The organism is Mesobacillus sp. (assembly GCF_057785455.1).
In genome coordinates, this window is sequence record NZ_JBYNSB010000001.1 from 1 (window position 1) to 57671 (window position 57671).

At 44.0% G+C, this 57671-nt stretch carries 58 protein-coding genes and 1 riboswitch (1 of these 59 running past the window's edge); of the genes, 7 read left to right on the top strand and 51 right to left on the bottom strand.

Annotated elements, in window-relative coordinates; genetic code table 11:
- Window positions 1-140: 140 nt before the first annotated feature.
- Window positions 141-578 (bottom strand): NUDIX hydrolase, encoded by a 438-nt coding sequence (locus tag AC3EBE_RS00005; RefSeq protein ID WP_488592986.1) that lies wholly within the window; start codon window positions 576-578, stop codon window positions 141-143.
- 267 nt (window positions 579-845) lie between these two features.
- On the opposite strand from AC3EBE_RS00005, the gene AC3EBE_RS00010 reads away from it, so the two are divergent.
- Together AC3EBE_RS00010 and AC3EBE_RS00015 are read left to right on the top strand one after the other, a co-directional pair.
- On the top strand, window positions 846-1175 hold the full coding sequence (locus tag AC3EBE_RS00010) for a DUF4257 domain-containing protein (RefSeq protein WP_488592987.1): 330 nt from the start codon (window positions 846-848) through the stop codon (window positions 1173-1175).
- A 363-nt stretch (window positions 1176-1538) separates the two neighbouring features.
- Window positions 1539-2051 (top strand): undecaprenyl-diphosphatase, encoded by a 513-nt coding sequence (locus AC3EBE_RS00015; RefSeq protein WP_488592988.1) that lies wholly within the window; start codon window positions 1539-1541, stop codon window positions 2049-2051.
- Here the strand turns inward: AC3EBE_RS00015 and AC3EBE_RS00020 are convergent.
- Both AC3EBE_RS00020 and AC3EBE_RS00025 read right to left on the bottom strand, forming a co-directional pair.
- The gene (locus tag AC3EBE_RS00020) at window positions 2048-2587 is read right to left on the bottom strand and encodes a GNAT family N-acetyltransferase (RefSeq protein WP_488592989.1); all 540 of its coding nucleotides are present in this window, start codon (window positions 2585-2587) and stop codon (window positions 2048-2050) included. The genes AC3EBE_RS00015 and AC3EBE_RS00020 overlap by 4 nt on opposite strands.
- 232 nt (window positions 2588-2819) lie before the next feature.
- Complete coding sequence (locus AC3EBE_RS00025) at window positions 2820-3344, bottom strand: GNAT family N-acetyltransferase (RefSeq protein ID WP_488592990.1); 525 nt, start codon at window positions 3342-3344, stop codon at window positions 2820-2822.
- A 214-nt stretch (window positions 3345-3558) separates the two neighbouring features.
- A riboswitch (cyclic di-AMP (ydaO/yuaA leader) is annotated at window positions 3559-3698 on the top strand.
- Between the two features lie 116 nt (window positions 3699-3814).
- On the opposite strand from AC3EBE_RS00025, the gene AC3EBE_RS00030 reads away from it, so the two are divergent.
- On the top strand, window positions 3815-5071 hold the full coding sequence (locus AC3EBE_RS00030; RefSeq protein ID WP_488592991.1) for a cation:dicarboxylate symporter family transporter: 1257 nt from the start codon (window positions 3815-3817) through the stop codon (window positions 5069-5071).
- A 63-nt stretch (window positions 5072-5134) separates the two neighbouring features.
- Here AC3EBE_RS00030 and AC3EBE_RS00035 read toward each other — a convergent pair whose 3' ends face one another.
- The 3 genes from AC3EBE_RS00035 to AC3EBE_RS00045 all read right to left on the bottom strand — a co-directional run bounded on the left by AC3EBE_RS00035 (window position 5135) and on the right by AC3EBE_RS00045 (window position 6352).
- Window positions 5135-5581, bottom strand: a complete 447-nt coding sequence (locus AC3EBE_RS00035; RefSeq protein ID WP_488592992.1) for a GNAT family N-acetyltransferase — start codon at window positions 5579-5581, stop codon at window positions 5135-5137.
- 325 nt (window positions 5582-5906) lie between these two features.
- Complete coding sequence (locus AC3EBE_RS00040; protein WP_488592993.1) at window positions 5907-6065, bottom strand: hypothetical protein; 159 nt, start codon at window positions 6063-6065, stop codon at window positions 5907-5909.
- Between the two features lie 101 nt (window positions 6066-6166).
- A complete protein-coding gene (locus AC3EBE_RS00045) occupies window positions 6167-6352 on the bottom strand; it encodes a hypothetical protein (protein ID WP_488592994.1) in 186 nt (61 codons plus the stop codon).
- Between the two features lie 200 nt (window positions 6353-6552).
- On the opposite strand from AC3EBE_RS00045, the gene AC3EBE_RS00050 reads away from it, so the two are divergent.
- On the top strand, window positions 6553-7392 hold the full coding sequence (locus tag AC3EBE_RS00050) for an STAS domain-containing protein (protein WP_488592995.1): 840 nt from the start codon (window positions 6553-6555) through the stop codon (window positions 7390-7392).
- Between the two features lie 101 nt (window positions 7393-7493).
- Here the strand turns inward: AC3EBE_RS00050 and AC3EBE_RS00055 are convergent, their stop codons facing one another.
- The 19 genes from AC3EBE_RS00055 to AC3EBE_RS00145 form a co-directional block, all read right to left on the bottom strand.
- Window positions 7494-10679: a DEAD/DEAH box helicase gene (locus AC3EBE_RS00055; RefSeq protein WP_488592996.1), complete on the bottom strand. Its 3186-nt coding sequence runs from the start codon at window positions 10677-10679 to the stop codon at window positions 7494-7496.
- Between the two features lie 321 nt (window positions 10680-11000).
- Window positions 11001-11324, bottom strand: coding sequence for an ArsR/SmtB family transcription factor (locus tag AC3EBE_RS00060; RefSeq protein WP_488592997.1), 324 nt, complete (start codon window positions 11322-11324; stop codon window positions 11001-11003).
- A gap of 1 nt (window position 11325) precedes the next feature.
- Window positions 11326-11739, bottom strand: coding sequence for an SRPBCC family protein (locus AC3EBE_RS00065; RefSeq protein WP_488592998.1), 414 nt, complete (start codon window positions 11737-11739; stop codon window positions 11326-11328).
- A gap of 151 nt (window positions 11740-11890) precedes the next feature.
- On the bottom strand, window positions 11891-13549 hold the full coding sequence (locus AC3EBE_RS00070; protein ID WP_488592999.1) for a ribonuclease J: 1659 nt from the start codon (window positions 13547-13549) through the stop codon (window positions 11891-11893).
- Between the two features lie 521 nt (window positions 13550-14070).
- On the bottom strand, window positions 14071-15228 hold the full coding sequence (locus AC3EBE_RS00075) for a homogentisate 1,2-dioxygenase (RefSeq protein ID WP_488593000.1): 1158 nt from the start codon (window positions 15226-15228) through the stop codon (window positions 14071-14073).
- A gap of 15 nt (window positions 15229-15243) precedes the next feature.
- Window positions 15244-16158, bottom strand: a complete 915-nt coding sequence (locus AC3EBE_RS00080) for a fumarylacetoacetate hydrolase family protein (protein ID WP_488593001.1) — start codon at window positions 16156-16158, stop codon at window positions 15244-15246.
- 8 nt (window positions 16159-16166) lie between these two features.
- Window positions 16167-16778 carry a flavin reductase family protein gene (locus AC3EBE_RS00085; protein WP_488593002.1) on the bottom strand — a complete coding sequence of 204 codons (612 nt, stop codon included), beginning with the start codon at window positions 16776-16778 and terminating at the stop codon, window positions 16167-16169.
- Between the two features lie 3 nt (window positions 16779-16781).
- Entirely contained in the window at window positions 16782-17873 is a 1092-nt protein-coding gene (hisC, locus tag AC3EBE_RS00090; protein WP_488593003.1) for a histidinol-phosphate transaminase, read from the bottom strand.
- A gap of 179 nt (window positions 17874-18052) precedes the next feature.
- Complete coding sequence (gene hppD / locus AC3EBE_RS00095; RefSeq protein ID WP_488593004.1) at window positions 18053-19207, bottom strand: 4-hydroxyphenylpyruvate dioxygenase; 1155 nt, start codon at window positions 19205-19207, stop codon at window positions 18053-18055.
- 480 nt (window positions 19208-19687) lie between these two features.
- Entirely contained in the window at window positions 19688-21121 is a 1434-nt protein-coding gene (lpdA, locus tag AC3EBE_RS00100; protein WP_488593005.1) for a dihydrolipoyl dehydrogenase, read from the bottom strand.
- Window positions 21122-22501, bottom strand: a complete 1380-nt coding sequence (locus AC3EBE_RS00105) for a dihydrolipoamide acetyltransferase family protein (RefSeq protein WP_488593006.1) — start codon at window positions 22499-22501, stop codon at window positions 21122-21124.
- Between the two features lie 11 nt (window positions 22502-22512).
- Complete coding sequence (locus AC3EBE_RS00110; RefSeq protein WP_488593007.1) at window positions 22513-23508, bottom strand: alpha-ketoacid dehydrogenase subunit beta; 996 nt, start codon at window positions 23506-23508, stop codon at window positions 22513-22515.
- Complete coding sequence (gene pdhA / locus AC3EBE_RS00115; RefSeq protein ID WP_488593008.1) at window positions 23508-24575, bottom strand: pyruvate dehydrogenase (acetyl-transferring) E1 component subunit alpha; 1068 nt, start codon at window positions 24573-24575, stop codon at window positions 23508-23510. Before pdhA ends, AC3EBE_RS00110 begins: the two co-directional genes overlap by 1 nt.
- Before the next feature lie 385 nt (window positions 24576-24960).
- Window positions 24961-26067 (bottom strand): Leu/Phe/Val dehydrogenase, encoded by a 1107-nt coding sequence (locus AC3EBE_RS00120; protein ID WP_488593009.1) that lies wholly within the window; start codon window positions 26065-26067, stop codon window positions 24961-24963.
- A gap of 61 nt (window positions 26068-26128) precedes the next feature.
- Window positions 26129-26518 (bottom strand): thioesterase family protein, encoded by a 390-nt coding sequence (locus AC3EBE_RS00125; protein ID WP_488593168.1) that lies wholly within the window; start codon window positions 26516-26518, stop codon window positions 26129-26131.
- A 226-nt stretch (window positions 26519-26744) separates the two neighbouring features.
- On the bottom strand, window positions 26745-27539 hold the full coding sequence (locus AC3EBE_RS00130) for an ABC transporter ATP-binding protein (RefSeq protein WP_488593010.1): 795 nt from the start codon (window positions 27537-27539) through the stop codon (window positions 26745-26747).
- Window positions 27514-28545 carry an ABC transporter permease gene (locus AC3EBE_RS00135; protein ID WP_488593011.1) on the bottom strand — a complete coding sequence of 344 codons (1032 nt, stop codon included), beginning with the start codon at window positions 28543-28545 and terminating at the stop codon, window positions 27514-27516. The genes AC3EBE_RS00130 and AC3EBE_RS00135 overlap by 26 nt, the downstream gene beginning before the upstream one ends.
- A gap of 18 nt (window positions 28546-28563) precedes the next feature.
- Window positions 28564-29562, bottom strand: a complete 999-nt coding sequence (locus AC3EBE_RS00140) for an ABC transporter substrate-binding protein (protein ID WP_488593012.1) — start codon at window positions 29560-29562, stop codon at window positions 28564-28566.
- Window positions 29563-30007: 445 nt separating this feature from the next.
- Entirely contained in the window at window positions 30008-30955 is a 948-nt protein-coding gene (locus tag AC3EBE_RS00145) for an NAD(P)H-dependent flavin oxidoreductase (RefSeq protein WP_488593013.1), read from the bottom strand.
- A 74-nt stretch (window positions 30956-31029) separates the two neighbouring features.
- Here AC3EBE_RS00145 and AC3EBE_RS00150 point away from each other — a divergent pair, with 74 nt between their 5' ends.
- Window positions 31030-31551, top strand: coding sequence for a gamma carbonic anhydrase family protein (locus AC3EBE_RS00150; RefSeq protein ID WP_488593014.1), 522 nt, complete (start codon window positions 31030-31032; stop codon window positions 31549-31551).
- Between the two features lie 56 nt (window positions 31552-31607).
- On the opposite strand, the gene AC3EBE_RS00155 is transcribed toward AC3EBE_RS00150, so the two are convergent.
- The 20 genes from AC3EBE_RS00155 to hflX all read right to left on the bottom strand — a co-directional run bounded on the left by AC3EBE_RS00155 (window position 31608) and on the right by hflX (window position 50681).
- Window positions 31608-31985 (bottom strand): hypothetical protein, encoded by a 378-nt coding sequence (locus AC3EBE_RS00155; RefSeq protein ID WP_488593015.1) that lies wholly within the window; start codon window positions 31983-31985, stop codon window positions 31608-31610.
- 82 nt (window positions 31986-32067) lie between these two features.
- Window positions 32068-32742, bottom strand: coding sequence for an NAD(P)H-dependent oxidoreductase (locus AC3EBE_RS00160; RefSeq protein WP_488593016.1), 675 nt, complete (start codon window positions 32740-32742; stop codon window positions 32068-32070).
- A gap of 57 nt (window positions 32743-32799) precedes the next feature.
- Window positions 32800-33834: a DmpA family aminopeptidase gene (locus tag AC3EBE_RS00165; RefSeq protein WP_488593169.1), complete on the bottom strand. Its 1035-nt coding sequence runs from the start codon at window positions 33832-33834 to the stop codon at window positions 32800-32802.
- 55 nt (window positions 33835-33889) lie between these two features.
- Entirely contained in the window at window positions 33890-34765 is an 876-nt protein-coding gene (gene paaX, locus AC3EBE_RS00170) for a phenylacetic acid degradation operon negative regulatory protein PaaX (protein ID WP_488593017.1), read from the bottom strand.
- Between the two features lie 138 nt (window positions 34766-34903).
- The gene (locus tag AC3EBE_RS00175; RefSeq protein ID WP_488593018.1) at window positions 34904-35680 is read right to left on the bottom strand and encodes an enoyl-CoA hydratase-related protein; all 777 of its coding nucleotides are present in this window, start codon (window positions 35678-35680) and stop codon (window positions 34904-34906) included.
- Complete coding sequence (locus AC3EBE_RS00180; protein WP_488593019.1) at window positions 35677-36888, bottom strand: thiolase family protein; 1212 nt, start codon at window positions 36886-36888, stop codon at window positions 35677-35679. Before AC3EBE_RS00180 ends, AC3EBE_RS00175 begins: the two co-directional genes overlap by 4 nt.
- 12 nt (window positions 36889-36900) lie before the next feature.
- Complete coding sequence (locus AC3EBE_RS00185) at window positions 36901-37770, bottom strand: 3-hydroxyacyl-CoA dehydrogenase (protein ID WP_488593020.1); 870 nt, start codon at window positions 37768-37770, stop codon at window positions 36901-36903.
- Window positions 37771-37839: 69 nt separating this feature from the next.
- On the bottom strand, window positions 37840-39357 hold the full coding sequence (locus AC3EBE_RS00190; protein WP_488593021.1) for an aldehyde dehydrogenase family protein: 1518 nt from the start codon (window positions 39355-39357) through the stop codon (window positions 37840-37842).
- Between the two features lie 28 nt (window positions 39358-39385).
- Window positions 39386-40159, bottom strand: coding sequence for an enoyl-CoA hydratase-related protein (locus AC3EBE_RS00195; RefSeq protein ID WP_488593022.1), 774 nt, complete (start codon window positions 40157-40159; stop codon window positions 39386-39388).
- A 15-nt stretch (window positions 40160-40174) separates the two neighbouring features.
- Complete coding sequence (locus tag AC3EBE_RS00200; RefSeq protein ID WP_488593023.1) at window positions 40175-40954, bottom strand: enoyl-CoA hydratase-related protein; 780 nt, start codon at window positions 40952-40954, stop codon at window positions 40175-40177.
- The gene (locus AC3EBE_RS00205; protein ID WP_041966625.1) at window positions 40947-41255 is read right to left on the bottom strand and encodes an EthD family reductase; all 309 of its coding nucleotides are present in this window, start codon (window positions 41253-41255) and stop codon (window positions 40947-40949) included. Before AC3EBE_RS00205 ends, AC3EBE_RS00200 begins: the two co-directional genes overlap by 8 nt.
- 108 nt (window positions 41256-41363) lie before the next feature.
- Window positions 41364-41846: a 1,2-phenylacetyl-CoA epoxidase subunit PaaD gene (paaD, locus tag AC3EBE_RS00210; RefSeq protein ID WP_488593024.1), complete on the bottom strand. Its 483-nt coding sequence runs from the start codon at window positions 41844-41846 to the stop codon at window positions 41364-41366.
- Between the two features lie 6 nt (window positions 41847-41852).
- The gene (gene paaC / locus AC3EBE_RS00215; protein ID WP_488593025.1) at window positions 41853-42671 is read right to left on the bottom strand and encodes a 1,2-phenylacetyl-CoA epoxidase subunit PaaC; all 819 of its coding nucleotides are present in this window, start codon (window positions 42669-42671) and stop codon (window positions 41853-41855) included.
- Window positions 42668-43015 carry a 1,2-phenylacetyl-CoA epoxidase subunit PaaB gene (gene paaB, locus AC3EBE_RS00220; RefSeq protein ID WP_335377479.1) on the bottom strand — a complete coding sequence of 116 codons (348 nt, stop codon included), beginning with the start codon at window positions 43013-43015 and terminating at the stop codon, window positions 42668-42670. Before paaB ends, paaC begins: the two co-directional genes overlap by 4 nt.
- 113 nt (window positions 43016-43128) lie before the next feature.
- On the bottom strand, window positions 43129-44082 hold the full coding sequence (paaA, locus tag AC3EBE_RS00225; protein WP_488593026.1) for a 1,2-phenylacetyl-CoA epoxidase subunit PaaA: 954 nt from the start codon (window positions 44080-44082) through the stop codon (window positions 43129-43131).
- An 18-nt stretch (window positions 44083-44100) separates the two neighbouring features.
- Entirely contained in the window at window positions 44101-45426 is a 1326-nt protein-coding gene (locus AC3EBE_RS00230; RefSeq protein ID WP_488593027.1) for a phenylacetate--CoA ligase family protein, read from the bottom strand.
- Window positions 45427-46210: 784 nt separating this feature from the next.
- On the bottom strand, window positions 46211-47548 hold the full coding sequence (gene glnA / locus AC3EBE_RS00235; RefSeq protein ID WP_488593028.1) for a type I glutamate--ammonia ligase: 1338 nt from the start codon (window positions 47546-47548) through the stop codon (window positions 46211-46213).
- Window positions 47549-47569: 21 nt separating this feature from the next.
- Entirely contained in the window at window positions 47570-47974 is a 405-nt protein-coding gene (locus tag AC3EBE_RS00240) for a MerR family transcriptional regulator (protein ID WP_488593029.1), read from the bottom strand.
- 144 nt (window positions 47975-48118) lie between these two features.
- Window positions 48119-49390: a methionine gamma-lyase family protein gene (locus tag AC3EBE_RS00245; protein ID WP_488593030.1), complete on the bottom strand. Its 1272-nt coding sequence runs from the start codon at window positions 49388-49390 to the stop codon at window positions 48119-48121.
- 31 nt (window positions 49391-49421) lie between these two features.
- Window positions 49422-50681: a GTPase HflX gene (gene hflX / locus AC3EBE_RS00250; RefSeq protein WP_488593031.1), complete on the bottom strand. Its 1260-nt coding sequence runs from the start codon at window positions 50679-50681 to the stop codon at window positions 49422-49424.
- A 184-nt stretch (window positions 50682-50865) separates the two neighbouring features.
- On the opposite strand from hflX, the gene AC3EBE_RS00255 reads away from it, so the two are divergent.
- Window positions 50866-51471 carry a trimeric intracellular cation channel family protein gene (locus AC3EBE_RS00255; protein WP_488593032.1) on the top strand — a complete coding sequence of 202 codons (606 nt, stop codon included), beginning with the start codon at window positions 50866-50868 and terminating at the stop codon, window positions 51469-51471.
- Window positions 51472-51542: 71 nt separating this feature from the next.
- On the opposite strand, the gene AC3EBE_RS00260 is transcribed toward AC3EBE_RS00255, so the two are convergent.
- From AC3EBE_RS00260 to miaA, 5 genes are all read right to left on the bottom strand, one after another.
- On the bottom strand, window positions 51543-52562 hold the full coding sequence (locus tag AC3EBE_RS00260) for an STAS domain-containing protein (RefSeq protein ID WP_488593033.1): 1020 nt from the start codon (window positions 52560-52562) through the stop codon (window positions 51543-51545).
- Between the two features lie 288 nt (window positions 52563-52850).
- Entirely contained in the window at window positions 52851-53081 is a 231-nt protein-coding gene (locus tag AC3EBE_RS00265; protein WP_488593034.1) for a glutaredoxin family protein, read from the bottom strand.
- Window positions 53082-53202: 121 nt separating this feature from the next.
- Complete coding sequence (gene spoVK, locus AC3EBE_RS00270; protein ID WP_488593035.1) at window positions 53203-54150, bottom strand: stage V sporulation protein K; 948 nt, start codon at window positions 54148-54150, stop codon at window positions 53203-53205.
- Between the two features lie 385 nt (window positions 54151-54535).
- Window positions 54536-54766: an RNA chaperone Hfq gene (hfq, locus tag AC3EBE_RS00275; RefSeq protein ID WP_214902219.1), complete on the bottom strand. Its 231-nt coding sequence runs from the start codon at window positions 54764-54766 to the stop codon at window positions 54536-54538.
- A 29-nt stretch (window positions 54767-54795) separates the two neighbouring features.
- Window positions 54796-55749 (bottom strand): tRNA (adenosine(37)-N6)-dimethylallyltransferase MiaA, encoded by a 954-nt coding sequence (gene miaA, locus AC3EBE_RS00280; RefSeq protein ID WP_488593036.1) that lies wholly within the window; start codon window positions 55747-55749, stop codon window positions 54796-54798.
- 273 nt (window positions 55750-56022) lie between these two features.
- On the opposite strand from miaA, the gene mreBH reads away from it, so the two are divergent.
- A complete protein-coding gene (mreBH, locus tag AC3EBE_RS00285) occupies window positions 56023-57030 on the top strand; it encodes a rod-share determining protein MreBH (RefSeq protein WP_488593037.1) in 1008 nt (335 codons plus the stop codon).
- Window positions 57031-57123: 93 nt separating this feature from the next.
- Here the strand turns inward: mreBH and AC3EBE_RS00290 are convergent, their stop codons facing one another.
- Window positions 57124-57671: the 3' portion of a hypothetical protein gene (locus AC3EBE_RS00290; protein WP_488593038.1), read on the bottom strand. Its footprint extends 40 nt past the window's final position; only the last 548 of its 588 coding nucleotides appear in the window; the start codon falls outside the window, past its right edge — the gene reads right to left on this strand; its stop codon occupies window positions 57124-57126.

A 57671-nucleotide genomic window follows, 5' to 3' on the forward strand; every position in this document is an offset into this window, starting at 1 on the left:
TTGAATTTTGTGTGGTAACTTTATTTTATCAGAAGGGGTCCTTATTTCTATTTAATAAATAATCAAAAGCCGGTGAAATTTTACTTGTCGTAAAATTTCACCGGCTTTTTCATCTCAGAGGTGGGTTTTGTCCCAGCCTCCTATACCAATGCAGTATTTATTCTAATTTTCTCCGCAGCTTCTATACTTTCTTTTAGCCAAATTGGTGCCTTTGGATGATTATTGACTTCATCAGCTGTCAGCCAAAATACTTTCTCCACTTCATCAGGGCTTTTCACAAATGGCTCTCCGGAATCCATCTCACAAAGAAACACTATATCAAGTACTTCTCTTCCATCATTAAGCATAAAGGTAGTATTGCGAACATATTGCATCCGATCTTTGATAACAATGCCGACTTCCTCATAGATCTCTCTTTTAAGCGTCCTTTCAAGTAAGTCACTCGAGCTGCCCTCATTTTCTGCTGTACCGCCCACAAGAGACAGTTCCCCTCCTGCATGTTCTTCTTTTGTGCTTCTTTCAATAATGAGCCATTTACCCTCTTTGTATATGGCTCCCTCCACATTTATTATGTACATTTTAGTCTCCTTAACAATTATTTCTGATTTAAGAAAAATCCCCAAACAAGTATTCGCTTTAAGTCCATTGGCCTGTAACTTTTTTGGAAAGGGCTAAAAACAATCATTTATATAAAAGTTACACATAGTTTTTACTAATTTTAATATACTGAAAATTCGTTAAATTTACACATGCTATTCCACTATTATTACTTGTATAATAGTAATACACCAAGAGTTACCTAAGGTCGGCCCCAAAATAAATTGACTTTAGGAGTGTGAAAAAGAATGATGGAAAACATTATTTTCGCAATGTTGATTGGTGGATTCGTTGGATTGACGGGCCATGTCAGAAAAAGAGGCAAGATCGTCATGCCCCGAAAAACTAAAAAATTCATCTACCTTGGATTCTTTGAAGAAATCCTGACTGGTGGTTTAGCCGCAGCCCTTCTCGTTGTATCAGCAGAGGCCGACTCTTTGCTTCGGGTATTCTTGATGTCCATAATGGCTGGCTTTGGAGGCGATGCTCTATTAAGAGGACTTGAATTATTTAGAGTAACCAATACTAATCAAGGTGCGGAGGATCTTGGGAATGAGAAAACCAATACCTCAGCTTAAGAGAAAAAGAATGCTGCAACCTTTATCAAGCAGCTTCACAAATGCTTGATTTTTTTTTGAAGAAAATTCCCCTAACATCTAAACAACTTTCTCCAATCCCTCTCTTCTGCCATAAAAAAAGCAAGTTATGTTTTAAAGTAAATCCTGCTCTCCTGTATGCATGAATAGCTGATCGCTTTTTCCTTCCACAGATAATGAAATCTCTTTAATTTCATTTAAAGATAACAAAAAGTCCAGGGTTGTTTGAATCTAACCAAGATTTTCTATCTTCATATGTCTCACTTAATAAAATCCCCCCTTTTGATACATGTTTCATTGTGCCAGTGGGAAAATAACAGGAATGAAATTAAAGGAGCTGCCTTTATGGACCTCACAGTGTTCAAGCTGATCCAACGGTTGTCTGGCCGCATCAACACCGCGGATCAGTTCATGATTTTCATTTCAAATAGAATTCGGTATGTTTACATCTTCATTATCCTGCTGTTTTTACTTAACAAACATTTAAAAAAGAGAGTTGCTATTGAGACAGGAGGTTCTGTTTTGCTCTCATTCCTCCTGCATATGCTCATTAAATTATTTTATTATAAACCTCGACCATTTAAGAAAAGGCGTGTGGGAATACTGATTCCCTCAAAGATGGATTCTTCCTTCCCAAGCAAGCATACGATTCTTGCTTTTGCAGTTTCTGTATCGATATTGATGTTCAATCGGACATTAGGGAGTCTTATGCTTGGACTGTCTGCTGTCACAGGCTTCTCAAGAGTTTGGGTCGGTCACCATTATCCTTCTGATATTATCGGAAGTGCGATATTAGGTGCATTTTCCAGTATCATAATGCGGGTTATTTCCTTTATGAAATTCAGATATGATAACTAGTTTGATGATGCATACTCCATTAACCAGCTGTCCCTATATTCACCTTCATGCCATTCGTGACTGGGCAGCAGCTTTTTTATTTTAAATCCTGCTTTTTCATAACAAGCAATCGCCCGAACATTCCAGGTTTGCGGATCGACAACTATACGGTCCGCTCCATTTTCATTCATTAAATAATCAATGGCTGACTTCATCAATAGCTGACCAATACCCTTGTTCCAATAAGCAGGCTCCCCTATAAACTGGTCAGTACCGAATATGGCTTCTTGTTTGTCTAACCCAAACGCATTCCGGTTCTCCTGTTCTAATTCATAAAATTGCAGATAGCCAATTGGAATATCTTCAAAGACAACCATACACCTTTTTTCATGTGGATCTGGGCTGAAGAAAACCTCGATAACTTTCTTTAAATCAAAAACGTTATCTCTTCCCTCATAAAATTCAAGAATTGCGGGATCGGAAAGCCATTTAACCATTAACTCGGCATCATTTGGTTCCAGTTCCCTAACTTTTAACTTCCCATTTTGAAATAACAACGATACATCCCCCTTAAATTTTTCACTTTTTCAGTTCACAGAACATTTTTAATACAGTTTAAGGTTTGGATTAGTCTTTTTTGTGTGGTGATGACAGTTTTTCACCAGTAGGGACAATTTTTTTACTAGTTGAGATGATTTTTTCACCAGTAAGAACCCTTTTTTCACCAGTAAGGACTGTTTTTTCACCAGTAAGGACTGTTTTTTTACCAGTAAGCTTCTATCTCACATCTTATAGCTCAATCCAGAACCGTTTTACAACATTGCCATCTTCCTCTGTATAACTGATATCTTCAACTCCGCCATTTTTTATAATGGTCCGCTCTGAGGCGATGTTGACCGCATCACAAACAACTAGTACCCTATCGATTCCCATTGACCTGGTTTTCTCTAAGGCTAAGGATAATATTTGTGCGGCGTAGCCTTTATGGCGTTCAGACGGTCGGATACCATACCCAATATGACCGCCTGAATTTAAAAGTTTCTCGTTGAGCGCATGTCTTATGTTAACCGCGCCAAGGATTTTGTTTTTATCATTCACAAGCCAATAAGTCGAATCAGGAACCCAGCCTTCAGGAAGATTCTCACCCTTCTCGTTTTCCAGTAAGAAATCGACCATGGCTTGAAAATCGGATGGATTCTTGCTAATAACCCAGGGAACCATGTTCTCTCCGCTTTCTTTCCATTCCTGGTAAAAATCGAGGTATTCCTTTTCTAAATCTAGAGTAGGTCTTACTAAATCTAATTGTTTTTCCATAACTCAAACTCCTCTTTCATAGTAAAACCTCCTAGTTGTCTTTAGTCCTTTTATTAAGGCATTCTCTCCAATTATGGAGGATAGCAGGTGTATGAAAACCCCTTACAATTATCCAACGATCCCTCCACCCCAGCACTTAAAAGTCCAAACAACACTTTACTCTGGTAAAGAATTAACATTTACTTTTTTATGATATTGATATAATATTATCAAATATATTTTACCGCTTAATCTTTCATAAAGAACGGGGGAACCAACTGGCGGCATCCGCCTGGGGTGAATTCATGAAGAAGGGGATTTCGTTTCCAATTCCTAACCCGGCAGCTAACCTCGTAAGCGACAAAAAGGGAACAGAGGATCAAATCTCTCTACAGACACCCGAAGTGTCTTTTTTTTGCAGAGAAAAATCTTGTTTCCCTTGCCATTTGCTATTTCAGCTTAGAGATTTTACAGAAGGTGAGGAAATTTAATTGAAAAAAATCAGTCTGGCGGGCCAAATTTTTATCGGTCTCGTCCTCGGTATTATTGTAGGCGCGGTATTCTTTGGCAATCCTGCTGTGGCCTCTTATCTGCAGCCTATAGGAGATATTTTTCTCCGATTAATTAAGATGATCGTCGTGCCAATCGTTGTTGCTAGTATTATTGTTGCCGTTGCTGGTGTCGGAGACATTAAGCAATTAGGAAAAATTGGAGGCAAAACACTTCTTTACTTCGAAATAATCACGACCATTGCGATTATCGTCGGGATCATATCAGCAAACCTATTCCAGCCAGGCGCTGGCGTAAATATGAGCGAACTTGATAAAACAGATATTGGCAGTTATGTAGATACCGCTGAAACGCAGGAAACAAAATCAATGGTTACTACATTGGTAGAAATAGTTCCTACAAATCCAATTACAGCATTCGCTGAAGGAGACATGCTGGCAATCATATTCTTTTCTCTTGTTTTTGGTCTCGGAATATCGGCCATTGGCGAAAAAGGAAAACCGGTTATTGCTTTTTTCCAGGGAACCGCAGACGCAATGTTCTATGCAACTAACCAAATCATGAAGGTTGCACCTTTTGGTGTATTTGCACTCATTGGTGTAACAGTATCTAAATTCGGTCTTGAATCACTGATCCCGCTTGGTAAACTTGTCCTTACAGTATATGGAACGATGGCATTCTTCGTCATTGTTGTATTGGGATCAGTAGCCAAACTGGCCGGCTATAATATTTTCAAATTGATTGTGACTTTAAAGGATGAATTAATCCTTGCATTTTCAACAGCAAGTTCTGAAACCGTTCTGCCAAGAATCATGGATAAAATGGAGAAAGAAGGTGCGCCGAAGCACATCACTTCTTTCGTCATCCCCACAGGCTACTCCTTTAACCTGGATGGTTCTACACTTTACCAGGCATTAGCAGCGATCTTCATCGCACAAATGTACGGAATTGATATGAGCATCTCAGAACAAATATCCTTAATGCTTGTCTTAATGGTAACCTCTAAAGGCATTGCCGGGGTACCAGGAGTATCCTTTGTCGTTCTATTGGCGACTCTCGGTACGGCTGGATTGCCGGTAGAAGGCTTAGCATTTATCGCTGGCATTGACAGGATTCTAGACATGGGAAGAACTGCAGTCAATGTCGTGGGCAATTCCCTTGCAGCGATCGTTATTGCCAAATGGGAAGGCGTCTTTAAGCCTTCAGCCAAATCCAAAGTTTTAAACAAAGCATCCTAATCGATAACGATAGCCAGCGAGAGGTCACTCTGCTGGCTATTTATTATTTTGCTAATTTGCTAACTAAGACAGTTTATATTCCGCAAGCTGCTCACCCCATGGCGCCACTACTGTTTCAACAAATCCAGCTTTCTTATATGTATATCTGGCCCCTTCATTTTCAGGATGGTACCCAATCATGATAAGTGGGATGCCTGTGTCATTCTTCTGTTTGATGTCTTCCACTATAAGATTTATAGCTGCAATCCCAATTCCTTTACCTTGAAAATCCTGGTCGACCATCAGGCGATAGATCCAGTAATTTTGGTCATCCGGATCAATTCCATACATTGCGAAACCTGCCAATGTTCCTCCGTAATAAATACCTTTAGCCACAAAGTTTTCAAGGAACTGCACTTCAGCGATGGAATGCAAGTTGGAAGCCACAAATTGCTTCTGCTCCTCTTTTACTTTTAGGCCGATTGCATCCTCCCAATTTTCTTTGGTGATTGGCATGAGTGTGATTTTCATTCTATATCCCCTCTTCCTTATTCTTGCTATATCGAACTCAAAAGTGCGATTTACTTAACTTTTCTATTAGTAACAAGTGAGGGTATTTCGTATGATTCTTGAAGACACTATCGTTCTATCATTTCCTTTATTTAGATAGACTCTATTCTAATACTGTGTCGCTATTCTAGATGTTTGTAAAAGTCTGTTGATTTTCGTTCCAGGCGCTTCGCTTTCCTCGGAGCGTGCGGTGAGCCTCCTCGTCGCTTTCGCTCCTGCGGGGTCTCACCTGTCCCGCTACTTTCATTTCCTCTATGAAAGTTCATCAAGGATTTCCGATTCACAATTACTCAAGCGAATCGCTTGTTACGCTTTTTCCTGGTTTCAAATTGATGCCAGATTCGAGATAGGCCTTCAGGCATGTCACCAGTTCTGTCCAGCCCTGAATTTGCTGTCCATATCTGAGGACTCCCTCTTCGCTGCTATCCCATCCTGTCTCATGCACCTTTACAATCGTTCTTTCAGCGTGAGGCTAGAGTGTCATTTTTACCGTTGTTTCAGCACCGCTTGGACACCAGACGAATTCCACTTTCTGTTTTTCTGTCTTTAGAACTTAGATCGGCAATTCCACCCCGACATCATCCAGCTCCAAATCACTTCCCTTCCAGCTTCAAGCCGGCTGCTGCCGCTTGAAATGAAGCAATAGCTCATATGACTATGGTCAACAATTGCTTTAAATACTGCATCACACTTGCTGGAAATAATATTTTCAATGTTCACAAATAGTATCATTTTTAATTCACACCTATTTTAGATATAATTTTCATAAACCATTCGCTATAAATAGCGTAATTCCTTCTTTGCTGCCTTAATCCATTTCCTTATACAATTTGAATTTTCCTATTTCCTTTGTTAAAGTAGCTTACAGGAAGGTTTTACCTAGGTTGATAGTGCTAATTATTTTAGATCATTAAGCTAAGGGAGTGTACATAATGGAAGCTGCCTATGTCCAGAAGGATAATGTACTTGATTTTATCAGGGCTAACAGGGATATTTTCGAACAAAAACTATTATCGGAAGCAGTGAATGTTGCATCCAAAATTAATGAAATCCTGCAACGAGGCAATATCGACCTTTTGAAGAACGCTGAAAAATTAGTCGGTTATATTGTAGAGCGGGAGGAAGAAAACCTTATTGCTTTTGCAGAAGTAGAGGGTGTCGCCTGGGCAGAGCACTCCCTGACTGTTGCATTCAAATTAGAATGGGTACAGGCAATAAGAAGGACTTTATGGCAATTCCTCAGTGAATTCGACCGGATGACAGGCAACTTCACTGATCGAAAAGAATTTTTTGATCTGGAGAAACGGATTAATGATCAGGTTGACCAGTTCTTGAACACGTTTTTCCTCAGCTATACTAATTATAAGGATGAGCTCCTTAACTCTCAGAGAAAGTTGGTTGAACATCTGTCGGTGCCAATCATCCCAATCAGTGCCTCAGTGGCAGTTTTACCATTGATTGGTATGATTGATGATTATCGGATGCAGATAATCGAGGAAAAAATACTGATGGATATAGCCCGATTAAAAGTCCAAACACTGATCATGGATTTATCAGGTATTGCTGACATGGAAATGAACGTCATTGACCATTTTCAAAAGGTCTTAAATGGTATTAACATGATGGGCTCAAAAGCAGTAATTACAGGGATGCGCCCTGAGCTTGTCAGAAAAATGATCCATACTGGCATTAATTTCATGGAGAAGGCTGATACAAGAGGAACACTACAGCAAACCTTGAAACATTATCTTGATATTGAAAATGCCAAATAAAAAAATGCCCTATTCGCCTTAGCGAAATGGGCATTTTTCATATACTTATCTTTAAATGCTTTTAATCTGCTAATTAGATAGACACAACCCTCAGTAGAGCTTCAAATCATCAAAATTTCGCGGATATCATCTTCGGTTAGTTTTGCAGAAGCCTTTTCCTCAATAATCTCTTCAATCATATGACGTTTCCTTTCCTGCAGTTCATTCATTTTTTCCTCAATTGTCCCTCTGGCAATCAGCTTGATAACCTGTACTGTATTTTGCTGTCCCATACGATGTGCACGGTCAGCAGCCTGCTCCTCCACTGCTGGATTCCACCATAAATCATAAAGTACGACAGTATCAGCTCCAGTTAAATTGAGACCTGTCCCTCCCGCCTTAAGGGAGATCAGGAAGAAGTCTCTTTCTCCTTCATTAAATCGGTTGCATGTTTCAACCCGCTCCTCAGATGGAGTTTGACCATCCAGGTAGAAATATGGAATGCCCTGATAGGCCAGCTCTTTGCCGATCATGTCGAGCATTTTCGTAAACTGGGAAAAAACAAGGACTCTTTTCCCTGAAATCCGGGCTTCTGCAATAATTTTAAGCAGCTGTTCATATTTCGCCGAGCTTCCTTCATAGCCATCTACAAACAGAGCAGGATGACAGCAGATCTGCCTTAACCTTGTCAGCCCGGAAAGGATTTTGATTCGATTTTTTCGAATTGTATCCTTGTCAAGATGCTTCAAGGTCTTATGGCGGAGCTTTGCAAGATAGGCCGCGTAAAGTTTTTTCTGCTCCGGTAAAAGCTCGGATGTGTCAATAGACTCCACTTTCTCAGGAAGTTCTTTCAAGACATCTTCTTTCATCCTTCTCAGTAAAAATGGTCGGCTTCTTCTCGCAATTGTTTTCCGTGTCAAATTGCTGTATTCTTTCAGTCCTTTGAACAGCTCAGGAAATACAACTCTAAAAATGGACCATAACTCTTCAATCGAATTCTCAACAGGGGTTCCTGTGAGTGCAAAACGATGGCCGGCCTGCAATTTCAGCACTGCTTTTGCTGTCTGGGTAACAGGATTCTTGAACGCCTGCGCTTCATCAAAAAAGATTGTGTGGAATAACTTTTTTTCATACAAATGTATGTCCCTGCGCAAAAGCATATAGGACGTAATGACAACATCTATGCCATTTAGTTCATTGAGAAGTTTTGCACGTTCTTTTTGGGTGCCATCAATGATGACTGCCTCTGTACCTGGAGTGAATTTCATAAATTCCCCCAGCCAGTTATAGGTCAATGACGAAGGACAAACAATCAGCATCGGAACCTTCTTTTTCTTTGCATCTGGAAGCATAGAAGCGATATAAGCAATACTTTGAAGCGTCTTCCCAAGCCCCATATCATCGGCAAGAATTCCGCCGAACCCATAGCTAGCGAGAGTCCTCATCCATTGATATCCATGTTTTTGATATTCCCTAAGCACCGATTCCAGATTTTTAGGCAATTCAAATTTATTGACTCCAGGGGAGCTGATCTCAGATAAAAATTCTTTAAAGGAATCTTCAAGCATAAAAATATCCTGGTCTTCTACTGAGTCAAGGACCTGCATCCCTTTAACCAGTGGCAGGTTCAAACCTTTTTCGAAATCTTCATTTTGAATAGGTCCCGCTTTCAAGAACCGCTGAATCTCCTCGAATTCCCTCGTCTCAAGTGACATCAGGGAACCATCCCTCAACCGGAAATATTTCCGTTTTTCCTCCAGCGCCTCCAAAAGCGAGCGGATCTGGCTTTCAGGAACACTGTCCATTTCAAATGTGAATTCAAGCCAGTTGGTCCGTTGTTTTTTGACCTTGACCCTGATTTGCGGCTTTGAGGGACCTTTGAATATTCGGCTCCTGACAGCAGTCGTTGCATAAACCTGAACCAGCTTCTGAAGCTTGGGCAGTGTATGATACAGAAACTCATACTCAAGTTCTTCATTATGCAGAAAATACCCGCCATCTGTTTTTGCGAATGAACTTTCCTCCATCATGTCCAGAATCAGGTCTTCCTTGTCGATATCCCTAATCAGCATCGGTCCGTATTTTGGATTTTGTGTCTCCAATGGATTGAATACAATACTATCGTATTGAAATTCAAGCCCTGCCAGCAGGCGGTTGTTCACTCTGTCGAGGTATAGCTTTGCGATCAGTGGAGTCTGCAGGAATTGTCTGGTGATATCTCCATCGATCTTCACCTCGCCAATCCTTCTCAGCCCAGGCAGCACTTTTTCGGCAAAAAATCTCATCTGTTCCTTTTTGATTCGTATTTCCTGTGAATTTGAGGCGGCAAGCATTTGTTTCAGCTCAAAAAGACGTGTGCCGTCCTCTTCATTTAATTGAACGAATTTGTTTTCTTGCAAGACCACCTGATACATATTCATGATTGTCAGCTGGTCTAGCCCTCTTATATTCAGCAAATAGTCTTTGGACTCTGTTTGCATGAAGTTGAATTTCAGCGGAAGCCCTTCGCTCGATATATCATGAATTCCCGAGGTAACCCTTCCGTTGAAATCCATATTGACACGCTGAGCCTGCTTTAGCATCGATAAAAGCTTCGGCCATGCCGAAGGCGGAATTAACAGAATACCATCGCTGCTTTCAAATCCTTGAGGAAGCAGGGATAAATCGTCCAATACCTCCATAAGCCTGAGCACCACTGCATCTGATTTTGAGTCAAAACAATGGAGCTTCGGATTGAATGTAAATAAGGCCGAAAGAGGATGGGAGATACTTTCTTTTAAATCCTTTAAGAAATTTATCATGTTTCCAACCTGAATAGGTCCTATTTTCATTGAAATTCCAAACATAAAATTATTATTCGAGATTTCAACAGAAGTTAAAGTGAATTCAGTGTCCATCACTTTCCTGGTTTCAAAATGCATCTGTTGGCCGCTGGTTCTGCGGGGCTGGTCACTGAAAATCGTCAGCAGCTCTTCGGCGATTCCATCAACAGTTTCATCTCCCTGCTGAACGGCGGGCTCCGGCTTTTTCTGCCTGTGCAGAATCGCCTGTAGAACTGCGGCTACATGCTGGCATTCATTTTTAACAGATGCAAGCTTCGGACAGCTGCACAATGTTTCGAATTGCCCGTCGCCCTTTTTAAAGACAGTGACAGTGAAATCGTCCGCTCCGGATACAATCGCTTCCGCTGAGTCGCTGCTATACTGTTCAAACTTCACTTTTCCCGCCCGGTAAAATGCATCTCCCCGTTTAAAGGAAACAGTTCCGCATAAGTCCTTGATGATCTTTTGATTTAATCGTACGTCCATGGCCTGTTTCCTCCTTGCAGAGTTTACATTAATGATAATCAATAGTTATTAGTTTAGACCTTATCTGTCATTTTGTTAAGTCTGCAAGGTAAAAAGCATGGAGTCATTCTCCATGCTTTACATTTTGATTGTATTGAGCTCTGGCAAGGGAAACTGAACCTGTCCCGCCTATTACGTTATTTTGAATGCTATTGTAAGTATCCTTCTTTGCATTTAGCGGCAAGGCAAAGTAATTATAGCAATTGTCTTTTGGGATTGTTCTAATTACCTAAAGTACCAATATTCTGCTCATATTCAGCAAGAGTCCAGCTAACGAGAGCATTATTCATCAGTTTCTACGAATTCTTTTAATCTTAGAAGCTTATTATCCCAATAGATTTCAAAGAAGCTAAGCCATTCCTGCAATTCCTGCAACGGGTCAGGCTGCAATGAGTAACGTGTTTCGCGCCCTGCCTTCCTGCTTGAAACCAAGCCGGCTTCAGACAGGATATATAAATGCTTGTTTATGGCTGTCCTTGTGATTGGGAAGCTTTCGGTTATTGTAGCGATCGGCATTTCACGTTCGGCCAGCATTTTTAGTATCTTTCTGCGTGTAGGATCCGCTATCGCCTGGAAAACATCATGTTTCGCTGCGGAAGCCGCCATATTATCCCTCGATATAGGAAGGCAATTTTTCGTTAATGATCTTATCCCAGCCGCCATCCATGATTCCTCTGATTACTGAATGCGGCTGTCCGAATTCTGTCATTTTTTCCGGATCCCAGCCAGAATGGATTAAAGTAAACTCTGTCTTTTCTTCAATTGCTTTTAATTCAAACAATAAGTGCCAGTCTTTTCCCCAGTCAAACCCTAACCGATTAGGCGGCTCGAGTTCTGTAACTTTACACGGCGAGTCACCAAATGGGCCTGCATGCAGGATGAATTCCTTACCCAGCACAGGTTCAAACGTATTTGGCATCCACCATGCCGCTATCCCTTCAGAAGTGGATACGGCCTTCCACACTTTTTCGATTGGCGCATTCAGGATGATGGTTTTGCGGATTTCAGGTAGAGTTTGCATTTTGATACCTCCATAAATTAATAACACCTTTTGGTTACACATTAAAAATATAACACCTTTTAGTGTTGTGTCAACTGCCCAAGCTCAATATTTTTTTCTTCTTATCCCAATAAACTAAAAAAACCAGGGCGGACCCTGGCTTAGATTTATTTTAAATTTCAATGATGATTGGCAAAATCATCGGCTTCCTTCTTGTCTGCTGGAAAATATGCTGGCCAACAGCTTTTTTGATTCCCTGTTTGATCACATTCCATCTGTAAATATTGTCTTCCTGCATTTCGGTCACTGTCTTTGTTACGAGTGCATTTACGTCTCTCATTAAGTCTTCGGAGTTCTTTACAAAGACGAATCCGCGTGAAATGGTGTCTGGTCCAGAAATGATTCTCCGCTCTGATTTACTCAGGGTCAGCACAATGACCAGCATGCCATCCTCTGACAGCTGCTTACGGTCTCTAAGGACAATTTCGCCTACATCGCCAACGCTTACACCATCAACATACGTATCACCCGCCGGAACACTTCGGGTCTGTCTGGCAACAGAGTTTTCCACATCGACTACATCACCATTTTTGATGATAAATGTATTTCCTGGTTCGACTCCGACTGATTCTGCAAGAAGACGGTGGTGATGCAGCATACGGTATTCTCCGTGAATCGGGATGAAATATTTAGGTTTCATCAGAGTCAGCATCAGCTTCAGGTCCTCCTGATATCCGTGACCCGATACGTGCATGCCTGTTGTACTGCCAGAACCGTAGATCACCTTTGCTCCCAATTTGAATAAATTATCGATTATTTTCGATACATCCTTTTCATTCCCTGGTATCGGAGAAGCGGCCATGATTACGGTGTCACCAGGATAGATGGAAACATCTCGATAATTTCCTGTCGCCAGGCGTGAAAGTGCTGCCATTGGTTCTCCCTGGCTGCCTGTACATAGAATCGCTACCTTGGCGGGATCAAGTTGGTCCACAGCATTCGGCTCGATCAGCATGCCCTCCGGAACATTCAGGTATCCCCTCTCGATTGCAACATCGACTACATTCACCATGCTCCTGCCCAGGAGTGCTAGCTTCCTGTTTGTTTTAATTGCTGCCTCCACGACTTGCTGAACCCGGTTAACATTCGATGCGAAGGTCGAGACGAAAATTTTCCCTTCCGCCTTCATGAACGCCTCCTCGAGATGGCCAGCTACCATACGTTCAGTCGGAGTCAAGCCTGTCCGTTCAGCATTTGTACTCTCCGAGAGCAGGACAGTGACCCCTTCTGTTCCAATTCGCGCCATTTTATGAATTTCAGATTGTTCATCATTTGCTGGAGTGAGGTCAAATTTGAAATCCCCAGTATGTACCACATTGCCTTCCGGTGTATGGAATACAATTCCCAGGCAGTCTGGAATACTGTGACTGACCTTAAAAAACGAAACTTTTATCTGTCCAAAGTCTAGCACCGAATCTGAATGAATTTTCTTTAATTCCGTTTCCCTTAACAACCTGTGTTCTCTTAGCTTTAGTTCAATCAAGCCAAGAGTGAAGTCTGTGGCGTATATTGGCACATTCAGCTTCTTAAAAAAATATGGGACACCGCCAATATGATCCTCATGACCATGGGTGACAATCATAGCCCGGATTTTATCCCGGTTCTCTTCAAGATATGTCAGTTCAGGGATGATCAAATCAATCCCCAACAAGCTTTCATCTGGAAACTTACCGCCGCAATCTACTACAAAAATATCATCATCATATTGAACCACATACATGTTCTTGCCGATTTCATTAATGCCGCCTAATGCAAATATCGATAAAGTCACTTTGTCTGTCCTCCTAATCCAGATAGGTATTTTTAGTTTTCCCTTTAAAAAGCTTGTTTATTTATCGATTTCCCTGAAAGGAGGATAAAGTAACCAGTTCTGCAAAATAAAACACTTCTATGTGTATGACTATTGTCAAACGCATTGAAAACGATGAATACGATTTTGACTAATTTTACTTTAGATTGCAATATAATGTAGGGCTGTTGATTTCCATTCCAGGCGCTTCGCTTTCCGCGGGGCTGGCACTGAGCCTCCTCGTCGCTTTGCTCCTGCGGGGTAAAATGGCCCCTTCTTTCCGGGCCATTTCTACCGGGGTCTCACCTGCCCAGCTGCGCCCGCAGGACTTTGAATGGGCTTCCTCGAGTTTGCCCACGCACGATGGAAATGCGTTAGCATTTTTGGAGGAGTCTTCGGGCCTTCCACTCCAATCAACAGGGCTTAAAAATGAAAGCAAAACTCTTTTCCAACTCTTTATTAAAAAACGAACACACCCATTGTCTGGGTGTGCAAACATGAAACTATTTCTCGATCCAAGTATACATGTATTGTCCGTCTTCGATTTCTTTGGCCTTCTTTACGGTTTTGAGCGGCTTGAATGTGTCGATCATTACAGCAAGCTCCAGTGTTTCCTTTTTGCCGATGCTCGCCTCTGTCTTGCCAGGGTGCGGGCCATGTGGGATTCCGCTTGGATGCAGGGTGATCGATCCCTCCTTTATTCCTTTACGGCTCATAAAATTCCCTTCAACATAATACAGCAGCTCATCACTATTGACATTACTGTGATAGTAAGGTGCCGGAATTGCTTCAGGATGGTAATCATAGAGCCTTGGCACAAACGAACAAACGACGAAATTATGTCCCTCGAATGTCTGATGGACCGGCGGCGGCTGATGGATACGGCCAGTAATTGGCTCGAAATCCTCGATATTGAAAGCCCATGGATACAAATAACCATCCCAGCCCACTACATCAAGCGGGTGGTGGTTCAGCACATGGCGGTGAAGGTGGCCGCGTGTCTTTGTAATCACTTCATGCTCGCCTTTGTCAGCGAAGGTTTGAAGTGTCTCCGGCCCGCGGATATCGCGTTCACAGAATGGGCTGTGTTCAAGAAGCTGGCCGTATTCATTGCGGTAGCGGCGCGGAGTCGTAATCTGGCTGAACGATTCCACAAACAGCACTTTTGTTGGTTCTGAAGCATCCGGTACTACCCGGTAGATTGTTCCAATCGGGATGACTACATAATCCCCAGGACGATATGCCAGGGTGCCAAACATCGTTTCCACCTGACCAGATCCATGATGGATGAACAGCATTTCATCGCCGTCGCCATTTCGGTAAAACTGTTTCATCGGCTCGGTGACATTTGCGAATCCAATAAGCAGATCATCATTTCCAAGGATATACTCCCTTCCATTTAGGGCATCTCCTGATTTTGTAATCTGGTCAGTTAAAAAATGCCTGTGGTTTAGTGAGTCTTGCTCCTCGTATTCTGGCAGGTACCTGCCGATCAACTCACTTTTCACAACCTCAGTCGGCATATGGTGATGATACAAAATCGATTGTGTCCCGGAGAATCCCTTCGTACCCATTACCTGCTCTCTGAAAAGCGAGCCATCTTCCTTTTTAAACATCGTATGGCGTTTCTTTGGAACTTCTCCAAGTTGTCGGTAATACATGAAAACACCTTCTTCCTAGTCTTCTATAATTTTATTTTTCAGGACCCCAAGCCCTTTGATCTCAAGCTCAACTTCATCACCCGGCTCAAGCCAGCGGTGGACTTCGGTTCCAAGCTCAAGAATGCATCCGGTTCCAACTGTACCTGAACCAATTACTTCTCCAGGGTAGAGTGTTGTTCCAGCAGAAGCCCGTTCGATCATCTCGCCAAAGCTGTAGAAAAGATCTTTCATATTTCCCTTTGAAAGCTCTTTCCCATTCACTCGTGCAACCATTTCAAGATCATAGCCCTTGGCTGCTTTTTGCCTCGCTAACTCATCCTTTGTCAGCAAATAGGGACCAAACGAAGTCGCAAAATCCTTCCCCTTTGCGGGTCCAAGACCTACCTTCATTTCCTGCCTTTGAAGATCGCGGGCGCTCCAGTCGTTCATGATAAAAAAGCCAAAAATATACTCTTCGGCATCCTCGGCCTTGATGTTCCTGCCTTCCTTGCCAATGACACAGGCAATCTCCAGCTCGTAATCAAGCCATTCACATGCCCGAGGCCTTCTGATTTCTTCTTCCGGCCCCTTTATGGCAAGATGGTTGGTAAAATAAAATACAGGAATTTCATACCATTCTGGAATCATTTCAAGTCCCCGGTTTTCCCGGGCTGTTTTAACATGCTGCTCAAAAGCGTAAAAATCGCGCACGCTCTTTGGATTTGGCAGCGGAGCTTGTAAAGCTACTTCTTCCAGCGAATAAACACCTTTGTCAGTTTCCTTTAACTCTTCCGCCTCACCCATGTATTTTTCATGGTTCTCGACAAAAGCAAGCATATTATCCGGCAGTCTGCCGCCTGATGCTGCCTGCATATCCACTGCCTGGTTCTGTGAATTGATCCAGCCAGCTTTTATAGAACCATCCTTTACTTTGAACGTAATGAATTTCATGACATCACCTATTTCCTATTCAGCTCAAAGGTTTTTTCAAGCGGCAGTGTATATGTCGCTCCTGCCAGCCTGCCGACTGGATTTAATTTCTTGGAATTGATTCGGCCATTCTCATATAGTTCATCATTTACGTGAACGTGTATTACCTTCGCAATGACAAGGCTGCCAGCCCCGGCATGGTCTCCGCCAAAATGGAGGACTTGATCCAGTTCACATTCAAGATGGACCTTGGATTCCTTCACTCTAGGAGGGCTGATCACAGCACTTTTTTCCTTTGTAAGGCCAGAAGCTGCAAATTCATCTATATCTGAAGCATATTCAGTTGCACAATCATTCATCTGTTCAACAAATTCCTCGCCGACAATATTAATGACGAACTGTTTCGTCGCTTCAATATTTTTCAGCGTATCTTTCTTGGCGCCATCTGTTCCTCTTCTCATCGGCGAAAAGCAAACCATCATCGGGTCGGCACAAATGGCAGTGAAAAAGCTGAAGGGAGCCAGATTGGCATTGCCTTTCTCATCCAGGCTGGATACAAAAGCAATTGGACGCGGAAGAATCGAGCCCTGCAGCAGTTTATAGGCATCTCTCCATTCCAGGGAGTCGGTTTTGATCTCCATTACCTACACCGCCCTTTCATGAAAAAGCTCGCTCACGATCTGCAATATGAATTCATGGTCCTCGCGTGTTCCGAGAGTGATCCTGAACGCTTCCTTATAGCCAGGCAGCAGCATTTGGCGCACGAGGACGCCATTCTCTGCAAGTGCCTGGATGACGGGCCGGTTTGTAAAAGCATATAAAAAATTCGCTTGCGAAGGAAAGCTGTCAATTTCAAGTTCTTTCAATCTAGCACTTAAGTAGTCACGTTCCAGACTGTTTTTGGCTGAGCATTCTTTGACGAAATCCTGGTCATCCAGGGCAGCAATGGCTGCTGCCTGGGCAAGCTGGTTCACATTGAAAACATCGCGAACTTTATGAAGCTCCCTTGCAATGTCTTCATGCATCATTCCGTATCCGATTCGGAGGCTGGCAAGGCCATAAATCTTCGAGAAGGTCCTCAGGATCACAAGATTTTCATATTGTTTAAGCAGAGGCATTGTATCGAGATAATCACTTGAATCTGCATACTCATAATAAGCCTCATCCATAATGACCATTACATTTGATGGTACATTCTCGATAAAAGACAGGAGCTCCTTTTTAGCAACGATTGTCCCTGTCGGATTATTCGGATTGCAGACGAAAACCAGCTTCGTTTTTTCGTTAATCGCCTGGAGCATCCCTTGCAAATCATGTCTGCCCTCCGCCATCGGAACAGTGACTGCCTTTCCTCCATCAAGTAATACATTCGTCTTGTAGCGCGGGAATGTCACCTCGGCCATAACTGCTTCAGAATCTTTATCAATATATGCCCTGGTAAGCAGCCTGAGGATTTCCTCCGAACCATTCGATACCAGGAAGTTTTTTTGATCAATTCGGTAATGTGCAGATAAATTTTCTATCACCCTGGTAGTAAGACCATCAGGATACAAACATAAATTTGCAGCGGCTTCCATGATTGCCTGACTTACTTTAGGTGAAGTCCCATATACATTCTCGTTATCAGACAGTTTCCTTACAGTGGAGATTCCATATTGCTCCTTGATCTCTTCGATTGTCTGGCCGAGGGCATATGGCGTGATTCCTACCAGTTCTGCACGTGCTTTTATATTCATGCTATTAACCCCCAATTTCTAATAAGAAGGCTTTGCAGCTTTGCTTTTAAGGCTGGAGCTGTTTGATGGCTCTTTCATGGCATTAAGAGCATTTATCAGCCAATGTTTGATTCCTTTCATCATGACAAGCCTTCTATTTATGACGAAAAGGGAGCGATTGCCCCCTTTCCCTCCGGCTTTTAAAGGTTGCCGCGTCTCTCTTGTTCACGTTCGATTGATTCGAATAGAGCCTTGAAGTTTCCTTCGCCAAATCCACGAGCACCTTTACGCTGGATGATTTCAATGAAAAGTGTAGGACGGTCAACAATTGGCTTTGTGAAAATCTGCAGCAAGTATCCTTCATCATCACGGTCAACAAGGATACTTAGCTCTTTAAGTTTTTCGATCTCTTCATCTATCTTCCCTACGCGTTCTGACAGCATTTCATAGTAGGAATCTGGAGTGCTCAGGAATTCTACGCCGTTTTTACGAAGAGTAGAGACTGTGCTGACAATATCCTCAGTAAGGATTGCCAGATGCTGAACGCCTGGTCCATTGTAGAACTCAAGGTACTCCTGGATTTGTGATTTACGCTTCCCTTCAGCCGGTTCATTGATTGGGAATTTGATACGGCCGCCATTGTGCATCACCTTCGACATCAAAGCTGAATACTCAGTTACAATGTCCTTGTCTGTGAAGTGCTTCATTTCCTTGAAGCCCATGACATTCGCATAATAATTGACCCATTCTTCCATTCTCTCAACATTGCCGACAACATGGTCGATGCCGATGAATCCTGCATCCTCTACTGGCACTGAAGACTGGTGCTCAACAAATCCAGGCATGAAAATGCCATTGTAATTCTTTCTTTCTACTAATGTATGGATTGTGTCTCCATAAGTACCGATTACAGCCTTCTTCAATGTACCATGCTCATCTGATACCTCATGAGGCGGCTGGATTTCAATTGCCCCACGGCTGACAGCTGACTCATAAGCCTTCTCAACATCATCAACAGCAAGGGCAATATCCTTCACGCCGTCCCCGTGAGTTTTTACAAATTGGGCGACCCGGGTAGAGTCGCTGTAAGTACCTGTTAAAACAAGGCGGATCTTGCGCTGCTGAAGGACATATGATGTAGTTTCCCGGCTTCCAGTTTCTAAACCTGCATACGCAACAACCTTGAAGCCATACGCTGCCTGAAAGAAATGGGCAGCTTGCTTCGCGTTTCCAACGTATAGCTCCAAATAATCAACATCTCTTACCGGAAAAAAATCCTCTGTCGTCTGTGCAGACACCATCACTTTTTCTTGCATGTTGAATCCTCCTATTTTTAAATATTTATAATATTCCAAATCATTTTATAGCAATTGCTGCCATGTCCTCAAGAGTACGATGTAAAGCTATAATGCTTTTACGTGGTGAAGGAAATGAGTGTTATTTTTTTAAATGGTTTGTGCCAGATTTGAAGTTTAATTGGGAATATAGCAACCTAATATTTGTGGTTTGAAGGAAAGCTTCTTTTGCTAGTTTTTGATTGATCAACTGGCCAAGCCAAAAATCACTATTTTGCTTCTTTTTATCGACCTTGAGTTGAGTTTTAGTACTGTTTCAAACGTATTTGTTACTTGCTTAGAACCAAATTACCTTTTAAGGATGGTTATTTATGGTTACATTTTGTTTTTTACAAGTAGAAGGATTAATTTTTCACCGGTTGAAATGCTTTTTTATCCGGTTGAGTTGATTTTTTCACCAGTAAGATGACCTTTTTCACTAGTAACAGAATTATTTACTTGTATGGATTAAACAAGCAGCCTGACAGTCCCAGTGAGTTATTAAACCTTCAGCTTCTGCTTTTTGGGCACGCTGTGAATTGCTTCTCCCTTATACGCCTCAACAGCTTCGAGCAGCGCCTCGCTCACACTCGGGTGGGCATAGTTCGGAAACTTGATGTCTTCATCGCGCGCGGCCATCTCCAATGCCTGGATCCCGCTTGATAATAGTTCGACTGCACCATGGCCAATCATGTGAACACCAAGCAAGAGATCGGTTTTCTTATCAAATACAACTTTAACAAGCCCTTCCTTCTTTCCAAGGATGGTGGCAAATCCGTTAGCGGATAATGAAAACTCACCTGCTCCAACATTATAGCCCCGCTCATTAGCTTCGTTTTCTGTCATACCGGCACAGGCGACCGGCGGACATGTTCTCACAATTCGGGGTATGAAGGTGAAGTCATTTTCACTCAATCTGCCGCAAATCGTCTCCGCAGCTGTCTTTCCTTGTTTAATCGCTTTTACTGCAAGAGAAGGTCCTTCGGTTACATCGCCAATCGCAAATATATTCTCAATCGATGTCCTTCCGGCGTGGTCAGTTACAATAAAACCTTCCGCGGAGAGCTTCATTCCCATCCGGTCTACGCCAATATCGGCTAGCTGTGGCTTGACGCCTAACGAATAAAACACATGGCTGCCATTTAATGTTTGCTGTCCTTTTGAACCCCCAAGGATAACAGAAACACCATTATCGCTGGTTTGCACTTCCTCAAATAAGGAACCTTTTATAATCGAAATGCCTGCCTTTTTTAATACGCGATTCAATTCCCTGTTAATGCTGGAATCGAAAGAAAAGTCATTTTTCCCCTCATTTAAAATAAGAGTCACTTCTGAACCGAAGGCCCGGAACGCCATCGCCATTTCGAGAGCGATATAGTCATCACCGTAAATGACAAGATGATCGGGAACTTCACTTAGATCAGCTATTGACCATGAATCTATGATTCTCTTATCTTCCGCGGCATTTCCAGGTAATTTTACCGGAATGCCTCCTGTGGCAATAATCGCCTCTTTGAATTTGTATACTTCATATCTGTCATCATTTTCAACGCCGATTTTTTCTTTTGAGAGAAAAAATGCGTTTCCTTTTATGACTTCTATCTTGTTTGCTTTGCAGAGTGCCTCTACGCCGTCACGAAGCTGTTTAACGACCTGGTTTTTATAGCTTAATAGCTTTTCGATTTCAAAATGCAGGTGTGTTTTGTTGATTCCCATCAATTCATCCTGCTTGGCAGCCGAAAGTCTTTCTGCACCATGGGTCATAACTTTTGAGGGGATACAGCCTTTGTTCAAACAAATGCCTCCCAGCAAATCCCTTTCAATCAAAGTGACATTTTTTCCGAGCTGCGCTGCCCTGATTGCCGCGTGATAGCCGCCCGGTCCGCCGCCGATGATGACCAGATCTTTTTCATGCGCTAATTCCCCGACGACCATTTACATCAACTCCAGAAGCATCATTTTAGGGTTCTCTATCAGCTGTGCAAAACGATTAGTGAACGCTACGGCGGTAGCACCATCCGCAACCCTGTGGTCAAAGGACATGGAAAGGTTCATCATCGAACGAACAACAATCTGATCATCATCCGTGACAACCGGCCTTTTCTTTGTCTTATGAAAGGAAACCAGAGCTGTCTGAGGGTGCTGGATTATGGGAGTTGCACCTATGCTTCCGCCTAGTGGCCCTACATTACTGATGGTAAAAGTACCGCCTGAGATATCCTTCACTGTAAGCTTGTCGTCAAGCGCAACCCTTGTCAGTCTCTTTATTTCCTCATTGATTTGCTTTAAGTTTTTTTGCTCGGCGTTTCGGAGAACAGGAACGATCAATCCTTCAGGAGCATCGACTGCGATGCCAATATTATGCTCACCCAAAAGCTGTATTCTTTCATTTTCCTCGTCAAGCTTCGCATTAAAAACCGGGTATTCCTTCAAAGCGATCGAAAGGGCTTTAATGAAGAAAGCAGTTGCTGAAATGGTGGCACCAGCTGACTTTAGCTCTTCCCTGAAAGAGATCAGTTCGCTGACATCGATTTCCTCGAAGTGGGTACAATGAGGAATTGTATACAGCGAATGCACCATCTTTTTAGCGATCTGCTTACGCCGGCCTCTGAAAGGCAATGTATTAGTTCCTAGGGTTTGCGAAGCTATCGCTGCCTCCTTCTGAACGGAACCTTCGGAACTGCCTTTCGAAACAGTCGGAACCATCGTTTCGGAACCAGCTTCCGAAACCTTCGAAGCCTCGGAAACAGTCGGTTCAGAACCTCGTTCCGAATGTCTCGCAGCCTCTGAATCTCTAGACTTTATAATTGCAAAAATATCTTCATCTGTTATCCGCCCTGCAGGCCCAGAGCCACAGACATTTTGTATATTCACATTATTTTCCCGGGCAATTTTCCTTGTGTAAGGAGAAGCAAGGATCCTATTGTGGCGATTCGTTGCTATTGCCTCTGTCAAAACGCCTTCTGCCGGGCGATTCGGCAAGTTCAACCCAGCATCTGGCTCAGCCACTTCAGCATCCTTAACATATTTAACTCCCTGTTCCATTGTTGAGGAATTGAATCTCTCCTCTTCACTGCCTTGCCCATCCTCCATGATCAGCAGTGTGGTACCAACCTTGACGGTTTGACCGGGTCTCAACAGAATTTCTTTTACCACGCCTGAACGAGGTGCGGGAATCTCGGCGGTCATTTTATCGGTCTGGACTTCCACCAATGGATCGTCAGCCTTGACAAAGTCTCCTGCTTTGACCAGGTAACAGTTAATGTCCGCTTCGGTCATTCCTTCCCCTATATCGTGGAGCTTAACTTCAACCATTGGCTCGCCTCCTAAAACTTCATCACTTTCTCGATTGCTGCTGCGACTCTTTTCGGTGTCGGCAGGTAGTGGTCTTCGAATCCGAAATACGGTACTGGAGTATCATAGCCCGTCACCCTTTCCGCCGGCGCCTTCTGATAAAGGAAGGCTTCATCGTTGATCAGTGAAATCAAATCACTGCCTGTTCCGCCTGTCGCATGAGCCTCATGGACAATGACCGTGCGTCCTGTCTTTTGTACGGATTCAATGACCAGGTCCTTATCGATAGGATAAAGTGTTCTTAAATCCAGGATCTCACAGCTAATGCCTTTTTCCTTCATATCTTCTGCAGCCTTCAGCGCAACCGGAATCATCGCACCCCAGGCAATTACCGTCACGTCATCGCCATCGGCAAGTTTTTTGCCCTTGCCGATTTCAACTGTGTACTTTCCTTCAGGCACTTCGTCTCTTGATGAGCGATAGCTCCTCATCGGCTCGAGAAATAGCACAGGATCCGGATCTTCAATTGCTGCAATCATCAGCCCTTTTGCATCATAGGCATTGGATGGGCAGACAACCTTTATTCCAGGCATATGTGTAAAAAGGGATTCCGTACTGTCGCAGTGGATTTCCGGTGCGCGAACTCCTGCACCATAAGGAGCCCTAATGACCATCGGTACTGTATAATGTCCTAACGTTCTCATTCTCAGCCTTGAAGCATGCGTCATGATTTGTTCGTAGGCCGGATAAATGAATCCAAGAAACTGGATTTCCACTACAGGCCGAAACCCATTTACCGCCATCCCGATTGCTGCGCCTACAAATCCAGCTTCACTTAGTGGAGTATCCACTACCCGTTCTTCACCATATTTATCTTGTAAACCATCGGTAGCACGGAACACACCGCCGTTTTTACCGATGTCTTCACCTAAAAGGATGACGTCCTTACTCTCCGCAAGCATCGTATCCAGTCCTTCAGTTATCGCCTGGACAAGCGTCAATGTTTTTGTCTGAAGTGCAGTGTTCATTACGCTTCCCCTCCGATCAGCTCTAGGTATTCACGTTTTTGCTTTTCGATTGTCCATGTGGGTTTTTCAAAAACATAGTCGAAGATAACAGCAGGGTCTGCTTCAGGGAAACTTTCCATTTCATTTACGGCAGCATCAATTTCTGCAGCAGCCTTTTCCTCGATGTCCTTCACCCATGCTTCATCGTAGAGGCCTTCATTTTTCAGCCAGTGTTCAAGGCGTAGCAGCGGATCGGTTTCCATCCTCCGCACAGCGCTGTCACCTTGATCACGGTATTTCGTTGGATCATCAGCAGTTGTGTGAGCACCATATCGCCATGTCATCGCCTCAATAAGAGTTGGTCCCTCTCCGCTGCGTGCACGCTCAAGTGCCTTTTCTGTTTCGAGGTAAACAGCAAAGACATCATTGCCGTCAATCCTTATTCCCGGAATGTCATAAGCGAGTGCTTTCTGAGCAATGGTAGCCGAGTTCATCTGCTTGCTTATTGGCACTGAAATCGCATACTGATTGTTTTGGTTAAAATAGACAACCGGTGACTTGAAGACACTAGCAAAGTTCAAGCCCTCATGGAAGTCTCCCTCAGAAGTAGCACCATCGCCAAAATAACATATCGCTGCATTCTTCGTTCCTTTTTGTTTTTCAGCAAAAGCAGCTCCTGCAGCATGGGGGATTTGTGTCGCAATCGGAATAGCTGGCGGAAAGATCTTTTTTCCTTCTGGAGGTACACAGCCCTCATTCCGTCCATTCCAAAACAGCAGAATATTTCTGAGCGAATGGCCAAAAACCATCGCTGCCCCGTGGTCCCGGTATGTGGGGAACATCCAATCTTCACTTCTGAGAGCTAATGCCGTACCGACCTGGGATGCCTCCTGTCCTTCGAATGGTGCGTATGTTCCGATCCTTCCCTGGCGCTGAAGGCTGACTGCTTTTCTGTCCAGCATACGGATCCTGATCATTTCCGATAAGAATTTTTTTACTCGTTCTTCTGTTACAAGGTCCTTATGTTCATTGGACACGATGTTTCCGTTTTGGTCCATCACTTGAAAAATCGGAAAAAGTTTATCCATCGGCTCACCCTTTATCAAATCTTTTATTTTTATAGCTCTGTTAAACAAGGCTGTTGATTTCCGTTCCAGGCGCTTCGCTTTCCGCTGAAGAATTATGAAAAAGCCCAACTGCCGGCTTTTTCAAGAACAAATTCTTCTTGGGGCTGGCGCTGAGCCTCCTCGTCGCTTTGCTCCTGCGGGGTAAAATGGCCCCTTCTTTTCGGGCCATTTCTACCGGGGTCTCATCTGTCCAGCTGCGCCCGCAGGACTTTGAATAGCTTCTTTGAATGTTCCCACGCACGATGGAAATGCGATAGCATTTTCGGAGGAGTCTACGCGCCTTCCACAACAATCAACAGGTGTTAAAAAACAACCTTATGCTTTAACAGAACCATATATAAATCTATTATGTTCTCACTGCCCACTTAGGACGTTTCATGTGTGAGAAGAAACTGTTGCGTCTTGATCTTGCCTCAATGCGCTGTTCACAGAATCTGTCAGCCGCTTCCATCGTAGTGATTCCATCTCTTTCAGCCTGGCCGTATACATTCAGAAGGGTATTATAAATCGCTTTCGTTTTTTTCAAGACACGCTCTTTATTAGGTGAATAAAGCTCATCTGCTACCTGGATCAATCCCCCGGCATTCACAATGTAATCTGGAGCATAAAGAATGCCTTTTTCCTGAAGTTCCAAACCGTGGCGGGTTTCCTTCAGCTGATTATTCGCTGAACCGACAATCGCCTTTACCTGGAGCTGTGGAATTGTACCATCATTGATGATGCCGCCCATTGCACAAGGGATAAAGATATCTGCAGGCTGTGCGTAAATTTCCTCACTGCTTACTACTTTGATTCCTGCTCCCATTTCCTGCGCTTTTTGAACGATCTGATCAATCGCTTTCTGATTGATGTCTGTCACATGAAGGTCTGCTCCATTCTCCAGCAGGTATTCAGCGACTTTATAGCCAACCTTTCCAAGTCCCTGGATTGAATATGACTTTCCAGCAAGATCCTCAGTGCCCCAAAGTGTTTTGCTTGTTGCCTGGAGACCGTATATCACACCCTGCGCAGTAGGAACAGAGGAGTCACCGCTGCCGCCATACACCTCATCGACTCCAACAATGCAATTTGTTTCCTTTAATGCATGGACAAAATCCTCAGGGTCTGTGCCCATGTCTGTTCCTGTATAAAAGCGTCCTTGGATAGATTCAACGAATTGGCCGAATGCCCTGAATAGCTCCGGACTTTTATCCTTCGTAGGATCGCCAATGATTACAGCTTTGCCCCCGCCGAAGTCAACATCTGCAGCTGCACATTTATAGGTCATTCCTTTTGAAAGGCGCAAAACATCCTCAAGAGCGTCATCCACTGTCTTATACGGATACATGCGGCAGCCGCCCAGTGCAGGGCCTAGTCTCGTACTGTGAATCGCTATAATCGCTTTTAATCCTGTCGCTTCATCATTACAAAAAACCACTTGTTCATGCTCTCTGATTTGTTCGAACATATCCATTTCGCTTTCCCCCTTTATTCCGTTAAACCATGTTAGCGCTTTCATTTTTGTGTAAAAATTTTTAGCTTCCTATTAGTAGTTCAGAGATTTTCGTTTTTGGCAGGATGACCTGCTTCACTTCCCCTATCCCAATGAGACGTCCCCTGCTTTCTGCCCTCACATTGGTAATCACGATATTTGCCTGAAGGTCCGTTACAGTCGCTGTGACCGTGACAGCAGCTCCTTCAGTACAAGGGGCAATATGCTTAACCGTTACGGCTCCGCCCATCCCCTCCTCATGACCCTCTAAATATGGAAGTATGATTTGCCGCGAAACCCATTCCATGTGATACACCATCGTTACTGTCGAGTATACTGGATGGACAAGCTGACCTTCAAAGCGGGCAAACATATCGGATGTCACTATGATATTGATGGAGGCCGAATGCCCAGCTTTTAAACCATCATGCATCATATCCCACCTTTCCAAGTTGTAAATATGTATAACGTTTATTTAACGTTATCATAACATTTCGTTAAATAAACGGTCAATAAATTGTAAGAAATTTTGGTATTTTCCCAAAAATGATTGTGATATAATGTTTCTTTTTCAAATGTAAACAACTTAATGCTGCTAATTTCGGTAGAATGCGAATGTTCCTGAAAGCAAAAAAACAACCAGCTGGGCTGGTTGTTTTTTAACTGAGCAATGCTCGGTCATTTGCCATTTTTGTTCCGCGGATACGCTGGAATTCATTCAGCAGATCTTCGATTGTCAGCTTTGCCTTCTCTTCTTCATTTACTTCAAAAATGATCTGGCCCTTGTCCATCATGATCAGCCTGTTCCCAAGGTCGAGAGCCTGCTGCATATTATGTGTGACCATTAGGGTTGTTAGATGATATTTGTCGACAATTTCCTTCGTCAGATTGGTAATCAGCTCTGCTCTTGACGGATCGAGAGCGGCTGTATGCTCATCAAGCAGCAGAATGGAAGGCTCGGTGAATGTTGCCATCAGCAGTGACAGCGCCTGGCGTTCACCGCCTGAAAGGAGCCCAACCTTGGCGTTAAGCCTGTTCTCCAGGCCAAGGTGCAGGGATTCCAGCACTTCTTTAAACAATTCACGCCTTTTTTTGGTTACGCCCATCCCCAGTGTCCTTCGCTTATTTCTTGAATAGGCGATGGCCAGGTTCTCCTCTATTGTCATGCTTGGGGCTGTACCTGCCATCGGATCCTGGAATACTCGCCCAATCATCTTTGAACGGTTGTACTCAGACATATATGTTACATCTTTTCCATCGAGTGAAACCTGGCCGTGATCAGGCAGCATAACACCTGAAATAATGTTCATCAAGGTGGATTTCCCTGCTCCATTACTGCCGATAACTGTGACGAAATCGCCTTTTTTAAGTGTAAGATTAATATTATCAAGGGCAATTTTTTCATCTGGAGTGCCCTCATTGAAGATTCTATGAATCTGATTTAAGTGCAGCACCAGCCTCACCCTTTCTGTCAGAAGGAACACTTACGATCGGAACAACCGAATGCTGTCTCTTAACCTTCCGTTTTTTATCTTTATAGCTGTCAATCATTTTCGGCGCGGTCAATGCCAGGATGACAATTACCGCTGTAATCAGCTTCATGTCCCCAGGTTCAAGGAATTCGACCCTCAATGCTAGCGTGACCACGATTCGGTAAATGATCGAACCGCCTATCACTGCGAGAGTCGTTCTCGCAATAGTTTTGGTTCCGAATAGTGCTTCGCCGATAATGACAGAAGCAAGACCTATGACAATCATTCCAATTCCCATTCCGACATCAGCGAAACCGCCCTGCTGTGCAATTAGCGCACCAGAGAAGGCAACCATCGCATTCGATAGACCAAGACCAAGAATGATCATTAGGTTAGTGTTGGAGGAGAAACTGCGAATCATTCTTTTATTGTCTCCTGTCGCACGGATTGCCAGCCCAATTTCCGTTTTCAGGAAAGCATCGGTAATGAATTTGAGCGCAAATGTGACCACAACCATGAAAAGCAGGATTCCCCATGTTCTTGGCAGGCTGTCACCAAGCCCCACAGCGGAAAGAATTCCATTGAAAAACGCATCAATACCCGTCTTTTCAAAAAGGTCCCTTACCGTCGTCATGGCAGTATCTGTGTTCAACAATGGGACATTCGATTTCCCCATAATCCTTAGATTGATAGAGTACAAGGCAATCATCATCAGGATTCCGGATAGCAGTGCATTTACTTTTCCGACTGTATGGATAATACCCGTCAAACACCCGGCAACGAATCCGGCAATAAGAGCCATGATGGTTGCGGTAAAGGGATTGGCACCATTTACGATCATGATTGCGGCGACAGCAGCTCCTGTAACAAAGCTGCCGTCAACCGTTAAATCCGGAAAATCTAGTACCCGAAAGGATAAGTATACGCCTAGAGCCATGATCGCATAAATGATACCTGACTCAAACGCTCCAAATATAGCAGTAAACAAGATGAATCATCCTTTCTCTTATTCTTCGTAGAATTCAGCGTCCTTTCCCCATTCTTCCTTCACTTCGACACCTTGTTCTTCAGCGGCTTTTTTATTGATCGTCAGTGTTAAAGAATCAGGAAGTTCCACAGGGATTTCTGAAGCTTTCTTCTTACCGGATAAAATTTCAGCTGCCATCAAACCTGACTGGTATCCGATATCATAGTAATTAAATCCGCTCGCAGCGACTGCTCCACGCTTCATGGAATCGAGCTCACCTACGAATAAAGGAATCTTCTTGCTGTTTGCTACAGAAATGACAGATTCAAGTGCAGAAACGACTGTGTTGTCAGTTGGAACATAAATTGCATCAACCCGGCCAACAAGCGACTCAGCTGCCTGCTTAACCTCTGCAGAAGTTGAGATCGAGGCTTCTACCACCTTCGCTCCATTTGCTTCAGCAAGCTTCTTAACTTCTTTTACCTGCACTTCGGAATTTTGCTCACCTGCGTTGAAGATGACACCAATTTTCTTAGCGCCGATTTCCTTCGTCATAAAGTCGATTGTCTTTTTTGTTGCATCTGGATGGTTGTCTGTAGTTCCTGTAATATTGTCCCCTGGCTTGTCAAAGGCTTCAACAAGGCCTGAGCCAACTGGGTCCGTAACTGAGGTAAATATGATCGGAATATCCTTTGTTGCGTTTAGAGCTGCTACAGCGCTCGGCGTTGCGTTTGCAAAAATCAGGTCGACCTTGTCACCCACAAAGTTATTTGCGATTGATGCTGTGTTGTTCATGTCTGCCTGTGCGTTCTGGAAATCATACTTTACGTTGTCGCCTTCTTTGAAGCCTTTATCTTCAAGAGCTTTTTTGAAGCCTTCTGTTGCAGCATCAAGTGAAGGGTGTTCTGCGAACTGTGTCAGCCCAATCTTGTACTGCTTTTTGTCTGAAGAACCATTCGATGCATCATTTCCTCCACAGCCAGCGAGGAACAATGCGCTGGCAAGCACTAGAGAAATTGCCTTTACTGATTTTTTCATAAAAATCCCCCTTGAATATTTTTATAAACCGGCATACTTGCTATGTAGGTTGATCATTTGCGGGCAGCCGGAACGCACCTTTGTTGATTTAACATCAAATCCCAATAACATTTTTGAAAGCGATTCCATAACGTATGATATCCACTATAGACACCGTAAATATAACGTTATATTAACACCAGCCTATTTTAGTGTCAATAATATTCCGAAAATTTAGTATGTTGAGATTTTTAATTACTAATTAAACCATCAATTTGGGAAACTATCAATAGGTTTTTTAAAATAATATATTTTTAATTAATTTTTCTGAACTTCTTTACAGTTTTCCTGCCCAAAGGAAAAGCATCTGCTGTGGCTTTTATGACTGTTTTCGCCTCTAAATTACCATTCCTCTTAAACAAGGCAAATTTAAATAAAAAATGCTCCCAGACGGAAGCATGTAATTTTATATCAGTTTCAGTGATTTTTCCAATTGTTCTTTGGCTTCTTTCATCATTCGATCAAGCAATTCTTGTACTGATGGTATATCAGCGATCAGCCCGGATACCTGGCCGCCATTAATAAAGCCTTGCTCAATATTCCCATCCAATGCCCCTTTTTTATGTAATTCCTCTGAAGTCAGCTCAGCAAATTCTTGTGCAGTTATCCCCTGCTTTTCTGCTTCCAGAAGCTTTTCTGTATAAGGTGTATTCAAAACTCTTCGTATTCTTCCGACCGTCCTCCCAATGATCACAGTTTCATGGTCAGTCGCCTGCAATAATTTTTGCTTATACGTTTCATGGAATGGAGCTTCCTTTGTCGCGATAAATCTGGTACCCATTTGTACGCCGGATGCGCCAAGCGCCAGCATTGCAGCAAGCCCCTTGCCATCCCCTATTCCTCCTGCGGCAGCGACTGGAATATTAACCTGTGCCACAATTTGAGGAATAAGGGCGAGCGTAGTCGTTTCCAAGTTGGAATTTATGCCTGCAGCTTCGTATCCTTCCGCTACTAAAACATCAGCACCAGCTGCCTCTGCCTTCTTCGCCTGTTTCACCGATGCAACGACTGCAATGACCTTTATGCCTGCCTCATGGAGCTTAGGGATAAATGGAGCAGGATTCCCTGCTGACAGCGTGACCACAGGAACATGATGTTTTACAGCTAGACTCAACACTCCGACAGCATTTGGCGAAACGCTCAATGCCACATTCACTGAAAATGGTTTTGCAGTACGCGCTTTTGTTTCTTCAATGATTTTTTCAACTTCATCAACTGTCATTGTCCCAGCACCGATTGTGCCAAGGCCGCCCGCTTCTGATACGGCAGCTGTCAGCACTGCATTACTGATATTTCCCATGCCCCCCTGGATGATTGGATATTTAACGCCGAGAACAGAAGATATTCCATTCACAAAAATTCCCCCTTCGTTATAATAATGTTATACTAATTTTAAAATTAAGACAATTAAGAAAAGAGGTTGAATCTATGTTAATACCATATTTGGATAAAACTCCATCAGTTGATGATTCTGTATTTCTGGCACCTGGAAGTTATCTAATCGGGGATGTAAAAATAGGGAAGAATTCAAGTGTATGGTTCAACGCAGTTTTGCGCGGAGACGAAGATACCATTACGATTGGAGAAAGCTGCAGCATTCAGGATAATGTTACCTGCCATTTGTTTGAAGGCTCCCCTCTGGTGATTGAAGATGAGGTAACAGTAGGCCATAACGCCATTCTCCACGGCTGCACAATACGGAAAAGATGCATCATCGGCATGGGAGCAACTATTCTTGATGGAGCTGAAATCGGCGAGGAATGCATTATCGGCGCCAATACACTCATTCCTGCAGGAAAGAAGATTCCGCCGCGTTCTCTCGTTGTTGGAGCTCCTGGCAAAGTGGTAAGGGAAATCGGAGAAAAGGATCTGGAACTGATCCAGCTTTCGATTGATACATATGTTCAAAAAGGACAGGAATACCTTAAGACTTTAAAGGACTTTAAATAAGAAAAGAGCCAGGCTGCGGCCTGGCTCTTATAGTTCTATCATGAAGTGCGAAATATTCAGCCTTCCACCAATTTTATATAAGGGATTTCCTGCCCGTTCACGACAGCAATATAGAATGGTGCATTGGTTTCGAATATCTTTGTTCCAACAGGGAGTTTGCTGGCCGTCCATTCTTTAAACCTGCGATAGTCAGCAGTCTGTTTTTGTATTTCGCCAATTTGTTCTCCAAGTACATAATCATGCTTCCGTACCCAATCAAGATCTTCTGCATTTGAAAATACGTACTCATCACTAATAAATATATCTGCATCATGATTAAGGGAAAGTATTTCCTTCGCAGTTGGATTATCATTTACACTGTTCATTTCAATCTGGTTTTTTGAACAGCCCGCTAAAAACATCAATAAGACCAGCAGTGTTAATGATAATCTCATCCACAGCCCTCCCTCTATTTATTAATTACTATTCACGTTCATATATATCTATTAAAGAAGAGTGGAAAATTCCACTCTTCTGTTAAACCCATTTTACAATATCGTCTAAAGGCCTTCTTGTTTTTGGATTAGGCTCTTTCATTCGGTAACCGAATGCGCACATAACAGATATTCCGAAGCGGCCATTCTCCAACAGTCCTTCATCCGCAAGAAGTTTGTTCATATTTTCAAAATTAAAGCCCTCTATTGGGCAGGAATCAATGCCGATCTGTGCTGCTGCAGTCATCATATTGGCCAGGACGATATACGTCTGCCTGCATGCCCAATCGAAAAGCGGCCGCTCACCTTCAAGCAAATCAAAATCCGATTTTTGGAATTCTTCAATTCGCTGCAGGTATTTAGACAGAAATTCTTCAGGCATCTTTTTTACATTTCTAAAATGGTCCTGCAGATATTGGGAGTCATATTTTGTATCCAGTTTAGTCCTTGCCAGGATCACAACGAAATGGCTGGCTTCAGGCAGCTTGCTGTATGCGCCCCAGGCTGTATTTTTTATTTTCTCACGCAGCTCATCACTCTGGACAACAAGGAAGCGCCATGGTTCAAAACCAAAAGAGCTTGGTGATAATTGGCCCGTCTCCAAAATAAAGCGGAAATCTTCCTCAGGAATCTTTTTTTCAGGATCGAATTCCTTCGTTGCATGTCTAAAATTGAATGCCTCCAGAATTTCTTGTTTTAACGTTTCTTTGTCTCGCATGGATAAACGCCCCTTCCAGTTTTTTTTAACTTAACATATTCTTTATCTGATATTCCATTAAAACGGATATGCCTCAACTACTCTTCCCTTTCTGCCCCCTGTCGATACTGCCTGTGACAGCGAGTTGAGGACGGCTTCTTCAGCCGCTTCTGCGGAAGCCATAAAAAGTTCATTCATCACAGGATGGCTGTCCCGAATTTGCACAATTGATTGTACTGACTCATTTGAATCATGCATTGTCTTATTCGCGGTTGAAAAGGCTATTACAATATCGCCGCTTCCGTGACTGAAATGGCTGCCAGTGCGGCCTAATCCGATACCGCATCTTTTGGCCATACGCAAGAGCTGGCGTTCGGTTAAAGGTGCATCTGTGGCGAGGACGATGATGACCGAGCCGTCAGCTGTCTCAGACAAACCGGTTTGAATTGCTGCTATTCCATATTTAGCTGCAAGAAACTCTTCTTTCTTGCCAAAGTTGCTCAGTACGAGGCAGCCAACAGTATAGGCTCCATCACCTTTTACTACCCGTGAAGAAGTCCCAATCCCGCCTTTATGGCCAAAGCATACCATCCCCTTACCTGCTCCGACAGCCCCTTCTTCTGTAGGGCTTGAAGATGCCTTTTCGATTGCTTCGATTGCGTGGCCAGGCTTTATCGGGAAAAATCGTATCGAGTTTAGCAAACTATCATTGCACTCAGCTGTAATAATATTGATCGTCCCTGTTGATTCACCAATATCTTCATTATCTCCAAGCATGTATTCCAGCGTGCCCTGAGTGACAGCAGGAACAGCAAATGTATTAGTCAGCATAATCGGAGCCTCGATGGTTCCAAGTTCATTCACCTGCACAAGTCCAGTTGTTTTGCCAAAGCCATTCAACACATAGCTGGCAGCTATGACCTTTTCATTGAATAAGTTCCCGCTGTGCGGCAGGATCGCTGTCACTCCGGTACACGCATACTCATTTCCCTCGGGATCCAGCGGGTAATCAAGAGTGACGTGCCCCACTTTGACTCCGGCCACATCGGTAATGCAGTTATTCCTCCCAGTTTCCAGTTTGCCAATTAAAAATCCTCTTTGACGAATTTTCATCATTGATCCCTCACTTACTAATAAAGCCATCCCATAAATCAAGGATGGCGAAAGGTTATTCCAAAATATATGGGTGGTCCATTACATCATAGTCTATGTCTTTATGCTTGATTTCATTGCCTTCCTTGAAGACAGATTCGAAGAAACGCGAGGCTGGTTCTGCCAGTTCTTTGTAATACTCGCTGAACAGGGCAGCCGCATGACTGCCAAGCCATTTTTCCGGAAGCAGCTCCTCTGGCAGTCCTGGGTCAAAAAACAGGAACTTCCTGTATTCATGTACCAGCTTTGTCCGCTCTACGAAACATTCTGCATCAGTCATGCTGCCTTTTTGGATTTTATTTTTATCGATGATATATTTCTGGCTGTATTCACTGATGAAATCCTGGTATTTATCATTTATCTCCTGGAGGTTCCAGCTTTTTTCTACCAATCTTTGATTCTCATGAGGACCATTGTATTCTGCTACAAAAAAGTCTACATACTGCTTGATATCGTATTTGTCGATTAAGTCGTGCACCTGTCTTTCAAGATTGTTAGCCGAAATCCAGAAACTGTTGGACATTGACCCAAATCCGCTCCAGATTAATTCTTTCCTCAGTTCATCCCGTACATTCCGGATTTCCTCCGGGATAGTGTACATGAGGATCCTCCACTTGCCATCCCATTCTTCAGGCTTTAGCTTAAAGATACGTTTTCCTGCTTCTTCGATCCTCTTTTGACCTCTTGGAGTAAGTGAATAATAACTCTTATTGCCAATTTTCTCAGCCTGGACCCACCCTTGTTTATTCATCCGGGAGATAGCGGCCCGCACTGATTGGTCATTGTGTCCAAATTCATTTAGCAGCTTAATCAGGCTGCCAATCCAAATCTTGCTGCCATAATGCGATATATAGTCACCATAGAGAGTAAATATCATTGATCTTGTGTTCAAGCTGCTGTCATCCTTATCCATAATTGATGTGTACGGAATAAATCCGTTATAGAATATTTTACAGTATTATCATTATTTTGCAAAAACAAATTGCCTGAATAGTAAAAAACCATAGGAAATTATCCCTATGGATTTTGCTTATTGAGCTGTAAATACAGGTTTGCGCTTTTCACTGAAAGCATTCAGTGCCTCGACCCGGTCTTTAGTTGGGATCGTTACTTCATAAGCCTTTGATTCAATCACCAGCCCTGTTTGCAGGTCAGTGCTGCTGCCATGCTGGATGGCATACTTCGCCTGCCTTACTGCAATCGGTGCATTCTGAAGGATTTCCCGTGCCAGTTCCTTGCTTGCTGCCATAACATTCTCCTGTAGTTCCACAGATGTTAAGATACCAAGCTCCAATGCCTTTTCAGCTGTTATTTTCCTTGCTGTAAAAATCAATTCCTTAGCCTTCATCTCACCAATCAGTCTTGAAAGACGCTGTGTTCCTCCTGCACCGGGAATGATTCCCCAGCTGACTTCTGTCAGGCCCATCAAAGCTCCTTCAGCAGCGATTTTAAAATCACAAGCCAGCATTAATTCAAAGCCGCCGCCAAATGCGAATCCATTTACAGCAGCGATTGTGGGCTGGGGCAATTCAGCAACCGCACTGAATACATCCCTGATTTTTTTTACGTTGCGGCGGACCTCTGTCTCGGTAAGACCTTTCCTTTCTTTCAAGTCAGCACCTGCACTGAACGCTTTATCCCCGGCTCCTGTAAAAATGACCACACGTACATCCGGATCAGTATGCAGGCTTTCAACCGTATTTCCAAGCTCCACCAATGTTTCATAGTTAAAGCAATTCAATGACTCCTGGCGGTCAATCGTTATATAAGCGACATGCTCTTCCTTTTGAAATTTAATGTGTTTCATTGCTTCTCTCCTATACTCTCAATGATTGTAGCGATTCCCTGTCCGACACCCACACACATCGTTGCAAGTCCGTACCTCGATTCCTGCCTCCTCATTTCATAGAGCAAAGTCGTTAAAATCCTCGCGCCACTTGCGCCAAGAGGGTGACCGAAGGCGATCGCTCCGCCATTGACATTGACTTTTGACTGGTCGAGGCCGAGCTCATAGATACAGCCGAGAGATTGAGCGGCAAAGGCTTCGTTCAATTCAATCAAATCCATATCCCCAACTTTTAGATCAGCCCTCTTCAACGCCTTTTGAACGGCATAGACAGGTCCCATTCCCATAATCGATGGCTCAAGGCCAGCAGTTGCCGATACAATATACTTCGCAAGCGGCTTAACTCCTAGCTCTTCCGCTTTTTCCCGGCTCATCAGCAGCAAGGCGGAGGCGCCGTCATTCACTCCTGACGCATTCCCCGCAGTGACAGTACCGTCCTTGAACAAAGGCTTCAGCTTGGCAAGTTTTTCAGCCGTGGTACCAGGTCTAGGGTGCTCGTCACGGTCAATGACCGTCTTGTTTCCTTTTTTGTCTTCATATACGACAGGAACGATTTCGTTTTCAAAACGGCCAGACTCAATCGCCTTTTGCGCTCTGGATTGGCTCTCGGCTGCAAACTCATCCTGTGCTTCCCGCGTGATTCCGTATTTCTTCGCTACATTCTCCGCTGTCTCAGGCATACTGTCCGTACCATACTTTTCTTTCAGCTTCTCATTAACAAATCTCCAGCCAATCGTAGTATCGAACATTTCCATATTGCCGCGCGGGAATTCTGCTGTAGGCTTCGCCATAACGAAAGGAGCTCTCGTCATGCTTTCTGTTCCGCCAGCGATGAAAATATCCCCTTCTCCTGCAATAATTGCTCTTGCGGCATAGTTGACGGCATCAAGACCAGAGCCGCATAAGCGATTGATGGTTGTACCCGCTGCCTCTACTGGCAGTCCCGCGAGCAATGCAGACATCCGCGCAACATTCCGGTTATCCTCTCCGGCCTGGTTGGCGTTGCCGAGCACGACTTCTTCAATTTGGCCTGCAGGTACTGACGGATTTCTCTCCATCAAAGCTCTGATGACGATGGCACCTAAGTCGTCAGGACGGATATGGCGCAGGCTGCCATTGTATCTTCCGATTGGAGTCCTGACTGCATCGACGATGACAACTTCTTTCATAACGATCCCCCTTTACTTCATTGTAGTTTCTGCAGGAGTCCTGTAATCGTAGACTCCACGGCCGGTTTTCCTGCCAAGGCGGCCTGCTTTCACATATTGCTCCAGCAGCGGTGCCGGGCGATATTTTTCACCGAGCTTTTCGTGCAGGTATTTTAAGTTATTCAGCCTAGTATCCAGCCCTACAAGATCCCCAAGTTCAAATGGTCCCATCGGGTAATTCAGTCCGAGCTTGATAGCCTTGTCAATTTCCTCTGCCGTGCCGACTCCCTCCTGGAGCATATAGAAGGCTTCATTTCCAACGAGTGCACTGATCCGGCTTGTTACAAACCCAGGAAACTCGTTGACAATCACTGTTTCCTTGCCCATCTGGATGGCAGCATGCTGGATTGCCTCTGCTGTTTCATCGCTCGTTTCCAGTCCGCGTACGATTTCCACAAGCGGCATTTTATGCACCGGGTTAAAGAAGTGCATAGCAATGACCTTCTCCGGTCGCTTTGTAAAAGAAGCGATTTCCGTCGGACTCATCGTCGAGGTGTTTGAAGCAAAAAGACAATTGGCAGGAGCGTGCTGGTCAATCACTTCAAAAATCGTCTTTTTGATATCCAATTTTTCAGGTACAGCTTCAATGACCAGATCTGCATCCTTCACATTTTCGGCAAGAAAATTGGAGTATCGCAGTCTTTCTTTGGCTGTTTCCATATCATCTGCAGTGATTTTACCTCGTGCAATTCCCTTATCAAAAATCGAATTAATTTCCCGTTCAGCGTTTCGAAGCTGCTTCTCATCTATGTCGATCAAAACAGTCTCGAATCCGCCAAGGCAGCTAACATACGCAATACCACGGCCCATAACACCGGATCCAATTACGACGAGTTTCTTCATTATATATGTCCTCCTTTTTCAAATATGAAAGGCGAGCACCCGCGTTCAGGAGTGCTCGCCTCGTTTTTTTTACAGATTAAACGGGTTCAGCGGGCGGCTGCCATAATAAGAGACGATACTCTTTGTTTCTGTATATAGATCTAATGTTTCAATGCTGAGCTCGCGGCCGAATCCTGATTGCTTATAGCCGCCAAATGGAGTTCCAGGAAAAGCAGAGAATGGGCAGTTGATCATGACGATCCCAGCCTGAATTTGCTTCGAAACCCTTGTCGCCCGGCCATAATCCTTCGTCCAGATTGCCGAACCAAGTCCATATTCACTATCGTTGGCAAGCTTAACTGCTTCCTTTTCATCCTTGAACTTCATGACCACGACAACCGGCCCGAAGATTTCCTCTCTTACGGCCTTCATGCTGTGATTTGTTTCAGCAATAATCGTTGGCTCATACCAGTAGCCATTTTCATAGCCTTCCAGATTTGCAGCTTTACCCCCTGTTAACACCTCTGCTCCATCTTCTACAGCAGATTTTACATAGCCATCAATGACATTAAGCTGGTCCTGGCTGATGACCGCGCCAACATGAGTTTCTTTTTCAAATGGATTTCCAAGCTTAAGCTGCTTCGTTTTCGCAACGAATTTTTCGATGAATTCATCATAAATATTCTCATGGACATACAGTCTTGAACGGGCCTCGCATGATTGCCCAGTATTATAGAAGATTCCGAACAGGGAACCATCGACAGCAGCATCAATGTCAGCGTCTTCAAAAATAATGCTTGGAGATTTACCGCCCAGCTCCAGCGTTACACGTTTAAGAGTCTGGGAGGCTCTTGCCATGATATCCTTTCCGATTGGCGTAGATCCTGTGAAGGCGACTTTATCTACTTTGTCATGCTCTACAAGATAGTTTCCTATTTCGGAACCTGATCCTGGGATGATATTTACGACACCTTCTGGCACCCCAGCTTCAATGCAGATTTCACCAAGAACGATGGCTGTCAATGGAGTCAGAGATGCAGGCTTCACAATTACTGAGCAGCCTACAGCGATTGCCGGTGCAATTTTCCATGCTGCCATCATCAGCGGATAATTCCAAGGAATGATTTGCGCACATACACCTACTGGCTCTTTTTCAGTGATGTTCTGGAAAGCGCCTGGCATGCTGTTGACAGCACCGCGGTGGCTGACGATCGCTCCAGCGTAAAACTCAAAATCTTCAATTGCCTGCATGACCTGTCCCTGAGCGGCAGCAAGCGACTTCCCTGTATCCATAATCTCCAATTCCACCAGCTCATTGAAACGAGCTCTCATGATGGAGGCAATTTTGTTCAAAGTGCGCGAACGCTTGTTGACAGGGAAATGGCGCCATTTTCCGAAATCGAATGCATTTCGTGCAGCCTGTACGGCCAGTTCTGCATCTTCTTTGGAAGCCTTGGCAACTGCAGCGATTTCTTCGCCTGTTGCCGGGTTAAATACTGTATACGTTTCGCCATTTATGCTGTCCTGGCGAACTCCGTTGATAATCAGCTGATACGCCTCGCGTTTTACTGCCATTGCTTCGAATTTTTGTTCTTTAACTGTTGTCACGAGTACCATCTCCTTCTGTTAGGTTCAATTATTCGCCCTTGAATACTGGTTTTCTTTTTTCAAGAAATGCCTGGACGCCTTCCTTATGATCAGCGGTCAGTCCCGCAATCCGCTGGCTTTGGGCGTCTCTTTCCAAAAATCCTTCAAAATCGGTGTGCCAGCTTGCTTTTAAATTCCGTTTGATCAATCCTATTGCCTTTGTCGGCATATTCGCCAGCCTCTCGGCAAAAGCAGATACCCCTTCATTCCACTCTTCCAGTGAAATGACCTCTGTTACAAGGCCAAAATCCTTAGCTTTGTTCGCAGGGAGCTTCTCCCCAAAGACGGCCAGCTCCATTGCCTTTGCATGACCAATCAGCCTTGGCAAGTAATATAGGTTGCCAGCATCCGGAACCAGGCCAACATGAATGAAAGCTTCTACAAAACTAGCTTTTTCAGAAGCTAAGCGGAAGTCACATGCCAGTGCCAGGCTCATTCCTGCTCCCGCAGCAACGCCGTTCACCGCAGCGATGACAGGCTTCTCACAGCGATCCAGTTCCAACAGCATCGGATTATAGCGTTTGCGAAGGACTTCACCGTGATCCATGTCTTCGGAAACACCTGAGAGATCTTCACCAGAGCAAAAAGCGCGGCCGGCTCCAGTTATTACGATTGCCCTCACGTTATTATCCCGTGAGGCATTTTTAATGGCAGATTGAATTTCTTTATTTAATTGTTCAGTGAAGGCATTCAATTTATCAGGGCGGTTCAAGGTGATGTAGGCTACCTGATTCCGCACTTCGTACAAAACGGTTTCAAACACAGCTATGTACCCCCCTTATTTCCCTTTAAACTCCGGCTTTCTTTTTTCCTTAAAAGCCCTCATGCCTTCCTTCTGGTCCTCGGTTGCAAACAGCATATAAAAATTCTTGCGTTCATATTGCATTCCTTCATATAGAGGGTAATCGACTGCTTTCAGGATGGATTCCTTAATCAGCCTCACTGCAATAGGAGCTTGTTTTGCAATACTGCCTGCAAATTTAAGCGTTTCTTCCATGAGCATCTCTTCAGCATAAGTCGCATTGATGATGCCATATTGCAGAGCTTCCTTCGCTGGTATTCGCTTGCCGCTTAGGATCCATTCCATCGCTTTCGTTTTTCCGACGAGCTTCGTCAGTCTTTGGGTTCCGCCTGCACCTGGCATGACGCCAAGGTTTACCTCCGGAAAGCCGAACTCCGCATTTTCAGCTGCGAACAGCATGTCACAGCAAAGTGCCAGCTCGAATGCTCCCCCGAGGGCGAAGCCATGGACTGCACCGATGACAGGCTTCTTTATCCATGCCAGACGATCCCAATCTGTGAATTGGTTCAGCGTTTCCATGCTGATCGCGTCGGCATCCATCATTTCATCGATATCCGCTCCCGCCGCGAACGCTCGCCCTTTTCCAGCCAGAACAATGACTTTCACCTGCGGATTATTATCATACGACTCCATCTCAGAGAGGACTTCAGAAACCATCTGCCTGTTCAAGGCATTGAGCACCTTAGGCCGGTTGAGTTGAATGAGTCCAATTTCGCCCACGACCGATGTTTCGATCATTTCATAGTTTCTATTCATTCACTTCTTCACCGATCATCATCGTGACCAGATCCCCAGCAAAACTCATGACATCCTTTCCGGAGGCCTTGCCTTCAGCTGATTTCATTCCTGCTTTTAACGCTTCATGATCGTCATAGTACATTTCACACATTAAATAGTATTTGCCTTCTCCGCCCATAGGACTGCCAACAATTCGTGTCACTTCCATTTTGCGCAGTCCGGGAATCTTCGCAGTCAATGGTGCATGAGTTTCGAAATAGTGCTTGTCAAAAGCCTCTTTATCCTGAGGATGCTTGTAGATTGCGATTAGTTTAACCATTAAAAATCTCTCCCTTTGGTTTGGTTTGGTGTACCTAGTATTCTTCCAAATTGAATATATGCTGAGATTCTAGAAGCTATTAATCTTTTGATGTGAGACATAAGCATTTCACATCAAAGTAGAAACTGGTTTCATTGCTTCAAATGGATTTTTGCAGCTTTTGCAGTATAAAATGCTCCGGCAGGCTGTTGGCCCGAATAGATTTTCCATTGTCGTATAAGTGGAGCCGCAATACGGGCAATCTGCCTGCCATTCTCCTGTTTCGGCAATTTGCCGTGGCGGCGGGGCGATGCCGAATTCTTTTAAGCGCTCACGCCCTATGTCTGACACCCGGTCCGAGGTCCATGGCGGATGAAAAATGAACTGGACGTCTGCCGTTTTGACCTCAGGAATCTGCTCCACAGCTTTGACGACATTGCTTTTAATGATATCCAAGGCAGGACAGCCCATAAAGGTCGGCAATAATTTGATGATTACCTTTTCCGGTGTAAATTCCAGTTCCTCAAGCATCCCCAATTCAATGATCGAGACGCTATCGATTTCAGGGTCCTTGACAGTTTGGAGGGCAGCCAGGATTTTATTTTTCAGCATCTTGCATCACCAGGTTGCTGCCGGATCGGATTGATAGACTTCACTCAAAGTATCCAGTGCATTTTGAAGGTCTGCTGTATGTTCTCCATTCCTGCCATTTCCGCTTTTCATGCCAAACTTCTCAGGCATGCTGAGATTGAGTGATTCAAAGACAGGCTTAGTCATATTGATCCACTGTGTTCTCAAAGCTTCCTCGGAATCAATCAGGTTGTGCTTGGTTATGCCGTCTGCCTTGTCCCCAAGCGAGAACAAGCCATCGAGATCCGCGAAAACAATTTCCATTGCTTTTTCCATTTTGACCCTAGCCTCACCGCCAGCGCTGATCAGCTGGCTGAACCATGTTTTCCAGTGAAGCAGGTGGTAGTAAAGCTCCATATTCACCTTCACCGCCGCTTCTGCTAAAGGCTGATAGGATGAGTTTTTTAGCGACTCGATTTTGACCTTTTTTGCCTGGGCATAGAAATAGTTCCTGACTACGGCAAAGGCCCAGTCATAATGAGGTTCATGCAAATATGTGCCTGGTCCATTCACTTTTTCAAGCAGGACAGCATTTCTTCGTTCAGCTGCCGGCCTGGTGTGTGCGAGCATGTCAGGATCTCCTGCACCTAAGTCATGTAGGAGCTGATAGAACATCGCCGCATGGCCCATTGTATCCTGGCTGATTGAGGAGAAGGCGACATCCTCTTCAATATGCGGAGCGAGGCCCAGCCACTCGGAGCCACGGTAAGCAAGGATGAAATCATCATCAGCAAGCTGAAAAAGCAGGTTAATTGCTGAGCTGCGATAGGATTCGTTTTTCGTTGCTTCTTCTAAAGTAAATCTCATTTTTCCTGCTTCCCTCCCCACGACATGATTTCCTGTTCATCAAGCATCCCCTGCTCATAATGGCGCCATTTCTTTTTCAAATAACCATAGCCTTTTGTATTACGGTAATCCTTATTGTCCAGTCTTTGCAGCGTCTGGCGCTCCTCAAGCGTCATCTTCCGGACATCATCACGTTTGACCACCCAAATATCCGCAACCGGCTCCCGCCTCATGAAATTCTCCTGTGCCATCACAAGAGCAAGCTCATGGTTCGGAGCCAGCAGCGAAAACTGGTACTGCAAAGGCGAAGTATCCGTCCGCTTGCTGAACACCTCAAACTCCTGGTAAAAACCCTTCCCAGACATCCATATCTCCCCTTTCCTTCCGGGACTTTTCCAAATCACCGCGCCGGGGGTCAGACCCCCGGCGCTTTAACGCGTTGCTCCGCTGGGGGTCAGACCCCCGTTGCGTTAATGCGTTATTGGCTTAGTGCGTCGATGACCCATTTGTTGTTGCTGTATGATAATTCTCTTAGCCTCAGGCGTTCTTTTGATTTTGGCCCGTTATTCTTGATGATTTGTTTGAATTTGCTCCAGTCTGGCTGCTGGTATTGCCACATGCCGCTTTCCTGGTCGAAATGCATTGTTTCATCCGGGAGCTTCAAGCCAAGCGACAGGACGCGAGGAATATACTTGGTGAAGAAATCCTGGCGGAGCTGTTCATTGGTTTTAGTCCTGATCTTGTATTTAATGGTCGTATCTTGCTTGGATGTTCCTGTTGTAGATGCATCTGCCGGTCCGAAGAACATAAGCAGCGCTTCCCACCAGCGGTTGATTGAATCCTGGATCAGCGCTTTTTGCTCTGCCGTTCCTTCAGCCAGGGCCATGATGATGGCCTCTCCATGCTGGGCATGAAAAACCTCCTCTGCACAGATTCGCTTTAACGCTCTGGCATATGGTCCATAAGAAGCATCCAGCATATTGGTCTGTGAAATAATTGCGGCTCCGTCAACAAGCCAGCCGATCAGCCCGGCATCTCCCCAAGTCTTTGCTTCCATATGAAAAACGTTATGAAATTTCAAATCACCTGAAAGCAAATCTTTAATGATATTCTCTCTTGTCTTCCCGAGCGGTTTCATTAAATCCTCCGCAACACGCAGAAGCAGCTGGCCATGGCCCATTTCATCCTGAACCTTCGCCATGATACCCAGCTTTCTCCTCAATGACGGAGCTTTTGGCACCCACTCTTTTTCCGGAAGAGCTCCCATAATTTCACTGATGCCATGCATAGAAATCAGCTTGATCAGCGTCATCCTGTAGTCATCCGGCATCCAGTCATCTGCTTCGATTTTCTCGCCAGCTTCAATTCGCTGCATGAAATGCTCATATTTCGCTTCCTCTGAAAGCTGGTCATACGAAACTGGATTTACCATGCTGTATCCTCCTTAAGATTATGTTCCAATCGCTTCCCTCGTCTTGTCGATAATCCGCACAGCCTTCCCCTCTGAGCGAGGAATCGTCTTTGGACGATGGACGCGGACCTCCATTGAAACCAGGCACTGGCTTTTCAGCAGTGCTTGGATTTGCTGTTCTAGCAAATACACTGAATCAGAAATAGGGTCTTCCCCTATAGAAGTAAAGAAATCTTCATTCATTTCAACGTGCAATTCCAAAACCTTTAAAGTCCGTTTCTGAAGGATCTGGATCTGGTAATGCGGGGCCAATTCAGACACAGTCAGCAGACAATGTTCAATTTGCGATGGAAAAACGTTCACACCGTTGATGATCATCATGTCATCAATCCTGCCCTTCACCCTAGACATTCTGACCGTCGTTCTCCCACAGCTGCACGTTTCCCTTGTCAATGAGGCGATGTCTCCTGTCCGATAGCGAATAATCGGAAAAGCTTCCTTAGTGAGGCTCGTGAAAACCAGCTCTCCTTCACTCCCATCAGGTACACGCTTCAGCGTTAAAGGGTCAATGACCTCTACGTAAAAATGGTCTTCAGCAACATGAAGTCCAGCCTGTGCTTCGTGGCACTCGTTAGCAACACCAGGCCCGATCACTTCGCTTAATCCGTAAATATCGCAAGCCTTGATATTCAGTTTTTCTTCCAGGGTCTTCCTCATTTCTTCAGACCAGGGCTCTGCCCCGAATATGCCGTACTTCAATGAAGTCTCACGCGGATCCTTTCCCATATCCTCCATGGTTTCCGCGATATTCAGAATATAGGATGGCGTGCCGCAGATGACTTCTGGCTTAAAATCCTCGATCAGCATGATTTGCCGGTGGGTATTGCCGCCGGAAACAGGAACAGTAGCCATACCCAGCTTTTCGCTTCCGTAATGGAGGCCAAGGCCACCGGTAAACAGCCCGTAACCGTAAGCATTATGGAGGAATTTACCCGGCTCACCGCCAGCAAGCGCAATAGACCTTGCGACGATCTCACTCCACATCTCAATATCACTCTGGGTATAGCCAACCACCGTCGGCTTCCCGCTTGTTCCAGAAGATGCATGGACCCTGACAAGCTCGCTCGTTGTAACCGCGAACAGACCAAATGGATAGTTATCTCGCAAATCCTGTTTTTCGGTAAACGGAAGCGCTTCCAAATCTTCTAAACTGTTAAGCATTTCCGGAGAAAAATTGGCCTGCCTGAACTTCTCCTGGTAAAAAGGTACACGTTGGGCAACTCTTCCGATTGTGGCCTTTAGTCTTTGAAGCTGCATTTCTTCAATGAACTCGCGGCTTTTTGTTTCGATTTCATGTAAAATCAAGTTTCCGCCCCCTGTATTACATAAAATTTTATTTATATAACGTTATATTACCGTAACACAATAAATGTGTTATATATTTTTAACACAAAGATACCGTGTAAATAGTAAAAAGTCAATTATTTTTCTGAAAATTTTAATATTTAGTTTTACAAAAATCTATTACCTGCCTTCGAGAAGGAATTGAGAATGGTGATCTGCAGCAAGAGTTAAATAAAAGAATAGGAGGATTAATGCAGGGTGGATAGCAGGAAGCAGCGTTTCTGGATAAACTGCAGTCTAGATCAGGAGAACTGGAGAGGTTAGTTGGGAAAAAATATTGGCGGTGGTGAAAAAATTTCAAACCCTTTGATTTACAATCATGGGGCCAGGTTGTCGACAAGGCATCCAGATTTCTCTCGTCTTTTGAAAAATACGAGAAGACCGTTTGAGCTGCAATCCAGAATTCATGGGTGTGGATGTTCCTGAGTTTTTTGAGTGGTGCTTTTATGCAGCCAAAATAAGCGGAGAATTTCCGCTTACCATTTATAAAAAGTATTTCAGAGGCTGAAATAGGCGAAGAAATTCCGGTTAACGCCTCCATATGTGCCTGCATAGGATAGATTTAACCATATAAGCGGAAAAACTCCCCTTTTTCCATTTGAATTGAGGAAGATTTCCAAATTAAACGGAATCCTTCCGACTATTTTTCAGTTCCGGGAAATTCAAAAGTCAAAAAAACAATAATGTTAAGCTGAAGGCAAACTTAAAACAGCCCCTTGATTCATCAAGGGGCTGTTTCCTTCTATTAATACATGCTCATATACTGTTCGCGTTCCCAAGGGTGAACTTGCGTGCGGAACATATCCCATTCAATTTCTTTTGCTTCAATGAAGTGTTCAAGGATATGCTCACCTAGAGCAGAGCAGATTACTTCGTTTTTCTTCAGCTGATCAAGAGCTGCAGCCAATGTTGGCGGCAGATCGTCGATTCCTTCTTCAACACGCTCTTCCTTATTCATCACGTAGATGTTACGGTCTACGGATGCTGGAGGAGTAAGCTTGTTCTTGATGCCGTCAAGGCCTGCTTTAAGCAATACAGCCATAGCTAGGTATGGATTCGCTGCCGGGTCAACGCTTCGCACCTCAACACGTGTGCTCATGCCGCGTGATGCAGGGATACGGATTAATGGTGAACGGTTTTTCGCAGACCAAGCCACGTAGCAAGGTGCCTCGTATCCAGGTACCAGACGCTTGTATGAGTTTACTGTCGGGTTTGTTACCGCTGTGAAGCCTGAAGCATGCTTTAGTGTTCCTGCGATGAACTGGTAAGCTGTTTCGCTCAGTTCAAGCTTTGAGTCAGATGGATCATAGAATGAATTTTCGCCATTACGGAATAGTGACATATTGCAGTGCATTCCTGAACCGTTGACGCCGAATAATGGCTTTGGCATGAATGTAGCGTGCAGGCCGTGTTTGCGTGCAATTGTTTTTACAACAAGCTTGAACGTCTGGATCTGGTCACAAGCTGTTAAAGCGTCTGCATATTTGAAGTCGATTTCGTGCTGCCCTGGAGCAACCTCGTGGTGTGAAGCTTCGATTTCAAAGCCCATTTCCTCCAGCTCCAGAACGATATCACGACGGCAGTTTTCGCCCAGGTCAGTTGGCGCTAGGTCGAAGTAGCCTCCGTTGTCATTCAGTTCAAGGGTAGGCTCTCCGTTTGCATCAAGCTTGAACAAGAAGAATTCTGGTTCAGGTCCAAGGTTGAAGTTCGTGAAGCCCAGTTCTTCCATTTCTTTCAGGACGCGCTTTAAGTTTCCGCGAGGGTCACCAGCGAATGGAGTGCCATCAGAATTTTTGATATCACAAATCAGACGGGCTACTTTACCCTTTTCTGCTGTCCAAGGGAAGATTACCCAAGTGTCCAAGTCAGGGATCAAGTACATATCTGATTCTTCGATACGCACGAAGCCTTCGATTGAAGATCCGTCAAACATCATTTTATTATCAAGAGCTTTTTCAAGCTGGCTGATTGGAATTTCCACGTTTTTAATTGTTCCCAGAATGTCCGTGAACTGCAGACGGATGAATTTTACGTTTTCTTCTTTTGATAATCTTACAATGTCTTCTCTAGTATACTTTGCCATCCTTCTTTTCCTCCTAGTGTTTTAATGAAAAAATCTCGGCATGTTCCCATGATTTCCGGATCTGTTGAAGCGTCCCGCCTGGAGCAGCTCCTTGCGCAAAAGCTTGCGAAGATCAGAATCCGACAATTCCCGCCGGGTTTTTTCAGCTTGTTTTTTCTCAGCAGCATTTAAAGCTGCCTGCTGTTTAACATTATAAATTTGCTTGATGCCTGCCATGTTTACTCCCTGATCAATTAAATCTTTGATTTCAAGAAGCTTATCAATATCATTTAAGGAGAAGAGACGTTTGTTGCCTTCAGTTCTTGCCGGAGAAATCAATTCATGCTCTTCATAATAACGGATTTGCCTTGCAGTCAAGTCAGTCAGCTGCATGACGATCCCTATGCTGAACAGCGGCATATTCCGGCGAATTTCACTTCCGCCCATGTTGATTTCTCCTCCTTCCCTTTAAGATAGTTTTATTATATTCAATGTAAGCTTTCTTGTCAAACGAATGTTAGATTATCTAACATGGAAAATAATAAAAAAAGAACAGGGCTTATTTAGCAAGCTGCCCTGTTGTATATTTACCTATTTTAAATTAAATAAACCTTTTTCAATCAAGGAATCAATTGCCAGACAAACAGCCATTTTCACATGGGAATAAGTTAATCCTCCCTGAACATAGGCTACGTAAGGCGGCCTGATCGGTCCATCAGCAGTTAATTCAATGCTAGCTCCCTGAATGAATGTACCAGCCGCCATGATCACATCATCCTCATAGCCTGGCATATAGGCAGGATGGGCGGTTACATGAGAGTTGATTGGCGATGCAAACTGGATTGCCTGGCAAAACGCCACCATTTTTTCTCTATCATCAAATTGGACAGACTGGATGAGGTCTGTTCTCTGGGCATCCCATTTAGGTGAAGAATTCATCCCTAATCGGTCGAGCATCGCCGCTGTGAACACAGCGCCTTTGAGTGCCTGTGCGACAATATGCGGTGCCATGAAAAAACCCTGATACATTTCCTGCAGTGAATACAGGCTTGCGCCAGCCTCTGCTCCTATGCCAGGGGAGGTCATCCTGTAAGAGCAAGACTCAACATATTCTGCTTTACCGACAATATAACCGCCAGTTTTGGCAATCCCGCCGCCCGGATTCTTAATCAGGGATCCAGCCATTAAATCCGCACCAACATGGCATGGTTCAAATTCCTCGACGAATTCACCATAGCAATTGTCGACGAATACAACGACATCATTTTTGATTTCCTTAACGAACTTAACCATTTCTCCAATCTCGGCGACAGTGAAGGAGGGCCTTGTCGCGTATCCCTTGGATCGCTGGATACCAATCATTTTCGTTTCTGGCTTAATTGCCTTCTCGACTGCCTTCCAATCAATTTCTCCTGTACTCGTCAAATCAACTGTATTATAAGAAATGCCAAACTCCTTTAAAGAACCGTTACCGGTACCGCGGATCCCGACGATCTCTTCCAGAGTGTCATACGGCTTTCCCGTAATATAGAGCAGTTCATCTCCTGGACGAAGTATTCCAAAAAGCGCAATGGAAATGGCATGAGTACCTGAAATGATTTGCGGGCGGACTAAACCGGCTTCCCCGCCAAAAACCTCGGCATATATTTTTTCCAATGTATCACGGCCAGAATCATCATATCCGTATCCCGTGGTTGGGATAAAATGAGAGTCACTGACTCGGTTTTGCTGGAAGCTCTGCAACACCCTGAACTGGTTCGAATCAATTCGCTCATCAATTTTTTTGTGCACCCCGGCAATTTGCTGCTCGACTTCCGTGACAAGGAGTTCAAGCCTCTGTCCATTTTTAAGCTGTGTAAACATGTTGTTCTCCTATCTAATAAAAAATCTTTTTCTATATTTTGAACCTGTTCAATTGTCCTGTGATTTGATGATCTGTTAGCGAGTATCCTTTACAAACATATACTTGCTTTTCTTCATCGAAAGAAAGTTCACGCAGGATGGTTTCGTTTTTCAGCTGAGCAAGCAGCTTGCCTTCTTCTGAAGGAACGAGAACATGGAACGGTTCCATCATGCCTATGACAGTCTGCTCGATTTTCAGCATAAGGTTTTTTCTGTCTTCTTCATTAAATGCACTGATGAACACAGTTTCGTTCTTAGCATTGGGCACAAAATCCTGATGCACTATATCCCGCTTATTATATACAGTAACCTGGGGAATCTGATGGACTTCCAGGTCCTCAAGCAATTTATTGACTGTCTGCTCATGTGAAAAATAATCCTGATTGGACATATCGACGACATGCAGCAGCAAGTCTGCTTCGCTGACCTCTTCAAGAGTCGAACGGAATGCAGCAATCAAGGTCGTCGGCAGATCCTGGATAAAACCGACGGTATCCGTCATCAGGACCGCGAAACCGCTTGGCAGTATGGCCTTGCGCGTCATCGGGTCCAATGTGGCGAACAACTGGTTTTCCTCGAAGGATTCTGCTTCAGCAAGCCGGTTGAATAACGTGGATTTCCCTGCATTCGTATAGCCTACCAAAGCGATTTGGAACGTTTTGTTTTTCTTGCGGCGCTCACGATAACGATCGCGATGCTGGACAATTACGGCAAGCTGGGACTTTATATCATCAATCCTTCTGCGAATATGGCGGCGGTCTGACTCCAATTTTGTTTCCCCTGGACCTCTTGTCCCGATTCCTGCACCAAGCCGTGACATTTCAATTCCTTTTCCGCCAAGCCGCGGCAGCAAGTATTGAAGCTGGGCAAGCTCCACCTGCAGCTTCCCTTCTTTTGAACGGGCACGCTGAGCAAATATATCGAGTATCAGCTGTGTCCTGTCAATGATCCTTGCATTGAGATGGGCCGATAAATTGCGGTTCTGGCTGGGCGATAATTCATCATTGAAGATAATAAGATCCGGTTCAAGTTCTTCCTCTAGTGCCTGCAGCTCTTCAACCTTTCCTTTTCCTATGTATGTTGCCGGATGGACCCTTGGCCTTTTTTGCACAACCTGAACCATGACGGTACCCTTTGCTGTTTCAGTTAGTGATTCAAGCTCTTCCATTGAATATTGAAATCGCAGATCGTCATCCTCAGCTGTTTGGCAGCCTACAAGGATTACTTTTTCAAGTACGTTTTCCCGCTCCAAATAGCACCCTTCTTTCCATTATTTATAGCTAACCACATCATACCAAAAAAGCTAACATAACAAAAATTTTTCAAGGAGCAGCAAAAGTGGTTGTAAATCGGCATAAACATGATAAAATCAATATGTTTGCATTTTCCTATTTTAGTAATTTCGTGATCATTTTAACAAGAGGAGCAAGAGCAGAATGACTTGGGAAGTACTCAGCATGATTGGAACAATTGCATTTGCGATCAGCGGTGCGATTATCGCTATGGAAGAAGAATACGATATATTTGGAGTTTATATATTGGGGATTGTTACCGCCTTTGGCGGTGGTGCAATCCGAAACCTGCTGATTGGTGTCCCTGTATCGGCCATTTGGGATCAGGGGGTATTTTTTAATCTCGCCCTGCTGTCGATTACAATTGTATTCCTTTTCCCCAAAAACCTGCTTAAACACTGGCAAAGATGGGGGAATTTCTTCGATGCCATCGGATTGGCAGCATTTGCGATCCAGGGGGCAATTTACGCATCTAAGATGGGACACCCGCTGAGCGCCATAATCGTTGCCGCTGTCCTGACAGGAAGCGGAGGAGGGATTATCCGTGACCTTCTCGCTGGCCGCAAACCGCTCGTATTAAAAGCAGAAATATACGCTGTTTGGGCTGTCATAGCAGGCTTGATCATCGGACTTGGCATGGCAAAGCAGCCAGTGGAGCTTTATGGATTATTTGTGATCATCACAGCATTACGTGTGTTATCATATACATTCAAATGGCATCTCCCAGTCAGGAAGCTGGGAATGGACTGATAAAAGGCTATTGCATGAGCGGGAAAATTCATAAAAAAGACAGGTTTCCAGAGGAGACCTGTCTTTTTGCGTTATAAAATCCTTCTGCCCATTTGGCCGATTGCATAGTGGATTCCGTGCTGAAGGGTTTGGAAGCATTCAAATTTTGATAAGTTAATATTTGATTGTGTAATCCCAATCCCCAGTCCTGAAGATATGCCTACCAGGATCGTTTTTGTACCGATCAATCTGGCAGCAGAGCCTATTTTTTCTATCAGGCTGACAGCATGCTGCCCTATTTCCTGTTCCATCCCAGTCAGGTCCAGGACAAGATAACTTGCCTTATAAGCTGGCAGCTTGTTAAGCGTATTGACAATCAGCTGATCAGAGCGATCCTCTTCATACTTTCCAATCAAAGGAACAACAACGATCCCGTCCAAAACAGGAATGATTGGTGAGGAAAGCCGATTGACCAGCTCCTTCAACTCTGCCGTCTTCTCCTCAACAAGGGCTTCCAGCTGCCTGATCTGTTCAGATTCCTTTTTGCGTGCCAGCTGATGTATATTGTCTGATATTTTAATATTTGAGGGAAAGTATTCGATGATACTGTATTCATGCCCTTCAAGCTGGTGTTGAGTGATCCTGTACCAAATATTTGTCCCCAACAGCCCTGAAAAAACCCCTGCATAGTGTGCAGGAAGGAAGCTTCCCCCCTTTGTTTTCCCCTGAGCAACATTTACCTTATGCTCCCAGCTATCCTTCATCATTGCTGTGAAGGTCTTTTTCTTAAAGTCCAGATCCTTTATGATTGTATGTCCCCAGCCAGCTGAAGCGTATGTTGCTGTTATCATATTTGCGGCTTCTGTAACAGAGACTTCCTTCATTTTCTCAAAGTATTGGCCGACTACAAGGCCTTGCCTAAAACCAGTTGATTCAAACACAAGATTGGATGCCTCTTCACCTGATATCTCTTCAATCGTATCAAAAAAGGTTTTCATCGCAGAGGAAATCCAAAAAAGAACAGCATCCTGTCCTTCGAATAAAAACCTGCCCTTCTCCAGTTCCCAACTAAAATCAATACCGCCTATATTATGTTTAATTTCTGACCCCATTATCTGATGCTCCTTTTAATTCTATGTATCATTCTTAAGAAGTTAGAAACGCTTCGTTATTTTAACCTAAATGACCATTTATAATATACAAACCTTAATCTTTTACCCGGACTTATCATTACTTAAACACGAAATATTAGTTATTTTTCATGATTTTTTTAGTGCTCAAAGATCCAGAGAGAAAATTTATGGAGTTAATGATGTTGAAACCCCCTTAAAACGGCACATTCGGAACTAACAAAGCCATTAAAAAAAGGATTCCATCAGCAGCGGAATCCTTTAAGCAGATTATTTCAAGTATGACATGATTGAATTAGGATCGAAGCCAAGAACCCAGTTGCCATTGACGTTGGATTGAGGAACTCCCATCTGTCCCGTAGCATTTACCAGCCGCTGGGCTGCAATAGGATCCTGCTGGACATTAACTTCTTTATAAGGAATCCCTTTATCGTCCAGGAAGTTTTTTAGCATTGTGCAATATGGACATGTGTTCGTTGTGTAAACAGTAATTTCATTCATTATGACCCCTCCACTTACGAAATTAATATACCCTCAAGGGTATATTAACAAAAACAAAAAATAATGTCAACAAATGGAGTTGACATTATTTCTTCTGCTCCTCTGAGTTGTTTGATAACATTCAGTCTGCCGAAAAGACAAGATCATTGCTTCTGATTGTCATCAATTCATGCCGGTCATATTGATTTTGCATCAATAGCCGCATCGCCTGAGCCCTGATGGACTTTTCAATCACATTCCTCACATAACGGCCATTCGAAAATGCTGCTGGTCCCAGCGTTGTTTTAACACTGATCAGATGTTCGCGCATTTTCCTTTCAGCTTCGTGGCTAAGACTGTACTCCCTTTCCTTAAGCATCCTTTGGCAAATCTCCATCAGCTGGTCGATCGAGTAATCCGGAAAGTCAATAACCAGCGGGAACCTTGAATGGAGCCCGGGATTGAGGGTTAAGAAATAGTCCATTTCCCTTGAATACCCCGCCAGGATCAGGATGAATTCATGCTGCTTATCCTCCATATGCTTAACCAGGGTATCAATTGCTTCCTTGCCAAAATCCTTTTCCCCGCCGCGTCCAAGGGAGTATGCTTCATCGATGAACAAAATACCCCCTAAAGATTTTTTAATTAGATCCCTTGTTTTTTGTGCTGTGTGCCCGATATACTCCCCTACTAAGTCTGCACGTTCAGCTTCAATAAGATGTCCCTTTGATAGAACGTTCATTTTCAGGAATAGCTTGCCGATGAGGCGGGCCACGGTTGTCTTCCCGGTCCCCGGGTTACCTTTGAACATCATATGGAGAGCCTGTTTCCCAGCCTTGAGCCCCATCTCTTCCCTTTTCTTGTTAACATAGATCCAGGCATATATTTCTTTAATCATTCGTTTCATTTCTTCCATGCCAACAAGCGTCCCGAGCTCCTCCTCAATTTCCTTCAAGGCGGCATGCTCCTGCGGGATCGACTTTGGAACCAGCTGCGTGTCGGGCAATTCTTTCGTCAACGCCTTCCTTTTCTGCGCATTCAACACTATGCTGATTTGACCGTTGTTTTTTTTGCGTAGCGGTTGGTCCAAAGATTTCACCTCTCATTCTAAAAACATAATCCCTGCTAACATTTATTTGGCATACCGCTAAGCATGCCTCAGAGCTTTTTTTAAATTTTTTCGGGTAACATGCTGCTGAGCAGGAAATGACAAACTGCCACAGCAAATTTCAGCAGCTGTCAGATTTTGCGGTTTCCCGAGAAATAACTCATTTATCTATATGTATTCGATGAAACATGAATTCATTTTAAAAAATATTTCTATCTATCTAAAAGTTTTCGTATTTTTAATTTAGGCTGCTTAAACAAACCGGGAAAACCTCCGTTGATCCTAAATTGGAGGCAGCAAGTTCAGTCCATCAATCTTCCTAAAAAAGAAAAACCCGCCACTGGCGGGTTCCCTGCTGATTATTTAATTAAGCCTGGCCTTCATAATCGATTTGGACATTCTTTTGAGGCGCGAAGGTTGAAATGGCATGCTTATAAACTAGCTGCTGCTTTCCGTCCGATTCAAAAAGGACGGTGAAGTTATCGAAGCCTTTGATTTGGCCTCTTAGCTGGAATCCGTTTAATAAGAAAACGGTCACGTTAATGTTGTCTTTACGACACTGGTTTAAATACTGGTCCTGAATGTTCACTTGTTTCATGGGCGGATCCTCCTCTTTTATCTCTATTATTATGTATTCGCTTTTATCTCAAGCTTTCCTTCAATGAACTTGGAAATTTCGGCGAATTTTTTTTCAGCCTCATTAGATGCTGACATATCAAACCATTCCACATTCATCTTGTTTCGAAACCAGGTTAGCTGCCTTTTTGCATAACGGCGTGAATTTTGTTTTAATTTTTCGATTGCCTGATCAAGCGAGATCTTCCCATCAAGGTATTCATACAGCTCTTTATAGCCGATTGCCTGTATCGACTGGCAATTTCTTAAGCCTTGTTTGTAAAAGTACTTCACTTCATCAAGCAGCCCCTGCTCGAGCATAAGGTCTACTCGTAGATTGATTCTTTCGTACAGCAAATCCCTGTCCATCGTCAGCCCGACGATGGCTGTATCATAAATCAGATCAGGTGATTGATCGGCTTGCGTCTCTCCTGCTGTTTTGCCTGAGCAATGGTTTATTTCCAGTGCTCTGATGACACGGCGGACATTGTTTGGATGAATTCTTTCCGCGCTTTCCGGATCAATACCCTTCAATCTTTCATGAAGTGCCTCAGCTCCATGCACTTCAGCTTCTTTTTCAAGTAGCATGCGGAAATCCGGATCTGATGGGGCATCGGTAAAATGATAGTCAAAAATGACGGACTGGATATATAGACCTGTTCCGCCAACGATCATCGGCAATTTTCCTTTTGCACTGATTTCGTCAATTTTCTTTCGGACAAGCTCCTGGAACTCCGCTGTGGAAAAGCTTTCATCCGGTTCTTTAATATCAATCAGATGATGCGGAATACCATCCATTTCTTCATGGGGAATTTTTGCGGTGCCGATGTCCATGCCCCTGTAGATCTGCATGGAATCCCCCGAAATAATTTCTCCATTGAATATTTTAGCCATTTCAATGCTTAATTTTGTTTTCCCAACTGCTGTTGGGCCAATCAAGACGACCAGTTTCTGTTTTTGTTCCAAAAATTTCACACTGCCTTTTCTTAAAACTGTTGGATGTTCATCCAACATGTGATTTTATCTTACCATTAATTAGAAAGCAGTTGAACATCTATGCATTATACCCTTACCTTCCTAAATGTATTCTTGATTTTAGTTATTCTGAAAAATTTTTCCTTAACTTTTACAATTAGATAACGATTCAGTAACAAACCCTCATTAACCCCCAAATTCATGATAGTTTAATAGAAGTCTATGATGGATTTACTATTTTATAGAGAACTGGGTGAAAAACGAATGTTATCTTCTACTGAAATTGGTATTGATTTAGGAACTGCTAACACACTTGTATATAGTAAAAATAAAGGCATCGCTTTAAACGAACCATCCGTTGTAGCGATTGATACTGAAACAAAAAATGTCCTTGCCGTGGGAAAAGAAGCAAAAGAAATGATCGGTAAGACACCTGGCAAGATTGTGGCAATCCGTCCATTGAAGGATGGCGTCATTGCCGATTTTGATGTTACAACCGAAATGCTTAAGCAAATCATGAAGAAAGCATCAAAGAGCGGCGGCTTTGGCCTTCGCAAGCCAGATGTAGTCGTTTGTACCCCTTCTGGCTCAACAAGCGTTGAACGACGCGCAATCCAGGACGCAGTCCGGAATGCTGGCGCGAAAAAGGTCCATTTGATTGAGGAACCGGTAGCTGCTGCAATCGGTGCCGGCCTGCCTGTTGATGAGCCCGTTGCGAATGTGGTTGTTGATATTGGCGGCGGAACGACTGAAGTCGCAATCATTTCTTATGGCGGAGTGGTTGCCTGCCATTCAATCCGGATTGCTGGTGACAGACTTGATGAGGATATTATTCAATATGTCCGCAAAGAGTATAATGTCCTGATTGGAGAAAGAACTGCGGAAAAAATCAAGATGGAAATAGGCTACGCGTTAGTCGACCATGAAAAAATGGAAATGGATATCCGCGGCCGGGACCTTGTGACAGGCCTGCCAAAAACAGTTACTCTAAATTCATATGAAATTAGAGATGCTATCAAAGAATCCCTTCTGCACATCATGGAAGCCATCCGTGCCACTCTTGAGGATTGCCCAGCGGAATTGAGCGGAGATATCGTTGACCGCGGTGTCATTCTATCCGGTGGCGGAGCGCTTCTCAATGGTATGCAGGATTGGCTCGGAAGCGAAATGGTCGTACCAGTCCATATTGCCCCTAATCCGCTGGAATCAGTAGCGATCGGAACTGGAAAAGCATTGCAATACATCCACAAGCTTCAGCCTGCTGTAAAATAATCACGTGACTGCATCTCAACAGTGAAGATGCAGTCTTTTTTGTATTCAAATATACCCATATTCCTAAATTTTCAAAAGGCTGTAAAGACATCTTCAAGCTTTTCGGTTGATGCTTCCTTTAAAGATGATCAGTAATAAAATCGCTATCATTGCGGCTAATACGATATAGCTTGAATTTTTGTGAAATGCCTCCGATGAAATTCTGTCCAGCTTGTGGAGGAATGGCTCTGGAATCGCTTCTTCCCTGTTTTTCCCGTACTGAATATGCTCAACTGTATGGCCAAAAAATGCAGGTTCCCAGCCTGACTCCCCATAATCCAGCCAGATTTTAATCACATCATCTACAGCCACATTAACACTGCTGCTGCCCACGTAGTCATGTGCCTGCCAGGAGGGAATATAATGATAGTAAACTTCTATGCTATTTACTTCCTTAACATCCTTTGGCGCTTTAATTACTTGCTGCACTGAGATTGTCATTTTTCTAATTTGCTGAGGATACTTCTCTTCCTTTGTTGTATCCTCTACCAGGATATCCTCTTTAACCTTTCCAATTAATTGAAGAGGAGCAGAATCCTTTTCCTTTTTGACTGCAGTGGGATCCGGAGCTGCAATTCCGCTCATGCATGGTGACAGCAGGA

Excerpts from the sequence above, each read along its gene's own strand:
- AC3EBE_RS00005 (WP_488592986.1), bottom strand. The coding sequence starts at position 578 with ATGTACATAATAAATGTGGAGGGAGCCATATACAAAGAGGGTAAATGG.
- AC3EBE_RS00010 (WP_488592987.1), top strand. The coding sequence starts at position 846 with ATGATGGAAAACATTATTTTCGCAATGTTGATTGGTGGATTCGTTGGA.
- AC3EBE_RS00015 (WP_488592988.1), top strand. The coding sequence starts at position 1,539 with ATGGACCTCACAGTGTTCAAGCTGATCCAACGGTTGTCTGGCCGCATC.
- AC3EBE_RS00025 (WP_488592990.1), bottom strand. The coding sequence starts at position 3,344 with ATGGAAAAACAATTAGATTTAGTAAGACCTACTCTAGATTTAGAAAAG.
- AC3EBE_RS00035 (WP_488592992.1), bottom strand. The coding sequence starts at position 5,581 with ATGAAAATCACACTCATGCCAATCACCAAAGAAAATTGGGAGGATGCA.
- AC3EBE_RS00045 (WP_488592994.1), bottom strand. The coding sequence starts at position 6,352 with ATGATACTATTTGTGAACATTGAAAATATTATTTCCAGCAAGTGTGAT.
- AC3EBE_RS00050 (WP_488592995.1), top strand. The coding sequence starts at position 6,553 with ATGGAAGCTGCCTATGTCCAGAAGGATAATGTACTTGATTTTATCAGG.
- AC3EBE_RS00055 (WP_488592996.1), bottom strand. The coding sequence starts at position 10,679 with ATGGACGTACGATTAAATCAAAAGATCATCAAGGACTTATGCGGAACT.
- AC3EBE_RS00060 (WP_488592997.1), bottom strand. The coding sequence starts at position 11,324 with ATGGCGGCTTCCGCAGCGAAACATGATGTTTTCCAGGCGATAGCGGAT.
- AC3EBE_RS00065 (WP_488592998.1), bottom strand. The coding sequence starts at position 11,739 with ATGCAAACTCTACCTGAAATCCGCAAAACCATCATCCTGAATGCGCCA.
- AC3EBE_RS00075 (WP_488593000.1), bottom strand. The coding sequence starts at position 15,228 with ATGTATTACCGACAACTTGGAGAAGTTCCAAAGAAACGCCATACGATG.
- AC3EBE_RS00080 (WP_488593001.1), bottom strand. The coding sequence starts at position 16,158 with ATGAAATTCATTACGTTCAAAGTAAAGGATGGTTCTATAAAAGCTGGC.
- AC3EBE_RS00085 (WP_488593002.1), bottom strand. The coding sequence starts at position 16,778 with ATGGAGATCAAAACCGACTCCCTGGAATGGAGAGATGCCTATAAACTG.
- hisC (WP_488593003.1), bottom strand. The coding sequence starts at position 17,873 with ATGAATATAAAAGCACGTGCAGAACTGGTAGGAATCACGCCATATGCC.
- lpdA (WP_488593005.1), bottom strand. The coding sequence starts at position 21,121 with ATGGTCGTCGGGGAATTAGCGCATGAAAAAGATCTGGTCATCATCGGC.
- AC3EBE_RS00105 (WP_488593006.1), bottom strand. The coding sequence starts at position 22,501 with ATGGTTGAAGTTAAGCTCCACGATATAGGGGAAGGAATGACCGAAGCG.
- AC3EBE_RS00110 (WP_488593007.1), bottom strand. The coding sequence starts at position 23,508 with ATGAACACTGCACTTCAGACAAAAACATTGACGCTTGTCCAGGCGATA.
- pdhA (WP_488593008.1), bottom strand. The coding sequence starts at position 24,575 with ATGGATAAACTTTTTCCGATTTTTCAAGTGATGGACCAAAACGGAAAC.
- AC3EBE_RS00120 (WP_488593009.1), bottom strand. The coding sequence starts at position 26,067 with ATGGATATGTTCGAACAAATCAGAGAGCATGAACAAGTGGTTTTTTGT.
- AC3EBE_RS00125 (WP_488593168.1), bottom strand. The coding sequence starts at position 26,518 with ATGCATGATGGTTTAAAAGCTGGGCATTCGGCCTCCATCAATATCATA.
- AC3EBE_RS00140 (WP_488593012.1), bottom strand. The coding sequence starts at position 29,562 with ATGAAAAAATCAGTAAAGGCAATTTCTCTAGTGCTTGCCAGCGCATTG.
- AC3EBE_RS00150 (WP_488593014.1), top strand. The coding sequence starts at position 31,030 with ATGTTAATACCATATTTGGATAAAACTCCATCAGTTGATGATTCTGTA.
- AC3EBE_RS00155 (WP_488593015.1), bottom strand. The coding sequence starts at position 31,985 with ATGAGATTATCATTAACACTGCTGGTCTTATTGATGTTTTTAGCGGGC.
- AC3EBE_RS00160 (WP_488593016.1), bottom strand. The coding sequence starts at position 32,742 with ATGCGAGACAAAGAAACGTTAAAACAAGAAATTCTGGAGGCATTCAAT.
- AC3EBE_RS00165 (WP_488593169.1), bottom strand. The coding sequence starts at position 33,834 with ATGAAAATTCGTCAAAGAGGATTTTTAATTGGCAAACTGGAAACTGGG.
- AC3EBE_RS00175 (WP_488593018.1), bottom strand. The coding sequence starts at position 35,680 with ATGAAACACATTAAATTTCAAAAGGAAGAGCATGTCGCTTATATAACG.
- AC3EBE_RS00180 (WP_488593019.1), bottom strand. The coding sequence starts at position 36,888 with ATGAAAGAAGTTGTCATCGTCGATGCAGTCAGGACTCCAATCGGAAGA.
- AC3EBE_RS00185 (WP_488593020.1), bottom strand. The coding sequence starts at position 37,770 with ATGAAGAAACTCGTCGTAATTGGATCCGGTGTTATGGGCCGTGGTATT.
- AC3EBE_RS00200 (WP_488593023.1), bottom strand. The coding sequence starts at position 40,954 with ATGAATAGAAACTATGAAATGATCGAAACATCGGTCGTGGGCGAAATT.
- AC3EBE_RS00205 (WP_041966625.1), bottom strand. The coding sequence starts at position 41,255 with ATGGTTAAACTAATCGCAATCTACAAGCATCCTCAGGATAAAGAGGCT.
- paaD (WP_488593024.1), bottom strand. The coding sequence starts at position 41,846 with ATGCTGAAAAATAAAATCCTGGCTGCCCTCCAAACTGTCAAGGACCCT.
- paaC (WP_488593025.1), bottom strand. The coding sequence starts at position 42,671 with ATGAGATTTACTTTAGAAGAAGCAACGAAAAACGAATCCTATCGCAGC.
- paaB (WP_335377479.1), bottom strand. The coding sequence starts at position 43,015 with ATGTCTGGGAAGGGTTTTTACCAGGAGTTTGAGGTGTTCAGCAAGCGG.
- paaA (WP_488593026.1), bottom strand. The coding sequence starts at position 44,082 with ATGGTAAATCCAGTTTCGTATGACCAGCTTTCAGAGGAAGCGAAATAT.
- glnA (WP_488593028.1), bottom strand. The coding sequence starts at position 47,548 with ATGGCAAAGTATACTAGAGAAGACATTGTAAGATTATCAAAAGAAGAA.
- AC3EBE_RS00240 (WP_488593029.1), bottom strand. The coding sequence starts at position 47,974 with ATGGGCGGAAGTGAAATTCGCCGGAATATGCCGCTGTTCAGCATAGGG.
- AC3EBE_RS00245 (WP_488593030.1), bottom strand. The coding sequence starts at position 49,390 with ATGTTTACACAGCTTAAAAATGGACAGAGGCTTGAACTCCTTGTCACG.
- AC3EBE_RS00255 (WP_488593032.1), top strand. The coding sequence starts at position 50,866 with ATGACTTGGGAAGTACTCAGCATGATTGGAACAATTGCATTTGCGATC.
- AC3EBE_RS00260 (WP_488593033.1), bottom strand. The coding sequence starts at position 52,562 with ATGGGGTCAGAAATTAAACATAATATAGGCGGTATTGATTTTAGTTGG.
- AC3EBE_RS00265 (WP_488593034.1), bottom strand. The coding sequence starts at position 53,081 with ATGAATGAAATTACTGTTTACACAACGAACACATGTCCATATTGCACA.
- hfq (WP_214902219.1), bottom strand. The coding sequence starts at position 54,766 with ATGAAACAAGTGAACATTCAGGACCAGTATTTAAACCAGTGTCGTAAA.
- mreBH (WP_488593037.1), top strand. The coding sequence starts at position 56,023 with ATGTTATCTTCTACTGAAATTGGTATTGATTTAGGAACTGCTAACACA.